Origin of the sequence: Collinsella sp. HCP28S3_B9 (assembly GCF_052066095.1) — a bacterium.
Lineage (GTDB): Bacteria > Actinomycetota > Coriobacteriia > Coriobacteriales > Coriobacteriaceae > Collinsella.
In genome coordinates this window covers 57,672-109,880 of the sequence record NZ_JBQHST010000002.1, presented here as the reverse complement: position 1 = coordinate 109,880, position 52,209 = coordinate 57,672, and the positions used below count along the sequence as shown (strand labels likewise).

At 61.5% G+C, this 52,209-nt stretch carries 35 protein-coding genes, 3 tRNA genes, 1 other RNA gene and 1 pseudogene; 7 read left to right on the top strand and 33 right to left on the bottom strand.

Annotated elements, in window-relative coordinates; translation table 11 throughout:
- Positions 1-167 precede the first annotated feature (167 nt).
- From ACTNBB_RS01375 to ACTNBB_RS01260, 24 genes are all read right to left on the bottom strand, one after another.
- Positions 168-2,999 carry a molybdopterin-dependent oxidoreductase gene (locus tag ACTNBB_RS01375; RefSeq protein ID WP_441056156.1) on the bottom strand — a complete coding sequence of 944 codons (2,832 nt, stop codon included), beginning with the start codon at positions 2,997-2,999 and terminating at the stop codon, positions 168-170.
- Positions 2,999-3,901, bottom strand: a complete 903-nt coding sequence (locus tag ACTNBB_RS01370; protein WP_441056158.1) for an FAD binding domain-containing protein — start codon at positions 3,899-3,901, stop codon at positions 2,999-3,001. Before ACTNBB_RS01370 ends, ACTNBB_RS01375 begins: the two co-directional genes overlap by 1 nt.
- Positions 3,902-4,034: 133 nt before the next feature.
- Positions 4,035-5,390 carry an NADP-specific glutamate dehydrogenase gene (gdhA, locus tag ACTNBB_RS01365; protein WP_154515369.1) on the bottom strand — a complete coding sequence of 452 codons (1,356 nt, stop codon included), beginning with the start codon at positions 5,388-5,390 and terminating at the stop codon, positions 4,035-4,037.
- A gap of 349 nt (positions 5,391-5,739) precedes the next feature.
- Positions 5,740-5,836: transfer RNA gene (locus ACTNBB_RS01360), tRNA-Sec, on the bottom strand.
- A 36-nt stretch (positions 5,837-5,872) separates the two neighbouring features.
- Entirely contained in the window at positions 5,873-7,840 is a 1,968-nt protein-coding gene (gene selB / locus ACTNBB_RS01355) for a selenocysteine-specific translation elongation factor (protein ID WP_441056160.1), read from the bottom strand.
- On the bottom strand, positions 7,837-9,294 hold the full coding sequence (gene selA / locus ACTNBB_RS01350) for an L-seryl-tRNA(Sec) selenium transferase (protein WP_441056162.1): 1,458 nt from the start codon (positions 9,292-9,294) through the stop codon (positions 7,837-7,839). The genes selB and selA overlap by 4 nt, the downstream gene beginning before the upstream one ends.
- A gap of 140 nt (positions 9,295-9,434) precedes the next feature.
- A complete protein-coding gene (locus tag ACTNBB_RS01345) occupies positions 9,435-10,274 on the bottom strand; it encodes a formate/nitrite transporter family protein (RefSeq protein WP_441056164.1) in 840 nt (279 codons plus the stop codon).
- Between the two features lie 39 nt (positions 10,275-10,313).
- Positions 10,314-10,523, bottom strand: a complete 210-nt coding sequence (locus ACTNBB_RS01340; RefSeq protein WP_441056165.1) for a hypothetical protein — start codon at positions 10,521-10,523, stop codon at positions 10,314-10,316.
- An 11-nt stretch (positions 10,524-10,534) separates the two neighbouring features.
- Positions 10,535-10,684 (bottom strand): hypothetical protein, encoded by a 150-nt coding sequence (locus tag ACTNBB_RS01335; protein ID WP_427747744.1) that lies wholly within the window; start codon positions 10,682-10,684, stop codon positions 10,535-10,537.
- Between the two features lie 421 nt (positions 10,685-11,105).
- Positions 11,106-11,179, bottom strand: a tRNA-Gly gene (locus ACTNBB_RS01330).
- 6 nt (positions 11,180-11,185) lie between these two features.
- Positions 11,186-11,262 (bottom strand) — tRNA-Pro (locus tag ACTNBB_RS01325).
- Between the two features lie 91 nt (positions 11,263-11,353).
- A complete protein-coding gene (gene brnQ, locus ACTNBB_RS01320; protein ID WP_427795780.1) occupies positions 11,354-12,712 on the bottom strand; it encodes a branched-chain amino acid transport system II carrier protein in 1,359 nt (452 codons plus the stop codon).
- Positions 12,713-12,829: 117 nt separating this feature from the next.
- Positions 12,830-25,783 carry an InlB B-repeat-containing protein gene (locus ACTNBB_RS01315; protein ID WP_441056166.1) on the bottom strand — a complete coding sequence of 4,318 codons (12,954 nt, stop codon included), beginning with the start codon at positions 25,781-25,783 and terminating at the stop codon, positions 12,830-12,832.
- A gap of 127 nt (positions 25,784-25,910) precedes the next feature.
- The gene (locus tag ACTNBB_RS01310; RefSeq protein WP_441053907.1) at positions 25,911-27,053 is read right to left on the bottom strand and encodes an aminotransferase class V-fold PLP-dependent enzyme; all 1,143 of its coding nucleotides are present in this window, start codon (positions 27,051-27,053) and stop codon (positions 25,911-25,913) included.
- Positions 27,050-27,301, bottom strand: a complete 252-nt coding sequence (locus ACTNBB_RS01305; protein ID WP_427795782.1) for a DUF3343 domain-containing protein — start codon at positions 27,299-27,301, stop codon at positions 27,050-27,052. The genes ACTNBB_RS01310 and ACTNBB_RS01305 overlap by 4 nt, the downstream gene beginning before the upstream one ends.
- An 18-nt stretch (positions 27,302-27,319) precedes the next feature.
- A complete protein-coding gene (gene yedF / locus ACTNBB_RS01300) occupies positions 27,320-27,946 on the bottom strand; it encodes a sulfurtransferase-like selenium metabolism protein YedF (RefSeq protein WP_441053910.1) in 627 nt (208 codons plus the stop codon).
- A 60-nt stretch (positions 27,947-28,006) separates the two neighbouring features.
- On the bottom strand, positions 28,007-29,056 hold the full coding sequence (gene selD / locus ACTNBB_RS01295; RefSeq protein ID WP_441053911.1) for a selenide, water dikinase SelD: 1,050 nt from the start codon (positions 29,054-29,056) through the stop codon (positions 28,007-28,009).
- Between the two features lie 84 nt (positions 29,057-29,140).
- On the bottom strand, positions 29,141-29,581 hold the full coding sequence (locus ACTNBB_RS01290) for a BadF/BadG/BcrA/BcrD ATPase family protein (RefSeq protein WP_441053913.1): 441 nt from the start codon (positions 29,579-29,581) through the stop codon (positions 29,141-29,143).
- Between the two features lie 7 nt (positions 29,582-29,588).
- Entirely contained in the window at positions 29,589-29,939 is a 351-nt protein-coding gene (locus ACTNBB_RS01285) for a 2-hydroxyacyl-CoA dehydratase (RefSeq protein ID WP_441053915.1), read from the bottom strand.
- 117 nt (positions 29,940-30,056) lie between these two features.
- Positions 30,057-31,127: a sulfate/molybdate ABC transporter ATP-binding protein gene (locus tag ACTNBB_RS01280; RefSeq protein WP_441053917.1), complete on the bottom strand. Its 1,071-nt coding sequence runs from the start codon at positions 31,125-31,127 to the stop codon at positions 30,057-30,059.
- 3 nt (positions 31,128-31,130) lie between these two features.
- The gene (gene modB / locus ACTNBB_RS01275) at positions 31,131-32,612 is read right to left on the bottom strand and encodes a molybdate ABC transporter permease subunit (protein ID WP_441053919.1); all 1,482 of its coding nucleotides are present in this window, start codon (positions 32,610-32,612) and stop codon (positions 31,131-31,133) included.
- Between the two features lie 115 nt (positions 32,613-32,727).
- Positions 32,728-33,600: a molybdate ABC transporter substrate-binding protein gene (gene modA, locus ACTNBB_RS01270; protein WP_441053921.1), complete on the bottom strand. Its 873-nt coding sequence runs from the start codon at positions 33,598-33,600 to the stop codon at positions 32,728-32,730.
- Between the two features lie 205 nt (positions 33,601-33,805).
- Entirely contained in the window at positions 33,806-34,285 is a 480-nt protein-coding gene (locus ACTNBB_RS01265; protein WP_427794485.1) for a MogA/MoaB family molybdenum cofactor biosynthesis protein, read from the bottom strand.
- A 10-nt stretch (positions 34,286-34,295) separates the two neighbouring features.
- A complete protein-coding gene (locus ACTNBB_RS01260) occupies positions 34,296-35,558 on the bottom strand; it encodes a molybdopterin molybdotransferase MoeA (protein ID WP_441053925.1) in 1,263 nt (420 codons plus the stop codon).
- A 210-nt stretch (positions 35,559-35,768) separates the two neighbouring features.
- Here ACTNBB_RS01260 and ACTNBB_RS01255 point away from each other — a divergent pair, with 210 nt between their 5' ends.
- Both ACTNBB_RS01255 and ACTNBB_RS01250 read left to right on the top strand, forming a co-directional pair.
- Positions 35,769-37,190, top strand: a complete 1,422-nt coding sequence (locus ACTNBB_RS01255; protein ID WP_441053927.1) for a chloride channel protein — start codon at positions 35,769-35,771, stop codon at positions 37,188-37,190.
- 87 nt (positions 37,191-37,277) lie between these two features.
- Positions 37,278-38,240, top strand: a complete 963-nt coding sequence (locus ACTNBB_RS01250; RefSeq protein WP_441053929.1) for a diacylglycerol/lipid kinase family protein — start codon at positions 37,278-37,280, stop codon at positions 38,238-38,240.
- 87 nt (positions 38,241-38,327) lie between these two features.
- Here the strand turns inward: ACTNBB_RS01250 and ACTNBB_RS01245 are convergent, their stop codons facing one another.
- From ACTNBB_RS01245 to ACTNBB_RS01230, 4 genes are all read right to left on the bottom strand, one after another.
- Positions 38,328-38,708: a peptide chain release factor family protein gene (locus ACTNBB_RS01245; RefSeq protein WP_441053931.1), complete on the bottom strand. Its 381-nt coding sequence runs from the start codon at positions 38,706-38,708 to the stop codon at positions 38,328-38,330.
- An 83-nt stretch (positions 38,709-38,791) separates the two neighbouring features.
- Positions 38,792-39,370, bottom strand: a complete 579-nt coding sequence (locus ACTNBB_RS01240; protein WP_427727567.1) for a xanthine phosphoribosyltransferase — start codon at positions 39,368-39,370, stop codon at positions 38,792-38,794.
- A gap of 58 nt (positions 39,371-39,428) precedes the next feature.
- Positions 39,429-39,716 carry a hypothetical protein gene (locus ACTNBB_RS01235; protein WP_441053933.1) on the bottom strand — a complete coding sequence of 96 codons (288 nt, stop codon included), beginning with the start codon at positions 39,714-39,716 and terminating at the stop codon, positions 39,429-39,431.
- 142 nt (positions 39,717-39,858) lie between these two features.
- Positions 39,859-41,142: an O-acetylhomoserine aminocarboxypropyltransferase/cysteine synthase family protein gene (locus ACTNBB_RS01230; RefSeq protein WP_441053935.1), complete on the bottom strand. Its 1,284-nt coding sequence runs from the start codon at positions 41,140-41,142 to the stop codon at positions 39,859-39,861.
- A gap of 170 nt (positions 41,143-41,312) precedes the next feature.
- Here ACTNBB_RS01230 and ACTNBB_RS01225 point away from each other — a divergent pair, with 170 nt between their 5' ends.
- On the top strand, positions 41,313-41,819 hold the full coding sequence (locus ACTNBB_RS01225; protein ID WP_427727569.1) for a C-GCAxxG-C-C family protein: 507 nt from the start codon (positions 41,313-41,315) through the stop codon (positions 41,817-41,819).
- Between the two features lie 67 nt (positions 41,820-41,886).
- Here ACTNBB_RS01225 and ACTNBB_RS01220 read toward each other — a convergent pair whose 3' ends face one another.
- The 3 genes from ACTNBB_RS01220 to rpsA form a co-directional block, all read right to left on the bottom strand.
- On the bottom strand, positions 41,887-42,525 hold the full coding sequence (locus tag ACTNBB_RS01220; RefSeq protein ID WP_195838524.1) for a YigZ family protein: 639 nt from the start codon (positions 42,523-42,525) through the stop codon (positions 41,887-41,889).
- Between the two features lie 355 nt (positions 42,526-42,880).
- An RNA gene (gene rnpB, locus ACTNBB_RS01215) (RNase P RNA component class A) lies at positions 42,881-43,242 on the bottom strand.
- 341 nt (positions 43,243-43,583) lie between these two features.
- Positions 43,584-44,750 (bottom strand): 30S ribosomal protein S1, encoded by a 1,167-nt coding sequence (gene rpsA / locus ACTNBB_RS01210; protein ID WP_154515317.1) that lies wholly within the window; start codon positions 44,748-44,750, stop codon positions 43,584-43,586.
- Positions 44,751-45,063: 313 nt separating this feature from the next.
- On the opposite strand from rpsA, the gene ACTNBB_RS01205 reads away from it, so the two are divergent.
- Positions 45,064-45,822, top strand: coding sequence for an HAD family hydrolase (locus ACTNBB_RS01205; protein ID WP_441056167.1), 759 nt, complete (start codon positions 45,064-45,066; stop codon positions 45,820-45,822).
- Between the two features lie 87 nt (positions 45,823-45,909).
- On the opposite strand, the gene ACTNBB_RS01200 is transcribed toward ACTNBB_RS01205, so the two are convergent.
- The gene (locus ACTNBB_RS01200) at positions 45,910-46,299 is read right to left on the bottom strand and encodes a hypothetical protein (protein WP_441048626.1); all 390 of its coding nucleotides are present in this window, start codon (positions 46,297-46,299) and stop codon (positions 45,910-45,912) included.
- Positions 46,300-46,597: 298 nt separating this feature from the next.
- Here ACTNBB_RS01200 and trpS point away from each other — a divergent pair.
- The 3 genes and pseudogenes from trpS to ACTNBB_RS01185 all read left to right on the top strand — a co-directional run bounded on the left by trpS (position 46,598) and on the right by ACTNBB_RS01185 (position 49,204).
- Positions 46,598-47,647, top strand: a pseudogene (gene trpS, locus ACTNBB_RS01195) (tryptophan--tRNA ligase).
- Positions 47,648-47,783: 136 nt separating this feature from the next.
- Positions 47,784-48,647: an HAD-IIB family hydrolase gene (locus tag ACTNBB_RS01190; RefSeq protein ID WP_233540280.1), complete on the top strand. Its 864-nt coding sequence runs from the start codon at positions 47,784-47,786 to the stop codon at positions 48,645-48,647.
- Positions 48,648-48,841: 194 nt separating this feature from the next.
- Positions 48,842-49,204, top strand: a complete 363-nt coding sequence (locus ACTNBB_RS01185) for an MGMT family protein (RefSeq protein WP_199407147.1) — start codon at positions 48,842-48,844, stop codon at positions 49,202-49,204.
- A gap of 1,407 nt (positions 49,205-50,611) precedes the next feature.
- On the opposite strand, the gene ACTNBB_RS01180 is transcribed toward ACTNBB_RS01185, so the two are convergent.
- Entirely contained in the window at positions 50,612-51,862 is a 1,251-nt protein-coding gene (locus ACTNBB_RS01180) for an MFS transporter (RefSeq protein WP_117799207.1), read from the bottom strand.
- Positions 51,863-52,209 lie beyond the last annotated feature (347 nt).

The following is a 52,209-nucleotide window of genomic DNA, read 5'->3' as shown; positions in this document are numbered from 1 at the left end:
AATGGTCGCCGGGTTTTTTTGAGCCCCCCCGTTGTGGGGTGTTTAAAAAAACCCCCCGTGCCAAATTAGCTACCCCCATCGGCTATCTCCCGCAGCCCACAATTCGGTTGAAAAGTGGGCTGCAGTTTCCTCGGGCTTGCCAAAGAGCGGCGGCTGCCTCGCCTCGCCTACTCCCCCAGCAGGGCCTTCTCGGGCGTGATCGGCAGCGAGCGAACCTGGTGGCCGGTGGCGTGCGCCACGGCCGAGGCAACGGCGGCGAGCGGTGTGTTGATGACGACCTCGCCGATCGACTTGGCGCCAAACGGGCCCGTCGGCTCGTAGCTCGGCTCAAAGGCCACGCGAATGCTGCCGATATCCAGGCGCGTGGGCAGCTTGTAGCTCATAAAGTTACCGGTGCGCAGGCGGCCGCGGTCGTCGTGCTCGACAATCTCGTAGAGCGCGTGACCGATGCCCTGGGCAATGCCGCCCTCGGCCTGGACGCGCGCGAGTGCCTCGTTGATCACGGTGCCGCAGTCCACAGCCGCCGCATAGTCCACCACAGTCACCTTGCCGGTGGCCTTGTCGACCTCGACCTCGGCAATGCCGGCCATAAACGGCGGAGGCGAAACGGGCAGGCAGGCAGAAGCATGCGAGGTGAGCGCGTCGCCGCCCGCGATGTTCTTGACGCACAGGTTGGCAAAGTCGCGCAGCGTGAGGTAGCGGCCGCACTCGCGGGCGGCGCGCTCGTCAGACAGACGCACGTACTGGCCGTCGAAGACCACGTCGGCGGCGTCCACGTCCCACATCTGGGCGGCCTTGGCGCAGATCTTCTCGCGCAGCTCGGTCGCGGCATTCTTGGCTGCCAGGCCCGTCACGTACGTGCCCGAGCTCGCGTACGAGCCGGCATCGAACGGCGAGACGTCGGTGTCCACGCCGCGCACCACGATAAGCGAGCTCTCCACGCCCAGCTCCTCGGCGGCAATCTGCGCCAGGATCGTGTCGACACCCATGCCGTTATCGGTGGCGCCCGTGCCGATGGTAATGAAGCCGTCCTCCTCCAGGCGCATGTCGATGCCGCCGATATCCACGTTGGAGATGCCCGAGCCCTGCATGGTGAGCGCGCAGCCCAGAGCACGCACGCGGTCGCCCAGGTCCACGGCCAGCGGCTTGTCGCGCCAGCCGATCATGTCCATCGCACGCAGCAGGCAGCGGTCGAGCGCGCAGGCGTTGAGCTTCTCGTTGTAGTACTGCGGCATAATCTCGCCCTCGCGCACGATGTTCTTAAGACGCAGGTCGGCGGGATCCATGTGCAGCATGTCGGCGAGCTCGTTGACGGCGCTCTCCACGGCAAACTGGCCCTGGGTGGCGCCGTAGCCGCGATACGCACCGCCGCGGTTGGTGTTGGTGTAGACGGCGTCCCACCTAAAGCGGCTCGCCTTCACGTGGTTGTAGATGGGCAGGCTCTTGTGGCCCGAGAGGCCGATCGTCGTGGTGGCATGTTCGCCATACGCGCCGGCGTTGGACAACGTGTGCAGGTCGATGGCCGTGATGGTGCCGTCGTTCATGGCGCCCAGCTTGACGGTCATCTGCATCTGGTGACGCGAGTTGCCCGCAGTGATGGTCTCCTCGCGGGTGTAGCAGCAATAGCTCGGACGGCCAGTCTGCTGCGTCACGAACGCCACGAAGATCTCGCAGCAGCCCGTCTGCTTGGAGCCAAAGCCGCCGCCGATGCGCGGCTTAATAACCTGCACCTGCGACTGCGGAATGTCGAGCGACTGCGCGACCATGCGGCGCACATGAAAGGGCACCTGCGTGGAGGTGGTCACCGAGATGCGGCCGAACGCGTCGGTCGTCGCGAAGGCACGGAAGGTCTCCATGGGCGCGGTCTGCGTGGCCTGGCTGGTGTAAGTGCGCTCAAAGACGATGTCGCTCTGGGCGAAGGCCTCGTCCAGGTCGCCAAAATCGCTGGTACCGCTACACACCAGGTTGCGAGCAACGTCGCCGCCCTGCGGGAACATAAAGGTCACGTCGCCCTCGGGGTGGACCACGATGTCGTTATCGAGCGCCTGGGTAAAGTCGAGCAGGGGCTCGAGCACCTCGTAGTCGACCTTGATGAGCTTGAGCGCCTTGTCGGCGGCCTCCTCGGTCTCGGCGGCGACGATCGCCACCTCCTCGTTTTGGTAGCGCACCAGGTTCTCGAGGATCAGGCGGTCGTAGGGGCTCGGCTGCGGATAGCTCTGGCCGGCGATAGTAAAGCGGCGCTTGGGCACGTCCTCGTAGGTGTAGACGCCCACGACGCCGGGCACCTTCAGGGCGCGCGACGTATCGATGGAGCGGATCTTGGCACGGGCATACGGGCTGCGCTTGAGCTTGACGATAAGGGCGCCGGCGGGCACCAGGTCTCCTGTGTAGACGGGACGCCCCTCGAGCAGGGCCTTCGAGTCCTTCTTGGGCTGCTTATGGGTGATCTGCTTGTACGAGACGCCATCGCAGCTGGTGTCGTTGACCGGAAGCTCGGGCATCTCAAAGCCCACCTGCACGCCGGACTCGTTAAGGAAGCGGACGATGGCGCGCAGCTGGCTCTCGTAGCCGCTGCAGCGGCAGAGGTTGCCGGCGAGCTGGCGCGAGAGCTCTTCGCGCGTGGCGACGAGGCTCGGGTCCTCCTTGGCGGCGCGGGCAAGCGCCAGCACGTTCATGATGAGGCCGGGGGCGCAAAAACCGCACTGCTCGGCGCCTTCGGCAGCCATTGCGTGGGCGAGCGCCTCGGACTCGGCCTTGAGGCCCTCGAGCGTGGTGACGGAGCGGCCCTCGACGCGCGCAGCGGGAACCGAGCAGCTCAGCACCGGGTCGCCGTCGAGCCACACCGTGCACAGGCCGCAGTTAGTAGTCTCGCAGGCGCAGCGCACCGACGCGCAGCCCTGCTCGCGCAGCAGCGCAAAGAGCATGGTGTCGGGGGCAATCTGAACCTTGACCTTGCGGCCGTTGAGCGTAAAGGAAAGATCGATGAGTTTGGCAGCCATTAGCGCACCTCGCTAGAATCGACGCCGGGCACGCGGCGGCAGGAATACTCGTCCGTGGCAAACTTAGGCACTTGCACGCCCTCGAGCTCGCGGGCAAGCGAGGCCGAAAGCTCGATGCCGGCGGCGCGGCACACGGCCTGCACGGCAAGCGGCGCCGAGATGCAACGGCGATAGTCGGCCGAGCCCCACAGGTTGGTGCCGTAGCTCAGTGCGCGTACGGACGCGGCCAGGGCGCGCAGCTCGTCCTCGGAAGGCTGCTCGCTCACCAGGCCGCACGCCTCGCCCTGCAGCAGGGTCGCGCGCAGCGGGCGGGCGCCCACGGTGACATGCCAGCTGTTGTCCCACCAGGCGGCGGTGACGTTTAAGGAGGGGAAGTCGGTCGCGGCCTTGCGCACGGCCTCGTAGCTTGCGCGGTAATCGTGCTTAACGACCACCACGTGCTCGATCACGTCGCGCACGTAGCCCATATCCACGAACTCGGCGAGCGGCACGCGGCCGGCACCCGTCAGCTCAACGTACGAATCGAGCGCCAAAAAGGCCGAGAGCACGTCCGAGAAACCAAAGCGACCGTAGATGCTGCCGCCCACCGTGGCGGTGTTGCGCAGCTGCACGCCCACGATATCGTGGACGGCGAACTCAAAGACATGGTTGACAAGCGCGTTGAGCTCGGCATGGCGCTCGAGCTGGCGCAGGGTGCACATGGCACCGATGCGAAACTCGGTCTCGGTCTCCTCGATCTGATCGAGTCCGCAGGCCGAAAGGTCAATCGCCGTCGCCACGCGACGCGAACCCAGGCGCATCCAGATGCCGCCGCCCACAATCTTGTTGTTGCGGTTCTTCTGTAAGAGCTCATAGGCTTCGGCCGCGTTTCCAACGCGAACGTAGGTACCGAACTTGAGCACGTTCTCCCCCATCTCTTCACTTGTCCAGTACCTCTAAGTGTGCCAAACGAGGGCGCACAGCCCTCGCCACCATAGAAAAAGGCTCCCAGCCGGATGGCTGGGAGCCTCATCACATGCTATGTCAAGCGAAGATTTAGCAGACGCCCTGGGCGAGCATGGCGTCGGCGACCTTCAGGAAGCCGGCGATGTTGGCGCCCATGACAAAGTTGCCCTCCTGGCCGTACTCCTTGGCGGTGTCGTCCACGTTGTGGAACATGCCGCGCATGAGCTGCTCGAGCTTGCCGTCGACCTCCTCGAAGGTCCAGGACAGGTGCTCGGCGTTCTGGCTCATCTCCAGGCCGGACACGAGCACGCCGCCGGCGTTGGCAGCCTTACCGGGCATAAAGGCGACGCCGTTCTCCTGGAAGTAAGTCGTGGCCTCGATGGTCGTGGGCATGTTCGCGCCCTCGCCGACCACCTTGCAGCCGTTGGCGACGAGCGCCTGGGCGTCCTCGAGCAGCAGCGTGTTCTCGCGAGCGCAGGGCAGCGCGATGTCGCAGGGCAGCTGCCACACGCCGCGGCCGTCGCCCTCGTGCCACACGGCGTTGGGCTTCTCGTCAACATACATGGCGAGCGTGACGCCCTTGTCGTGGCCGGAGCGCTTCTTGTTGTAGACGTGCTCGAGCACGGTGTAGTCGATGCCGTCGGGATCCTCGACCCAGCCGTGGGTATCGGAACAGGCGAGCACCTTGCCGCCGAGCTGGGCGACCTTCTGGACCGCGTAGATAGCGACGTTACCGGAGCCGTGAACGACAACGTTCTTGCCCTCGAAGGAGTCGCCGCGGCTCTTGAGGTACTCGTCCACAAAGTAGACCAGACCGTAACCAGTGGCCTCGGTACGGGCGAGCGAGCCGCCAAAGGAGAGGCCCTTGCCGGTAAGGACGCCGGTCCACTCGTTGGTCAGGCGCTTGTACTGACCGAACATGTAGGCAACCTCGCGGCCGCCAACGCCCAGGTCGCCGGCGGGAACGTCGGTGTTGGGGCCAATGTGGCGATAGAGCTCGGTCATGAAGGACTGGCAGAAGTGCATGATCTCGTTGTTGGACTTGCCCTTGGGGTCAAAGTCGGAGCCGCCCTTGCCGCCGCCCATGGGAAGGGTGGTCAGGCTGTTCTTGAGGATCTGCTCCAGACCCAGGAACTTGAGCATACCCAGGGTGACCGTCGGGTTAAAGCGCAGGCCGCCCTTGTAGGGTCCAATGGCAGAGTTGAACTCGACGCGGTAACCGCGGTTGACCTGAACCTTGCCCTGATCGTCGACCCAGGGAACACGGAACATGACGATGCGCTCGGGCTCGACGAGGCGCTCCAGCAGGGCGGCCTCCTCGTACTCGGGGTGGGCGTCGAGCGCCGGCTGGATGGTGCCGAGGATCTCGGTCGCGGCCTGGATGAACTCAGGCTGCTCGGGATAGCGGGCCTTGAGCTCTTCGAGAACTTTCTGCGTGTAGCTCATGCTTCCTCCAATGATGGGAAACGAAAATGTCGGTCACGGCACCCTATGCGCCGCGAACTTTATCGTGTATGGATAATATCGCACTGTTGCAGCAAAGTTTCGCATAAGCCGACGAGCAGATGTTTCGTTTTGATTACGATGCAGGTAGAAGCGTTTTTGAGCGCCCGACGTACAAATCGCGTGTTTCGAAGCTGTTTCGTCCACATGTTCCAAACCACCACATTGGGGACACATGATGCGCCCGGGCACACCGGCGGCAAGACAGACGACACGGCGGACCCGCATAAAAACAAAACAGCGCCTTTGCGGCACGCAGCAAGACCGCGAGCACAAAAGCGCTGGTGGCGTGTGGCGGGAACGTATGTGAATCGAACACATCCAAGACGTTTTGCACGCCTCGCAACGGTTTTGAGGACCGCGGAGCCCACCGGAGCCCATCCGTTCCCAAGTGCGGCGGTATTTTACCAAACCGAGCAGCCAGTCTAGCGCAGGGACCTCAGGCCGCCGGCTTCCTTGTCGAGCACCGTAAAGCGCACGGCATCCAGGTGCTCCAAGATGCTGATGGCACGTTTGCGCGACACACCCAGCGCCTCGCGCAGCACGCTCGTGGTGGCAGCGCCGCCGGCTGCCTCAATGACAGCGGCGACAAGCTCGCGCGCATGGGCTTCCGAGATGGCAGACAGTGCAACGTCGCGCTCGACCTTAACGATCGAGCGGTTGAGCGAAAGCTCGCGCAGGGCGCGCGTCATGGTGTCGCGGTCGAGCTGCAGTCGCTCACCCACCTCGGGCAGCGTCGGCGCATCGAGGCCGGCCCCGTCGAGCAGCGCCACAATGCGCTCACACGCCTCGCGCACCACACGCGCCGCGACAGCAGCGGAGTGCGGGTCGAACACCTCGGTGCCCTCGGCGGCGCACACGCCACGCGAGCAGCCCTCGGCAATCAGGGCCGCGGCAACGCCTTCATCGGCGGCAGGCCACGCAGCATGGGCAACGGCGCCGGGCGTAAAACCCGTCTCCTTGGGAGCCGCCGCGTGCATGGCAGACAGGGTCGCCGCCAGCACGTCCATGGCGGCATCGAGCACGGCGCCATTCGCATACAACGTGCCGCCCGAGCCGGCAAGCTCGCAAACAACACCTCGCGCCACCAACTCGCCCAGCGCGGCATCGGCCTCACCGGCAACAAGATCGAGCGCCTCGGCAACATCAGCCGCCGCAACCGGCAGCGCTTGCAGCGCCAGCCACGCGTCTACGCCAGCAACGGCATCGCCGGCTTCAAGCGCCGCAAACAGCGCACGCTCGCCGGCCGAAAGCTCGCGCGAGCGACGGCAGCGCGAAAGCAGCACACGCCCGCCGCCGATGAGCATAACGGGCGAATACGACAGCACCACGGCATGGTCTCCGGCGCGCAGCGGCAATGGCTCCTCCAGGCGCACCTGCACGGTACGGGTCTCGCCCACCGCCATGGGGGCCTCGCCCTCCAAAAGCATGACGCGGCCGATGACCTCGGCCGTGCCGGCCATCACGTGCACGCGCGCGCCCGACTCGAGCACGCGCGGCTTGGCGCCCTCGCGGCCCAGGTAGGTAAACGTCATCATAAAGCGCAACGTCTGACCAAAGCGACCCGCCACGCCCAGCATCTCACCACGGTCAAGCGCCGCGACACCGTCACCGACCAGGTTGAGCGCCACGCGTTGCCCAGGCAGCGCGCGCGGCGTATCGCCATGCACCTGAATCCCGCGCACACGACAGACCGTACGCGACGGCAAAGCCATCAGCTCGTCGCCCACCGCAACCGGCGCATCGTGCAGCGTTCCCGTAACGACGGTGCCGACACCCTTGATCGTAAAGCAGCGGTCAATCGGCAGGCGAGACGAGGCATCGCTCCGATCGGAACGGTCGCGGCAAGCATCCCAGCAGGCACTTACCTGCTCGTCGAGCACCGCAAGCAGCCCGTCGATCCCCTCGCCCGTCTTGGACGACACGGGCACAATCGGCGCGCCCGCAAACACGGTACCCGACAAAAAGTCATCGACATCGAGCTCGGCAAGCTCGGTCATCTCGGCATCGGCCAGGTCGCACATCGTCAGCGCGACCACCATATGCGTGACGCCCAGCAGCTCCAGCACATGCACGTGCTCGCGGGTCTGCGGCATCACGCCCTCGACGGCCGAAACCACCAGCACGGCCACGTCGATACCCGTGGCGCCCTGCACCATGGCGCGCAGGTAGTGGGCATGGCCAGGCACGTCGACCAGGCCGACAATCTTGCCACTCGGCAGCGCCAGCTCGCCAAAGCCAAGCTCAACGGTCATACCTCGACGACGCTCAACCTCCAGACGGTCGGGATTCTTGCCGGTCAGTGCCTCGATCAATGCAGACTTACCGTGGTCGACGTGGCCCGCCGTGCCAACGATAACGGGACACTCCACCAGCGCCTGGACCTCACTCATCGAGCAATCGCCTTCTCAACGCATGCGGCAAGCGTCGACGCCGCCGTCTCGATATCGCGGTCGCCCACGAGCGTACGGACGTCAAACAAAATGCGATCGTGCGAGGTTCGCGTGACGACCGGCGTGTCGAAGTCCTGGACAAGCGAGCGCTTGAGCGCATCGACCGTCAGGCGCGCGTCAACAAGACGCACGGCAACGCACATCGTGGGCAGCTCCATGGTAGGCAGCGAGCCGCCACCGGGGGTCGACGATTCCTCGACGATCTCCACCTGAACGGCGCACGGGCAACCGGCCTTATCGAGCCCGGCGACCATACGATCGCGCAGCTTGCGGGCACGTCGCTCCAAATGGGCCTGCGGCAGCGTAAGCATGTTGAGCACCGGAATATCGCGATGGGCAACATCGGCGCCGTCCATGTAGATACGCAGCGTGGCCTCGAGCGCCGTAAGCGCCAACTTGCCCGGACGAAGAGCGCGCATGAGCGGATGTGCGCCGCAGGCCTGGACCAGATCGCGACGGCCCATGATGATGCCCGCCTGCGCCGCGCCCAGCAGCTTATCGCCCGAGCACGACACGATATCGAGCCCCGCCGCGACCGAAGCCGGCGTGGGTTCCTCGCCACCGCGCACCAGGATGTCATCGGGCAGGAGCGCGCCCGACCCCTGGTCCTCATAGAACAGCAGGCCATGCTTGTGAGCAAGCGCCGCAAGCTCCCGAGAGCTCACCTCCTCGTGAAAGCCCTCGATGCGATAGTTGGAAGGATGGACCTTGAGAATCATGGCCGTATCGGGCGTGATGGCTTGCTCATAATCTTCTAGGTGCGTGCGGTTGGTGGCGCCGACCTCGACGAGCTGGGCGCCCGAAGACGCCATGACATCGGGGATGCGAAAGCTGCCGCCGATCTCGACAAGCTCGCCGCGGCTAACGATGACCTCCTTGCCTGCGGCATGGGTCGCCAGCACCAGCAGCACCGCGGCGGCGTTGTTGTTGACCACAAGCGCGTCCTCGGCACCGGTGAGCGAGCGGATCAGATGCGCGGCGTGTTCCTTGCGCGACCCGCGCGAGCAGGTGTCCACGCTGTACTCGAGCGTACTGTACCCGCGCGCAACCTCGGCCACGGCCTTTGCCGCCGACTCCGCGAGCGGGGCGCGGCCCAAGTTGGTATGGATGACCACGCCCGTGGCGTTGACGGCAGGGCGCAGGCTCGGCAGCGCGGAGCGGTGCGCACGCCACTCGATCGCCGAGGCCAGGTCGCGCTTAGAGCGCGGGACGGCACCGGCGCGAATGGCGGCGCGTTCCTCGTCGAGCTCGGCCGTGACGGCGGCATGCACCACCGCGTCGCAGGTCTCCCCCGCCGCCTTCACTACCGGCCACTCGGCGAGCAGCTCGTTGACGGAGGGAATGGCGCGCAGGCGGGCGCGAACCTCATCGGACATGTTCTGGCTATCGCTCATGTGCGGCCTTTCAAAACCAAAGGTGAATCAATCGTTCGAACGTCAAACTATCGGCCGATTAGATCGGCTGAATCAATCAATCGCTATTATCCTCGCACGACGACGCCCCGCGGGAGGTCCAACGTCAAACAGACGGTACCCTACGCCTCAGACTTCTTGGCGTAGATAAACCAGTAGCCGAGCGCGACCAGAACCGCACCGCCCACGATGTTGCCCAACGTGGCGGCGGACAGGTTAAACGCAATGCACGCGGCGTTGAGCGCATCGGCGCCGGCGACGTCGGCACCATAGCCGCACGCGTGCATCACGGCACCCATGGGCAAAAAGTACATATTGGCAACGCAGTGCTCAAAACCGCAGGCCACAAAGGCGGCGATGGGCAGCAGAATGCCCACGACCTTATCGACCACGGTCTTGCCGGCGGTACCGATCCACACGGCCAGGCACACAAAGATGTTACACAGGATGCCGCGGAAGAAGATCGTCAGCCAGTCGATCGTCACCTTGCCGGCGGCGACACTCACCATGGAATTGGCGACCGCCTCGCCGTTGAGCTTGTAAATGCCGGCCATGTACACCAAAAAGACGATGAACAAGGCACCGGCAAAGTTGCCAAGCCATACAACGACCCAAGCCTTGAGCATCTGGACCAGGGTGATCTTTTTGCTCTTGAGCGCGCAGACCATAAGCGAATTACCGGTGAACAACTCGGCGCCACACACCAGCACCAGCACCAGGCCCAGGCAAAAGCACAGGCCGCCCACGACGCGCTGGGCACCCCAGCCCAGCGTGCTGTCGCTCAAAAACACCGTAAAGAACAGACCGCCGAAGGCGATAAACGCACCGGCGAACATTGCCAACAGAAAGGCCTGAGCGACCGGCAGGTTAGCCTTGGTCACGCCGGCAGCCTCGGTCTTGGCCTCGATCGCGGCGGGCGCCAGGCAATCGGGAGCAGGGTACTCCACCTTGGAATCTGCCATGTCAATCACTTCTTTCCTAATCACCAGGGACAAGCGTTGCTACAGCTCCTGTCCCAAGCGGACAAAATGGGAAAAGTCGTTGGCAACCACGGCGTCGTACACGGCGTCAACGGCGTCAAAGACTTCCGGGGACATGGGGTTGTAGAACTCCGTGTCGCCCGGCTGAATCCCTATGAAGAAGATATCATCGCACGATTGCTCGATTTCTTCGATCAGAATCGACAAAGGGAGCGAATGCGCGGTGAACATCGACTTGCGGGCTACGTCGCGTTTGTCGAGCAGGCGGATGGTGCCACCTGCTGAGCATGCAGGCCAAAGTCGTCGTCGAACACCGAGATGCCGGCCTTGGCCGACCCGCGAAAACCGCGCTCGTCGAGCAGCGCATCGCAGGCCTCGAGTAGCGACGGCACGTGCCAACCATAATCTGCCAGATAATAGCCGGCGTTTCCTGGCCGAGCAATCTCAACCTGAAGCTCAGGTGCAAGTTACGGTGAAATACGGACTACATGGGCCATAAAAGCCGGAAAACAGTCCGTATTTCACCGCAACTTAGGAGGGGATGTGGGGTTCCCAGCATGTATATGGAAATGCTCTGCTTCCAAAAGGAAGCAGAGCCATTCATCAATCTTATGGAGCGGGCGACGGGAAGTCCAAGGGTTTGCTTCGCAAACCCTTGTTTCGCTGCGGGCCATTGGCCCTTGCGTGCTGCGCTAGAAAATGCTCACCCATTTTCTCGGCTTCGCACCCTGCCGGGTTGTTTTCCCGTCGCCCGGCACGCTTATGAAAACGGCTCTGGCACCAAATAGAGCCAAAGCCGTTAAAACTATCCTATGGAGCGGGCGACGGGAATCGAACCCGCGTCATCAGCTTGGAAGGCTGGGGTTCTACCATTGAACTACGCCCGCAAGATATGGTCGGGACGACAGGATTTGAACCTGCGACATCCTGCTCCCAAAGCAGGCGCGCTACCAAACTGCGCCACGTCCCGAAGGTGTTGAGCAGCTAAGGTCTAAACCTTGCGTGTCCCAAAGCGAAGGAAATTATAGGGGAGACTTCCCGCTTGTGCAAGCGACGATACCCTAGCTCCTCGAATGTGTGACAAACTGGCTATGGAGCAGGCCAATCACAAACGCCACAACGGCGGCCGGCGCCCACGCGGCTCCAATATCCGCCAGCGGCAGCGCATCGAACGGCAGCCACGCGCCCGCAAAGAACGCGTCGCGGACCGAAGTGATTACGCTCTGCACCGCGACGACGCCGCCGACCCAGACCCACACCTGCGGATGAGCGTCGCAAAAGCCGTGCACCAGGCCCATAAGCACCAGCACGATGGCAACGGGATACAAGGCGTTGAGCATGGGCACCGAGAACATGAGGATCGCGTCGAGACCCACGTTGGAGAGCACGCAAGAAAACGCCGCGAACACAAAGGCGAGAACCGCAAAGGGACGGCGCATGGCCTCCTCGGAAGCCTCCGCTCCCCCTTCGACCACATACGTCTCGCAGAAGTAGCGCGAGCAGCAGCTGATGAGGCCGATGCACACGTTCATGCAGGCGAGGAAAAAGATCGCAAAGACCACGATCGTGCCGGCAAGACCAAAGTGTATGGAGGCAGAGCGGGCAAGGATGGCGGCGCCGTTGGTAGCGTCGGGTATAACCGTGCCGAGCTGCATGCCGGCAAGCGCCAGGCCGCAGTAGATGATGGCCATGAGCACGCCGGCGATCACACCGGAACGCGAAATCTCGAAGGCCACGCGCTTATCGTCGGTCACGCCCAGCTCGTGGATGGTCTCGGCGATGATAATGCCAAAGGCGAGCGACGCAAGCAGGTCCATGGTTTGATAGCCGGTCAAAAAGCCCTGCACGGCAGCGCCTGCATCGTAGGGAGCCTGCGGCGCGCCAGCGGGACCCAACGGCGAGACCACGGCGGCACCCACGACCAGCACGATGAGCGCAATGAGTGCGGGTCCCGTAATGCGACCGAGCACGCGCGTGATAACGCCCGGACGCAGCGTGAGCGCAAACGCGACGACAAAGAAGCCAACGGCAAAAACCAAACGTGCCGTGCCGAGCGAGACGCCCTCCGGCAGCAGCGGCACCAGCATCTCGAAGGCCGTGGAGCTCGTGCGCGGAATAGCCAGGCACGGGCCGATGGCTAGATACACCGCCGCAACGAAGAATTCGCCAAACTTAGGATGCACACGCCCGGCCAGCTCGCGCGCCGTTCCGGCAAGCGCCACGGCGATAAAGCCCATGACGGGCAGGCCGATGGCGGCAATCAGAAAGCCGAGCATGGCGAGCGGCGTGGCAGAGCCAGCCTGCAGCGCCAACAGCGGCGGAATAATGAGGTTGCCGGCGCCAAAGAGCATCGAGAACAGGGCGATGCCGACGGTAACGACATGGTCGGAGCGCAGGCCGCGCGGGGCGGATGAGGCCATGGGACCACCTTTCGGGTCGAAACAAAACGGGACGGGCAAAAGACCCGTCCCGCAAGTATAAACGTTTGAGCAGGTCAGATGATGCAAAGCATCAATCTGGTTGCCTCTTTAGATCCGCTACGCGTCAGAGCGACGGCGACGCAGCAGCTCGAGCCCCAGTGCGACAAGCGCAACAGCACCCGCGGCCACAGCGACAGCCAACGGCGTGCGATCGCCCGTATCGGCGAGCTGCTGAGCACTCGACTTGGAAGACTCCTTCTTACCGGAGTTTTCCGCGCCCGATGCCTTTGCCTTATCGACTGCGGAGTCATCCGAGCTACCGGGTTTTGTCGGATCCTTTGAATCCGGCTGGTCGGAATCGGGCGTTCCGGGCTTTTCCGGCTCCGGCTTACTCGGGTTGTCAGGCTCGGGCTTGTCCGGCTGGTCCGGGTCGGGCTTGTCCGGCTGATCAGGCTCCGGTTTATCGGGCTCAGGCTTGCCCGGGTCCGGCTGGTCAGGCTGGTCAGGCTCGGGCTTGTCCGGCTGGTCCGGGTCGGGCTTGCCCGGATCGGGAACCACCGGGTCCGGGTCGACAGGCTCCTGCTTCTTCTTCACCGTCAGCGTACCGGGCTCAACCATGACATCGAAGTTCGGGTCGGTGACCGTCGCCTCGATCTGGTACTCGCCCGCCGGGGAACTCTCATCGGCGACGCAGGAGTACTCGACCTTCACGCCCGAGGTATTGGCCGAGCTCTTTAGGCTCGAGGTAAACGCGGGGTTCGTCTCTCCCTCGAAGCGTTCAGCATCGTCGACCTTTACCTTAAGCTTCGCCGGCGCAATCTTGAAGTTGCGCGAGGCGGCGCCGATATACCCGTTGCTTCGCAGCGTGGCAACGGCGCGATACGTGCCCGCATCGGTCGGGGCCTCACTCGACGAATAGTGTGTGCCGCCCGTCCCGTAATACCTGATCCTCAAGTCACCTTCGCAGGCCTTGGGAACCCCCGTGACCTCGGGCGCCTGGGCGTCACCACTATAGACGAAGTCGCCGCCTGCAAATGCGAGCTCGACCCGCTTCGCCTGAACGACCAGAACGAAGTGCGCGGTCGCGGTCTTGCCATGAGCATCCTTGCACGTGACGTCAAAGGTAGACACTCCGGCCTTGAACGAGGTGCCCGAGAGCGTCAGACCGCCCGCCGTGCGGATGAGCTTAAATCCGTCTGGGAGCTTAGCGTCGTCCCACGTGTACTCATACGGAGCTTCGCCACCCGCGGCACCCAAAATCGTCGCGCGATACGTGTTATGCGCACGTGCAACCGGCAGCAGACCGCCGTTGAACACGAGGGCATCCCGGGGCACAACGGAAACGACGGCGCGATCGCTGTCCACCTGTGTCTCGGTACGAAGATATCGCTGAGTGACGCGGCAGGAATACTCGCCGGCGCAATCCTCATCGAGGCCCTCGATGAGAAGCGTCTCCTCCGTCTCGCCCTCAAGCGCCACAGCCTCGCCGCCCACCATGTGGAACCACTGATAGGAAAGCTCAATCTCGGCAGCAGAACCCGTGGACGAGGACGCGTGGTCGAGGACGCCCTTCCCCGCCTCGGCAGCAACCGAGAGCACAACAGCATCGTCCTCGTGGGCACTCGCATCCTGTGGCTGCGCAATCACCTTCGGAGCGTCCGCTTTCGCGAACTCGAACGTAATCTCGTGCGACGCGGTGACGCCACTCAGCGTGACCTCGTACGCTCCGCCCTCATAGTCGGAGATATCAAGATCGATGGCCTTGTCCGAGTCGGCTTCCGTGACCGTCACCCGCTCGAGGTAGTAGCCCTCGTCAGGCGTCGCCGAGAGCGTCACGTCGCCGCCGGCATCAACGGTGACGGAAGCGTTGTTGACCGAACCGTTGACCGCCTTCGCCGTCACCTCAAAGCGCTCGGGCTTGTCCGGGTTATCGGGCTCGGGGTTATCAGGGCCGGGATTATCGGGATCCGGCTTGGGGCCCGGATCAGGCTGATCGGGATCCGGATTATCCGGGTCGGGGTTGGGACCAGGACCAGGCTGATCGGGATCCGGGTTGTCCGGGTCAGGGTTATCTGGATTGTCCGGCTCAGGGTTATCCGGGTCCGGATTGTCCGGGTCCGGAACCACCGGGCCGGGATCGACGGGCTCCTGCTTCTTTTTAACCGTCAGCGTTCCGGGCACGACCTCGACATCGAAGTTCGGGTCGGTGACCGTCGCGCCGATCTGGTACTCGCCAGCAGGAGAGCTCCCATCGGCAACGCAGGAGTACTCGACCTTCACACCCGAAGTGTCAACCGCACTCTCCAGGCTCGAGGAAAACGCTGGGTTCGCCTCTCCCTCGAAGCGCTCGGCGTCGTCAACCCTCACCTTGAGCTTTGCCGGTGCGATCTCGAACTGGCAGGCAGCGGCACCGATGTAGCCGTGGCTGCGCAGCATGGCGACAGCGCGATACGTACCGGCATCGGTCGGGGCCTCACTCGAGGAATATTGCGTACTTCCACATCCGTAGTACCAGACCTTAAGGTCGCCCTTGCAAACCTTAGGAGCACCGAAAACTTCGGGGGTCTGCGGCATGCCGCTATAGGTAAAGTCGCTATCCGCAAACGCGAGCTTTACGCGCTTTGCCTGAACAACGATCGCAAAGTGGGCAGTCACGGCCTCGCCACGTGCATCCGTGCACGTGATGTCGAAGGTGGAAACGCCCGTCTTGGACGGAACGCCAGAGAGCGTCAGGCCGCTCGAAGTACGGGAGAGCTTGAGCCCGTCGGGGAGCTTCGCCTCATCCCATGCGTACTCGTACGGAGCCTTGCCGCCCGCGGCCCCGGCAATCGTTGCGAGGTACGTGCTGTGGGCGCTCGCTGCCGGCAGCAGGTCGCCGTTAAATACAAGGGTGTCCCACGGCACGATGGAGACGGAGGCACAATCACTGTCCGTCTGCTTCTCAGTACCAAGGTAGCGCTGAGTGACGCGGCAGAAATACTCGCCGGCCTGCTCGTCATCGAGGTCCGCGAGTGAGAGCGTCTCCCCCGTCTCGCCCTCGAGCGCCACGGCCTTGCCATTCACCATGCGGAACCACTGGTAGGAAAGCTCGACCTCGGCAGCGCAACCCGTGGACGAGGCAGCGTGGTCAGCGACGTTTTTGCCTGCCTCGGCCGCAACCGAGAGCACAGCCGAATCGCCTTCATGGACGCTCACGTCCTGCGGCTGCGCGACCACACGCGGAGCGTCCGCCTTCGCGAACTCGAACGTGACCTCCTGCGATGCGGTGACATCGCTCAGCGTGACCTCGTACGCCCCGCCCTTGTAATCAGAAATGTCGAGGTCAACGGTCGCATCCGAGCCTGCCTGCGCGACCGTCGCGCACTCGAGGTAGCAGCCCTCGTCGGGCGTTGCCGAGAGGATCGCTTCCCCGCCCTCAACAACCGAAACCGAAGCATTGTCGACCGAACCGTTGACCGCCTTCGCCGTCACCTTGTAGTGCTCGGGCTTCTTCTTGACCGTCAGCGTGCCGGGGTCGACCGCGACATCAAAGTTCGGATCGGCGACCGCCGCGTCGATCTGGTATTCACCCGCCGGCGATTTCTCATTCGCCGAGCAGAAGTACGTAACCTTTACGTCCGACGTGTCGCAACGACTCACCAAGCTGGAGGTAAACTCGGGGTTCTTCTGACCCTCAAAGCGCTCAGCATCGTCGACCTTCACCAGCAGCTGAGCCGGCGCAACAGTAACCGTCAGTTCAACGTCTTCGGCGGCAAGATAGTTACGCGAGGCAGCGGCACGGGCGACAACACGCGCCGTACCGGCGGCCTTCACCGTCGCGCAGCGTCCCTTAATCGAAACCGGGCTCGCATCGTCATCGGAATCAACCAGCTCAAAGCTCACGGGAGTCTGGGCAACGTTGTTAAACACAATGGGGTCTCCACCGTACACACCCGAATAGCTCGTCGTGCCCGTAATGACCTGGCTTGCCTTTGCAATCGAGAACTCGGCGGACTTTTTACCCTGATAGTTGGTGTCAGTCACCTTAACCGTGACGCGGTAGTTGCCACTGTCGCACGGCTCCAGCGCCGTCGGACCATAGGACGTTCCATCTATACCGCGATAGGCAACGGAATAGGCAGACGCATCAAGGCCGGCAACCGCAACCGCCGCACCGTGTCGTGCGCCATCGTATGTCACATCAGACGTCTCGATCGAAATATCGACCGGGGCCTTCTCGATCGTAAAGTCACAGGAGGCATTACCGACATATCCGTTGGCTTCGAGCGTCGCCACCGCACGATACGTGCCGGCATCCACCGGCGCCTGATCCGACGAGTAATGTGTGTCGTCCGTGCCAACATACGTTAGTTCGACATCGTCCTCGCAACCCTCGGGCACGCCCGAAAGCTCCGGGGCCTGCGCCGTCGCATTGTAGGTAAAGGTCTGGCCCTCAAATGCAAGTGGGGCTTTCTTCGCCTTCACGAGCAGCACAAAATGCGCTACGCGCTTATTACCCAGGTCATCGGTACACCTAATCTTGAAGCTATGCACACCCGTAGCCGCAGGCACGCCCGAGAGCACCAAGGCGCCCGATCCGTCATCTGCCAGCGTCAGCTGCATGCCCTCAGGAACCGCAACATCACCCAAGTTATACGCATACGGCGCCTTGCCGCCCGTAGCGCCGGCAATCTGGGCACGGTATTCATCGTGAGCGGTCGCCACCGGCAGCACACGCCCGTTAAACACAAGCGTTTCTCGGGGCACGATGGATACCTTCGCATGTTCGGTATCCGTCTTTGTCACCGTGCCCAGGTAGCTCTGCGTAATGCGGCAGAAGTACTCGCCCTCGCCGTCGCTGTCGAGCTGGGCGATCGAAAGCGTCTCCCCCGTCTGGCCCTTTAGCGGCTCTACCTTGCCACCATCGTCAGACATGCGATACCACTGGTAGCTCAGCTTGACGTCTGCAGCGGATCCAGAAGACACGGCCGCATGGACGCGAACATTGCGCCCCGCCTCGGCGGCGAACGAAAGCTCAACCGGATCGCCCTCGTAAGCACTCGCATCCTGCGGCTGAGCGAGCACCTCCGGAGCCGCAGCCTTCGCGAATTCAAATGTGACCTGCTGCGGAGCACTCACGCCACTCAGTGTGACTTCGTACGCCCCACCCTTATAGTCAGAAATATCAAGGTCATAGGCATTGCCAGCCGAACCGTCATCGCCTGCCTCTTCGGCAACGGTCACGCGCGTCAGGTAGCAGCCCTCATCGGGCGTCGCCGAAAGCGTCACCTTGCCATCCGTAGCGACCAAAGCAGACTCCGGATCAACCGATCCGTTGACCGCTCGGGCCGTCACCTTGTACTTAGGCGCCTCCGCAAAGCGCGCCTCGACGGTCATGTTGTCCTCGGGGACAAACGTCCAGGTAGCATCCGTGCTCAGCGGCTCATCGCCCAACGACCCGTCGTCATTGCGCGTATACCACCCATCAAACACATAGCCCGCATCGGGAACAGCAGTCAGGGTCGTGGACTCACCGTTCTCGACTTCGTTGGTCACGGCATAGCCCAGAGATTCGTCCTCGGAGGAACCCTCGACGTGTCCGCCCTGACGCGAATCCACCGCCGTAACCGTCATCGACGCCCGCTCATAAACGGCCGTAAAAGTACGGTTGCCAAACACTACGCGGTTGATCACCGGCGTAAATCCCACAGGCATGCCGTTCTCGTCGACCCAGTATTTAAACTTCCAACCCTCGTGCGGCACGGTAAACATAATCGCCGCGGAGTGGTAGGAGCCGCCGGTACCAAGCGCAACCATGCTAAAGCCCGCGCCCTTGGGATACGTGGCGACCTGAACATCGCAGCCCGTCTCATAGAACACGGCCGTAAGCTGCCTGTTCTCCTTTGCGGTACCGATATAGAACGCGCTGTAGCTCACCGTGACACCCGCATCATCGACCCAATGTGAGAAGTGGTACTTCTTCCACGGGATCGCGATCGCCATAAACATGTCGCCCCTGTCGTACGACCTGCTGCCGGCAGGAATACCGTCGACCAGAAGGGCCGTACCGCGGAAGATGGACGAGCCGGTGACGGTAATAGTCACCTGTCCATCGGATTCGAACTGCGCGTAGTACGTTATGTCTTGTGTGGCGGTCACATCGAGGGTCGTCGCGGTCTCGACAATCGAGGTACCCGCCTTATCGGTGCTCCAGCCCACAAAGCGATAGCCCATACCGGCAACAGCGGTCAGTTCCACCTGATCGCCCGCGGCAAAGCTACCGCTACCCGTAACACGGCAGCCCCTGTTCGAAGCCTTGTCCTTCACCACGACCTCACCCGTAACGGTCACCTCGTACGGATCGGCAAACACGGCCTGAAGCTCCAACGTATCGTCCTCGAGCCCCTCGACCATATCCTTGTCGAGCTTAACCCAACAATGGGCGTCGCAGCTCAGCAGCGACTTGCTGCCCTCGGCATCCAGGACATACCAGCCGACAAAACGTTTGATTCCCATAGGCGTAGCGTTGAGTTCGACCGTATCACCGAATTGATAGGAGCCCTCGCCGCTCAGGGTACCAACGCTATCGTCACTCGCGCTCAAAACGACCTGATAGGACTTAGGAGCAAAGGTCGCCGTGTAGGCGGCGTCGCCCGTGACCTTAACGGTATAGTCGGCGTTCTCGCTGACCGTCTCGCCCCTGTCGTCCGTCCAACCAGCAAACGAATACCCGGTGTTTGCAGTCGCGCGAAGCGTTGCGCGGTCGCCGGACTCATAGCCACCAAAGCCGCTCACGGCTCCGCCCTCGCCAGGCGAAGCAACGGTATGCACGACATACGAACCCGACGCAAAGAGGGCATAGAGCGACGTATCCTCACGCACGGTAAATCGATAGGTTTTCTTGGAGCTCACGCACGTGCCGTTACGGAGCCAGCCCACAAAAGCCGTATCCTCGGCGGCGACCGCACGCACGGTTGCGACCTGTCCGGCGGCATACGTCCCCGCGCCCTCGACCGTGCCCATACTCTCCTCGCACGAGACGTCCACCGTACATTGCTTTGCCGAGAACACGGCCTGGAGCGTCGTGTCAGACGTCGGCACCACGTGATAGGTTCTGTCACGGCTTACCACGGCTCCCGAGGCATCGGCCCAATACTCAAACGCATAGCCCGAAAGCGCATGCGCGGTCAGCGTGGCGGCATGCCCCGCCTCAACGGTACCTGTGCCCTCGACCCAGCCGGCGACGCTCGATTCGACCAGCGAACCGGTGCCGGAATCGACTACCGCCGTGGCGTCGACTCCATAGCTTTTTGCCATAAAGCGAGCGACGTGCACATGGCTGCGCTCCTGGTGGCAGGTGAACTCCGCATCGGCAGACTCAAACGTGCCGTCGGCCGTATACCAACCAGTAAAGACGTAACCGGGGTTGGGCGTCGCCTTCAGGGCAACCTCAGCGCCGCGGTCGGCAAGGACGCGGCTCGCCTTGACGGTGCCACCTTCCGCAGGATCGGCGAGGGGTACGCAAACGGTATCGATAGGCACAAAGGCCGCGGTAATAACGCAGTGCCCGGTTTTACCGCGAGCCTTCGCAACCAACGAGGTCTCATGCTTAAGGCTCTTCAGGCGGCCATTGACGTACCAACCCCAGAACAAAAAGCCAGGATGGGCCTTGGCCGTCAGATGAAGGGTCTCACCTAATTTGAACTTATCAGTCGTGGGCTTCACCACAGTCCCGTTGCACGTCACGGTACCGCCGAGCCACGAATCAGCCGTGACCATGACCTCGGGTTTTGAGTCGGTAAAGATCGCGGTATAGGTGTCGCTCTTGGTAACCTTAACGACCAGCTCGGCGGTGTCGTACTCCTTACCGGAGTCATCCTTCCAATGGTCAAAGCGGTAGCCGTCATTGGCCTTTGCCTTGAGCATCACCGTGTCGCCATATCCGCAGGTAACCGAAGATGCCCCCGGGTGCCCCTCAATCTCAACCGCACCGCGCTCCATAAAGGTCTTCTTGGCCTTCGCCGTCACGGTATAGGTATTTTCCTCAAACACCGCGCGCACGGTGCATTCCACGTCCTCGGGATAGAACTCGAGGTAGCTGGGGTCGGTGCCCAAAAGCAGGTCCGTCTTGGCGTCGTACCAGCCCTTAAAGGTAAATTGTTTGCTCGCCTCGGCCGTGAGCTCTATGCTCAGCATGGCAGGCTCGCCCTTCATGCAGTAGCCCTCGCCGTGCACTAAATATTTGCCCGCCATGGCCGCGGCCGGCTCAACGACCACGTCTACCTTGCAGGCACGCGTAAACTTCGCCTGGACCACGCAGTCGGTAATGGGCTCAAAGGTATAGGAACGCTCGCTCGACACCAGCGTCGACGTAGTATCCGAGCCACCATTGCTCAGATACCAACCGTCAAAGATATAACCCTCGGATGGGGTGGCCTCCGCGGTCACGCGCTGCCCTTCGGGAACCTCGAGCACCATGCCGGCAGTCTCGCCGCGCTTCAGTGTAACGGTGCCGCCCTCGAGCGGGTCGGCCTCGGCACGCACGATATGCGCATCCCTGCCGTCCATTACAGCCTCGATCCGGGCATTCCCGTTAACGCGGTATTCGCAAACTTCCTGCTTGTTGGCAATCGTGATGCCCTGCGCATCGGTTTCGCGCCACTCCACAAACCGATACGTTTTTTCCGGATTGTCGGGGCGCACCTTGGGCCGCATCGTAAACGTGAGAATGTCCCCATCCTTCGCGCGAACCTTGCCATCCACGACCGGCACGCCATCGCACAGCACCTCGGCGCTATCGAAGGGGTCGGTATTCACCAGGATTGTCTTATCCGCCTTGCGGAAGCGTGCAACCAGATGGCGGTCGACCTCGGCCTTGAAGATATACGTACGCTCGGGCGAGACCTCGATGCCGTCCTCAAACCATCCCACAAAGGCATAGTCGGGACCCTCGCTCGCGGTGACCATAGCCTGATCGCCACGCGTAATGCTCTGCTTTACGGGGCTTGCGGTGCAGCCTGTCGAAAAATCGGCCTGAATGCCATCGGCTTCGGCAACCGCCGTAATCTCAACTTTTTTCTCGAAAACGGCCGTCATTTTTACGACCTCGGGCGTCAGGTCCGTGATCGTCATCGTCTTGAGAGGTGATGTCGAGACCTCGACACCGTTCTCTTTCCAACACACGAAGCGATAGCCGGGATTGGCGACAGCCTCCAGCGTGGCGACCGTCCCCTCATAGTGGATACCGCCTCCGGTAACGACGCCGCCCACCTCGGGCTGCGCGGTGGCAATTATTTCGATCTTATGGTCGCCATGAGGCTTGGGCTTCTTGTGGTCGTCGATGATGTCCTTAATCTCCTTGAGCACCTTCGTGCCGACGGCGGCAACATCCTCAATGTTGTCGGCCATACCGATCTCGATCACCGCATCGGCCGCGATGGGGTCGACGATCTCGCCCAGCCCATACATGGTAGCGAGGACGGCCGCAGCCGTAATCGCGGCGATGAGTGCAGCCTTAAGCGCTGCGAGTGACTCGTCGGGGTCAGTCGCAGCGCGGAAATGCGCGGTGTACTGCACATCTCCCTCGAGCACAAACGTGTAGGACGGACCATCGTCGCCGGTAAAGACAACGTTGCCGAGGGCATCGGTCGCGTAGTCAAACACATAGCCAGGCATTGGCACCGCCACGACCGTTACGCGCGACCCGATACCGTACAGACCGGTAGAGAGGAACTGTCCGAGCGGCTGCCCGTTCTCATCGACCCCGTCCACACCCAGCACAACGCTCGCCTGCGGAGCGCAGTAGCGCGGAGTGATCTCGATCCTAGCGTCAGTCTTGTCCTCGGACACAATCGCGTCCGCCTTGTCCACCGTATAGGTAAAGTCAAGCTGATCGCTCACGGCGTACGCATCATCGCCCTCGCCCAGATACCAGCCCAGGAACAGCGCGTTATCCGTGACAGCGGAAACCTCAACCGTCTCGCCGGCATTGCGATAGCAGTTTTGAGCGGTAACACTCAGGTGCGCAAAGTCCTGCGACGAGTCGGTCGCCTGCGCATCGTTGACGTACACCGCATAGTCCTTGAGCTTAAAGCGAGCCTCCAAGGACAGGTCCTTATCTGGCGTAAACGTGTAGACCGGCTCCTTGGAGATGTACTTGCCGGACTCGGTGTCATACCAGCCCTTAAACGTGATGTTGTCGTTGAGCATCCCCAAAGTACCGGCATCGAGCGCGACTTCGGCACCTGCGTCGATCGTCATCGTGCCGGAAACATCGGGAAGCTCAACGCCATCCATCAGCTTGTGTTCGCCCTTATCAATCGTTTGGGCATAGGAAATCTGGAACGATGTCGGCGTGGGTTTCTTAAGCTGTAGCGTGCCCTTGGTTTGGGTTTCGAAATGCGAATAGCCGTCGTCATACACGAGCTTTACGGGCTGTCCGTCCATCGACTCATCGAAGACATCACCATCGCAGGGGGTGGCCGTAAGGTACTCGCCGAGCTCTTCCTGTATGAGGGCCTCGTAGTCCCAAATCGATACCGAATGCGGGTAATCGAGCTCGACGTTCATGCCCTCGAGCGAAATGGTCTCCCCCGTCTCATAGGTCATGTTGTTGGGGTCGCATGAAATCTCAACGTTCTCGAGCACCTTGCCCACCGGGACGGGCAGGCAGCCGTTGCACCTCTCCCAAACAGCTTTGGGATGCCCGTTAGCATACTTCGGAATCATCTTGGCGGGGACCATGACGGTCATGTTGTATTTGGGGAACGTGTCGGTGTTAATGAGCACCGCATTGTTGCACCCAAAGAACACGGTCTCGAGATTGGTACTGCCAAACGCCTTTTTCGGCAACTCCTCGATCTTGGAGTTATATGGCAGTGTCAGCCCGCCGCTCAAGTCGGTGCCGTAGAAGCAGGTGTGACCAAGCGTTTCGACCGTTGTGTTGCTCTCGAGCCCCGTGGTAGCAAGGTTCGAGCAGAACCTAAACGCGCAAACGCCAATCGATGTAATGGAGGTATTCTTGTCCAGGCCGGTATCGGTCAGAGCTCTGCAGCCTTCGTAGGCTCTGTCGGGAATCGATGTGAGGCCGACAACCTTGTCGAGCCCCGTGGACACCAGCCCACTCTCGGCAAACGCGGCGTCGCCCATAGAGCCAATGGCGGCAACCTCGTTGATGTTCAAACTCGTAAGCGACTTGCAGCCATAGAATGCCTCTTTCCCGATGGTACCGATGGTCATGCCGGAAAGGCTGATATCGGTGAGATTCGGGCAGTTATAGAAGGCGTGTAGTCCGATTTTGGAAATGGAACTGTTCTCAAAGCGCACTGAGCGCAGATTGGTAGAGTCGGCGCAGAGCTGTGCGTCGACTTCATCAACCCCGTAATCGACAATCAGATTCGTTACCATTCGACCGTCGACGGAGTTCTCGCGCGGGTTGTTTTCATCGATTTCTACCGTAAGATTTCCGTTTGCGTCGCACGGATACAGGTAGTAGTTCGGCATGAACTTGGCATACTCGTAGGCCGCCTGCTGCAGGTTGCCCTTGCTGTACGCGACAAGGCGCGTGTAGCCATCGTCGTACACGAGCTGTATAGGTTCTCCGTCCATCGACTCGTCGAAGACATCACCATCACAGGGGGTCGCCGTAAGGTATTCGCCGAGTTCGTCCTTTATGAGCGCTTCGTAGTCGCTATCCATCGTCGAATGAGGGTATTGAAACGTGACGCTCATGCCCTCGAGCGAAATGGTGTCACCCTGCTGATAGGCCATCTTGTCGGGATCACGCGAGACCTTAATCTTTTGAAGCATCTTGCCCACGGGGACGGGCAGGCTGCCATTGCAACTCTCCCAAACCTCGTTGGGGCGACCGCTTGCGTATTGCGAAACCATCTTGGCAGGGACCATGACGGTCATGTTTTGCTTGGGGAACGTGGTGGAATTAATGAGCACCACATGGTCGCATCCAAAGTACACAGTTTCAAGCTTAGAGCCATAGAACGCACGGCTCGGCAGTTCCTCGATCTTGGAATAAAGGGGCAGCGTCAGCCCGCCGCTCATATTGGTCCCGGAGAAACAGCCTTCGCGAAGCGTCTTGATCGTCGTATTGTTCTCGAGCCCCGTCGTCGCAAGGCGAGAGCAGTTTTTGAACGCATTAACGCCGATTGATGTGATAGATGTGTTCCCTCCCAGACCGGTATCGGTCAGAGCGCTGCAGCCATTATAAGCGTTCTCAGGAATCGAACTGAGACCAACGACCTTGTCGAGCCCCGTAGACCGCAGCCCGCTCCAGGCAAACGCGGCATCGTCCATAGAGCCGATGGTAGCAACGTCATTAATGTTCAGACTCGTAAGCGATCCGCACCCAGAAAACGCTTCTGTTCCGATGCCCCCAATGGTCATACCGGAAAAGCTGATATTGGCGAGATTCGAGCAGCCAGAAAAGGCGTGTAATCCAATTGAAGAAATAGAGCTGTTCTCAAAACGTACCGAGCGCAGATTGGAGGAGTACTCACAAATATATCCGGGGACCCCATCCACTCCGTAATCAACGATCAGGTTGGTCACCAATTGACCATCGACAGAGTTCTCATTCGGGTCGTTTTCATCAATCTCTACCGTAACGCTTCCGCCAGCATCACACGGATACACATAGCCGTTCGGCATAAGCTTGGCATACTCATAGACCGTTGGGTCCTCATACACGAGGGGATCGACTTCGCTGTCATCGGACGAGGGTTCCGCCGTTGCAGGCGAGGTCTTTGCTGCATCGGAGTTGGTCGCGGAGCTCGAAAGATCTTGGGCCAGGCTCGACGTGGAAGTGCTGGTATCCGAGCTGGACGATTCGTCCAGAGCGTTATTCGTTTGGTCGGAAGTTGTGGATGAGCCGCCCTCGCCCAAAGACGACGCGTTATCGACCGCATCGGCATCAGCGTCAGAGCCCGAGTCGGTCTCTTGGGCCTCGTTTTCGACGGCGACCGCCCCAGCATCATCGGCATAGGCTGTGCTGGGCGCAAGGGGTATCGAGGTCACGACCATCGCGACCGAAAGATAGACGACCAAAAACCTATAGAGGGCAGCAGTGATCCTGTTCATAGGAACCTTCCCGCAATTCGCAAAGATACCGAGGACCCAGTGCGGGCCATCATCTCACAATACCCTGTATAAGCGACAATGCGGGAAGGTTGCGCAAACGGTTTATCTAAGGGCACAGAAGGTTGGTCTAATCGCAGCTCAAATCGCGGAGCGCGTCAATCGCGGTGTCGACTTCCCTGTCCGTGTTGAAATACCCAAACGAGAAACGAACGACACCCTGACGCTCAGTCCCGAGCGCGCGGTGCATGAGCGGGGCACAATGGGCGCCGGGGCGCGTCGCAATCCCCCAGCCTTGCATGAGCGCGTCCGAGATCTGGGCAGAGTCGATATCGCCCACGTTAAGCGAAACGATCGCCGAGCGCATCGGCTGGTCAAAGGCGCCGTAGAGCGCAATGCCGGGGATTTCGCGCACGCCGGCAAGGAAGCGCTCTGCAAGCGAGCGCTCATGCGCCGCAATCGCCTCGACCCCACCCTGGGCCTCGATAAAGTCGAGGCCGGCAGAAAGGCCCGCGATACCGTGACCGTTGAGCGTGCCCGCCTCAAGGCGCGTGGGCCACTCAAGCGGCTGCAGCGCATCGAAGCTGTGAACGCCCGTGCCGCCCATGGCCCACGGTGCCACGTCAATGCCTTCCGCCACGGCTAGGCCGCCGGTCCCCTGCGGACCCATAAGCCCCTTGTGACCGGTAAAACACACAACGTCGAGCCCCATGGCGTGCATATCGATATGCGCCGTGCCGGCAGACTGCGAGGCATCGACGATCACCAACGCACCTGCCGCATGGGCCATGGCCGCTACGCGCGCAATGTCGACCGCGTTGCCGGTCACATTGGAGGTGTGCGTCACCACCACAGCACGCGTGTCCGGCGTCACCAACCGCTCGAGCTCGTCGTAGTCGAGCACGCCGTTCGCGTCGCAGCCCGCATGCTCAACCGCCACACCCTGTACCGCCGACAGGCGATTGAGCGGGCGTAACACCGAGTTGTGCTCGAGCACCGTCGTGACCACACGGTCGCCGGGGCGCACCACGCCACAGATGGCGGTGTTGAGCGCAGCCGTGGAGTTGGGCGTAAAGCACACATGGTCCGCTCTCGGGCAACCCAAAAGGCGCGCGAGCTTGGCACGGCAACCGTGAATCGTACGAGCCGCATCGAGAGCACCCGACGTGGCGCCGCGCCCGGCATTGCCGAGCGAGCACATCGCCTGCGTCACGGCATCGATGACCGCCTGCGGCTTATGCATGGTCGTCGCCGCGTTATCCAGATAGATCATCGCACGACCTCCCACATGTCAATCACCGTAAAGCCCTCGGTGGGAACACCGGCTGCGGCAAGCTCGGCGCGCAGCAGCTCCTCATCGGCAGGCAACGCCTTCCACGCCAAGCCGCAGCCGGCAGCGACCTCCCCGGGCACGGGAATCGTGCGCCCGGGAAGGCCGCGCTCGATGCATAGGGTCTCGCACCCCATGGCGGCCGCCGTGGTGGGAAACGTGATGACAAGCGCCGGGCGCTTTTCTCTCATGGCAATCCCGCCCAAACGCTACGGGCGCACGACGCGCACGGCCTGCTCCATCTTCTCCACGATCACGTACATGTTGGTGACCTCGCCCACCGCAAGCTGGTCTTTAATGCCAAAGTGGTCCAGGCAGGTACCGCAAGTGAGAATCTCGACGCCCTGCTCGGCCAGGCCCTTCAGGTCATCGAGCACCGGCGAGCCCTCGACGGTGAGCTTGGCGCCGCCGTTGTAGAACAGCATGGTCGCGGGCAGCTCCTCCTGCTGCGTCACGGCAAAGATAAACGCCTTCATGAGCTTGTGGCCCAGCTCGTCGTCGCCACTGCCCATGCAGTCGGTGTAGACGGAAATGACGAGTTTGCCCTTGCCGGCGCTGGCATCACAGAAGGCAGCGCCATCCTGCTCGGGGTCCGCAACGGCCACGGCACCGGCGGTCGCCACGGTCACGTGCCACTCGGCGTCAGAAACCTTCTCGACCGAGGCCGTGCAGCCCTTCTCCTGCGCCATCTTGGAGATGTTCTTGACGGCGGTCTCGTTATCGACCGAGGTCACGACAACGCCCTCGCCATCGAGTTGCTTGAGCGCCTTAAGCGTCTTGACGACGGGCAGCGGGCAGGCATCGCCCATGGCGTTGACTTCAATCTTGGTAGACATAGCCTTTCCTTTCGAAAGAACCGTTCTAGAGAACGGTAAACAGTTACATAAACGTGCGGGCTAGCGGACAACGAGGACGGCAGAACCACCTGGCACCGGCTCGCACACGCGGCCGACGACGGAGGCAACGCGCCCCTCGGCATGCAGACGGCGCGCAAGCTCATCCACATCGGCAGCAGGTGCCGCGATAAGCAGGCCGCCCGAGGTCTGCGGATCGTACAGCGCGTCGAGCATCCCCGGCTCCAGACCATCGTCGACTGCCACGCGCGGGCCAAAGAAGTCCTGGTTGCGGTAGGCGCCGGCAGGGATAATGCCAAGGCGTGCCATGTCGAGCACCTGGTCAAAGAGCGGCACCGCCCCCGACACAAGCTCAATCTGCACGCCCGAGCCCTCGGCCATCTCGCACGCATGTCCGATCAGGCCAAAGCCCGTGATGTCGGTGCAGCCATGAAGCTCGAGGTCCTCGGCCAGACGAATCGGAGCCTCGTTGAGGGTCCGCATCGAGTCAAACATGGCTGCGGCCTCGTCCTGTTCGATGAGCTCGCCCTTAATGGCCGTAGTGATGATGCCCGAGCCGATCGCCTTGGTCAGCAGCAGAACATCGCCCACGCGTGCGCCGCTGTTGGCGAGCATACGGTCAAGCGCGACAAAGCCACTCACGGACAGGCCGTACTTGGGCTCGTCGTCGTTGATGGTGTGGCCGCCCGCGATGGCACAGCAGGCCTCGACGCACTTGTCGGCGCCACCCGCCAGAATCTGGCCGGCAACCTCAACGCCCAGGCAACTGGGTATGCAAAGCAGGTTCATGGCATGGCTCGGCCGTCCACCCATGGCGTATATGTCCGACAGCGAGTTTGCCGCGGCGATCTGGCCAAACAGGAACGGGTCGTCGACCATCGGTGGGAAGAAGTCGATGGACTGCACGAGGCCCAAGTTATCGCCAACGCGGAAGACGCTCGCATCGTCGGAGGTATCGAACCCCACGAGCAGGTTGTCGTTATGCACATTGGGTAAGTCGCCCAGGACCTGGGCGAGGGCTCCAGGAGCCAACTTAGCGGCTCAACCGCTCGCGGCAGTCATCTGCGTGAGCTTCATGAGATCGTCAGCCATCGATACCTCCTCTCATCGGTCAATCAGTTCCTCCCAGTATACGCATGACGGCGCCGAGAGCGGGCAATTTATCGCACCGGCCCCCTACGCGAGCGCCTGGGCTCGAATGGCCGCGCCGATGGCACCGGCAAAGCGGGCCTGGGGCGAGGTAGTGACCGGCGAGCCCACCAATGCGCCAAGACGCTCGATGACATAGGCGTTTTCGCACAGACCACCGGTCAGATAGTACGGGGCGCCCGCGGCTTGCGAGGCCATGGTCGCCACACGCGACACGACGCTCTCGATCACACCGCGGGCAATGTTCTCGCGCGGCTCGCCGCGGCCGATCAGGCTAATGACCTCGCTCTCGGCAAACACCGTGCACATGCTGCTGATCTTGGTGGGCTCGCCGGAACGCGCCAGGTCGGCAGCCACGTCATAGCCAGCCGCTGCCAGTGCCTCGCGCAGCCGCTCGGAAGCATCGACCGAGGAGAACCCGGTTGGCTGCACGCAGGTCCACGTCACCGAATCCACCCCATCGACCACAGCGGCCTTAGCCGCCGTAGAAGCCCTCGAGCTCCTCCTTGAGCAGGCGGCACTCCTCGTACCAGCCTTCACGCTCGTAGGCGCGGTCGCGACCCTGAGGAAGATGCAGAATGTGCGTGCGCTTAAGCTCCCCCAGCAGCTCGTACATCTTCTTCTTGCCGTCGCAGGCGGTCTCGCCGATGATCATGTCGCTAAAGTACGTAAACGGGCACTTTTGCGAGTAGGCAAAGCCGTACGTCGACTTGATGAGCGGGCAGAGGTTTGACGGCAGCACCTTCTCGGCCTCGGGAATCACCTCGTCGGACGTACCGCACAGAGCCACGCTTGCAGCCCCCGCGGCATCGTCGTACGACAGCATCGTGTGCCGTCGTTTAATAAATTGATTGCTTGATTGATAAGAGTTTGTCATCCCTCATTCGGCGAACGGCAAAAACAAAGCCGCCGAGGCTTATATCCCCGACGGCATTACCCGGCGCTATCGACAAACCAAATGGATCCTACTGGCATCAAAATGCATGCGCAGCGTCTCGCCTGCTTGTGGCAGCTCGTCGACAGGCATGCCCACCTTGTTGACCTTCCACTGCAGACGCGTTGGCGCATCGACGCGCGGTACGTCCAGCAGCACCAGCCGCTCAAAGCGCGAATCGCTCACACGGGCCACGTGCAAATCATAGCTATTGCGGCCCCGCTCGGCACGGTTGTCAACATGGAAGTAACTTGCGCGAATGCCCAGGTACACCACATTATCGGGAACCTCGCGACCCACGTTAAAGGTCATGCCCCAGTCGAGCGCCTCAACTTCCTCGGGCCCGATCTTTCGTGCGCGGCTTGTGTTCTTACACCCCGTCAGACGCAGTGCCGCCAGCGTCTGCGGACGGCGGACCACGTCCTCGACGGAGCCGATCTCCTCCACATGCCCGTTATGCATCACGCAGATGCGCTGGCAGAGGCGGCACGCTTCGTCGATGTCGTGGCTCACGTAGAGCACGGTGCGGTTACAGACGTCAAACAGGTCGAGCATGTTCTGCTCGAGGGCGCTCTTAAGATAAGAATCGAGCGCGCTCATGGGCTCGTCGAACATAAAAACGCCCGGATGCGCCGCCACCATGCGGGCGAGCGCCACGCGTTGCTGCTGACCGCCCGAGAGGCGTGCGGGATAGCGGTCGGCAAAATCGGCCAGACCGAAAATGCCCAGATAGCGCTCGGCAAGTTGCTTGCGCGCCACGGCGTCGCCTGCGTCCTTTACGCCGGCACATACGTTATCGGCCACCGTCATGTTGGGAAACAGCTGATAGTTTTGGAACAGCAGGGCACATTTTCGCTCCTGAGGCGACAGGTTGATGCCCGCCGCCGAGTCAAAAAAGGTCACACCGTTGACGACGATCTTGCCCTCGTCGGGCGTCTCCACGCCGGCAATGCAGCGCAACGTACAGCTCTTGCCGCAGCCCGAGGCGCCCAGCAGCGCCACACGCTCCTCGCCGGCCTCAAGCTGCATGTCGAGTGTAAACCCGGGATAGTGCTTTTTGATGTCCAGAACGAGCGACATGGCCTATCGACCTCCCTGCAAAGCGGCGTCATCGCGCATGAGCTCGACCAGCGCCTCGCGATCGATACGCAAGGCATCGCCGCCCGCCGGGTCGAGTGAATCGCCCCGTCCGGCGAGATCTTTGGCCTGCTTGCGCTCCGCACGGGAAAGGCCCCGCTCGCGATACTTTTGCGAATGAGCGGTGTACATATTGATGAACAGGATGACTAGGAAACAAAACACGATTACGACGATGACCCAAAAGAGCGCCACCGACGTGTTGCCGCCCATCCATTCAAAGTAAATGGCGATGGGAATGGTCTGCGTAATACCGGCGTAGTTGCCCGCAAAGAACAGGGTGCAGCCAAACTCACCCATTGCGCGGGCAAAGGCGAGCACCGTGCCGGCGGCGATGGAGGGCCAGCCGAGCGGCATCATGAGCTTGGTAAAGATGCGACGCTCGGACCATCCCAGCGTGCGCGCCGCATCGAGCATCTGCGTGTCGAGGCTCTCGAAGGCACCGAGTGCCGTACGATAGACGAGCGGGAACGACACCACCACGGCAGATATCACCGCCGCCGGCCACGTAAAGACGATCGAGATGCCGTGCGCGATAAGCCACTGGCCCACCCCGGTCGAGCGGCCAAACAGCATGAGGAGCAGAAAGCCGCAGACCGTGGGCGGCAGCACCATAGGAATCGTAAAAACCGAATCGAGCAGGCCCTTGATGCGACTCGAGGTACCCATAGTCTTCCACGCGGCGAACAGCCCCAGCGCAAAGGAGATCAGCAGGGCAAGGCCGCTCGTTTTTATGGACACCCAAAACGGGCGATAGTCGATGTCGCCCAAGAAGGCTGCGGCGCGCTCCGCCAGCGACGGCGGCACCGTCGTCGACACGTCCGCATACCGCACGAGGGCGGCGTTATCGCTCCACAGGACGCCGTCACCCAAATCTAGCTCGGCATTCGCGGCGTCGGCGGCATTCACTACCGTGTAGTAATCGCCGTTGCCGCCCTTCACCTTAAACTGATAGCGGTAATCGCTCTGCACCAGCGCGTTATCCGAGGTAAAGACCCATTCGAGATTAGAGTCCTCCAGCAACGCACCACCCATGGAGTGCGACTTGTCGAGCCCCACGAGCATCTTCTTGAGCGCCTTTTGGTCATCTGCCTTTGAGATATCGAGCCCCGCGTCTTTGGCGGCATGGGCGTCGAGCCAGACCACGATGCTCTCAGGCGTCGTCACCGTCACGAGGGTCGTCTTCTTGTAGATAGGAAAACGGTAGCCCTCGGGCTGACCCGCAAACGAACGGGCCGTGCCCTTGGCATTGCGCTCAAACGCGTTGAGGCCAAACCCGACGCCATCGATAAGCGCGGAATCTTCGGTCGCCTGGCAGCCATCGGCGGTGGTGAAGAGTGCCTCGGCCCGAGCAACCCCGGGCGGTGCGGTCAGCACGCACAGAACCGCAGCCAGCACGGCGAGCAGGCGAATCGTTTTCCTTGGCACGGGCGACTCCTCAAACACAGGGCAACGGCGCGCGGACACGCCGGTTCAATCAAAAGGGCGGGCGATCGCGAGAACGCCCGCCCTCAAGCATATCGTTATGCAGCGATGTTGCGAACTACGCGGAAAGCTCAAAGCCGTACTTAGCCCAAATCTTCTGGGCTTTCTTGTTGGTCAGGCAGAAGTCGATGAACGCCTTGGCCTCGTCGGCGTGCTCGGAGCTATCGGCGACAGCGCCAGGATACACGATGGTCTTGTGCGAGTCCTCGGGGCACACGAAGGCCTCCTCGATGCCGTCGTAGCGGAAGATATCGGAGCTGTAGACAAAACCGGCCACGCAGTCGCCCGTAGAGACGTAAGACGCAGCGGTGCCGACCTTGTCGGCCAGAGCCACCTTGTCGGCGAGATCGGGTGTATACTCGCCGTCGTCGCCCTCGGTGCCGGTGTAGAGGCCCACGGAGGCCAGGGCCTGGTTGGCGTACTTGCCGGCGGGAACGGTCTTGGCGTCGCCGATGGCGATCTTGCCGTCCAGGTTCGCGACGTCGGCGATGGCCTCGACCCTGGTGTCGGAGCCCTCGGCGCGAATGATCACGAGGTCGTTGACGAACATGTCCTCACGCGTGTCGGCGTCGACGAGCTCGGCGGTCTCAGCGTCATCCATGGTGCCCTTGGAAGCGGTGATGAGTACGTCGACGGCGGCACCGGCGCGCATATGCTCGACAAGGTCGCCAGACGCCTTAAACTGCGTGTCGGCAAACGTGGTGCCGGTCTGGTCGGTATAGAGCTTCTGAACCTCGGGCAGGGCCTTCTCGAGCGAGTTGGCAGCAAAGACTTGCAGCTCAACAGCCTTCTTGGAAGATGCCTTAGCAGAACCGGCATCGGAGCCAGTCGGCCCAGACGTCTTGCTGCCGGAACAGCCGGCAAGCCCAAGGCCGGCAGCGGCGACAGCGGAAAGTGAAACGAACCCTCGGCGAGAAACCGTATCGAACATGTTCAACCCTTTCGAACGCTACGCCCGGGCACCCCGCCGCAAGCTTTATTCTGTTACTAGATTATACTTTTGCGCGAATAGTGTTTGTGATAAATATTTCTCGTCTAATAATTTTCCTTTACCGATAACCACGAGACGGCCCGCACTGTCGCTGCATAAAAAAGGCGGAGCAGCCCGTAAGGTCACTCCGCCGCAGGTAATGCGCTTATTTGGCGTGCCCGCCCCCCGCCGTCATTTGAGCTGCGTGCTCCAGCTGGTCGCTCACAGCCTCCCAGCTTTCGCGGGCCGCTTTCGTTGATCCCGGAAAGTTGATGACAAGCGTATGCCCACGCTGCATGCACACGGCGCGCGAAAGCATAGCGCGGCGCGTCTTGGTCATGGAGTACGCACGGATTGCCTCTGCAATACCCGGTACATCGCGGTCGCAGACGGCACGCGTCGCCTCGGGCGTCACGTCACGCATCGAAAGGCCCGTGCCGCCGCAGGTGAGCACGACATTGGCGTGGCACTCATCGGCCGCTTCCACAATGGCATCACCGATCTCGCTGACGTCGTCGCGCACGACCACATGCGAGGCGACCGTCCAGCCCTGTGCCGCGATGAGTTCCTCGAGCGCAGCACCCGCCTCGTCCTGGGCAAGATCGCGCGTATCCGAGCACGTCACAATCGAAATCTTCAACTCCATAGCGTTCCTCCTATAGCACCGCGCCCTCAGGCAAGTCGACACGCACGACATCCACGACGTCGCCCGCCTTGAGGTCACACGGGCCTTCGTCAATACGCAGCAGGCAGTTGGCCCGCTGCATCGTGCCGAGCAGCGCCGAATTCTGCGTCTTGGCCTCGGTCACCAACAGCTCACCGGTCTCGGGGTCGCGCAAAACCGTGGCACGATCGAAGAAGCGGCGATGCTGTCGCTTCTTCACGCCGTGTGTGAGCTTCGCCTGCTGCACGGGACGCACGCCCTCGGCAAAGCCGCGCATCTTGCGGATCGCCGGGCGGGCGAGCATCTCAAAGCCCACATACGCCGCCGCGGGATTGCCCGAAAGTCCCAAATATGGCTTGCCCCCCAGCAGACCAAACGTGATGGCCTTGCCGGGACGCATCGAGATGCGGTCGAACAGCACCTCGCCCTCGCGCCGAACGAGCGCCGTCACATAGTCGTAATCACCCGCAGAGGCGCCACCACTCGTAATGACAAAATCGCACTCCTGCGCAGCGTGATGCACCAGCTCGGCAATCGCCTGCTCATCATCGGGCGCAATGCCGTAGAACACGGGCTCGGCTCCTGCATCGAGCGCCTCGGCCATCAACGCCGACGAGTTGGAGTCGCGAATCTGCCCGCGCGCCGGCACGTTACTCGGTGCGACCAGTTCCGTCCCCAGCGAGATAATGCCCACGCGCGGCGCGGCATGCACCTTCACGCTCGCATACCCGGCGCTCGCCAGCAAGCCGGCGCCCGCCGAAGCCACAACCTCTCCAGCGTACATCACGACGTCGCCAGTATGCGCTTCCTCAGCAGCCGATCGAACGTTCTCCCCCACCTTGGCCGGCGCCGAGAATCTCACACGCGAACCCTCGTTGCCGTCACCGTCGAGCACATCGACGATCTCGTACTTCACCACGGCATCGGCACCTTCGGGTACCGGCGCGCCCGTCATGATACGAACCGTGTCGCCCGCGCCGATTGCGCCCTCAAAGACATGGCCCGCCGCCTCGTGCCCCACGACAGAAAGCGTCACGGGCGCATCGGTGGACGCTTTGGCGAGGTCGACGGCGCGCACGGCATATCCGTCCATAGCGCTGTTGGCAAACGGCGAAATGTCGATATCGGCCACCGCGTCCTCGGCCAAGGGGAGACCGGCGGCTTGCCACACGGGAATCTCGACGAGATCGGTCGGAGCAACGTGCGACAGAACAATCGACTGCGCGTCCTCCAGCGGAATGAGTTTCTCTGCCATATGCACCTCTTAATGCCACAGCGCACAACGGGGGCGCCAATTCTTTATGCTTGTCTCAGTATAATCCCCTGCCGCACGGCGGCGAAACGACCCACGTTCTCGAATACATCTGTCGGCCGCAAGCCGCGAAACAGAACCGAAACCAACCTGCCGGTTTGTCACGTTTGGCACGTTCTATAATGCTCGTGTTGCAACCTAAAAGAGGAACGTATGGCTTTTACCGACAAACCCGAAAGCGCAAACGAGGCGCAGGATCATTCCCAGCCGCTCGACGACGGCGGCTTTTTCTCCCTGAACGACGTCATCATGGCAGGCAGGCAACAGCTCACCCGCTCCGAGCATCTCTTGGCTGCCGACACGCGCCGCAATGCCCACAACCTACTCGCGAGCGCTAAGTTGCTCGTGCTCGTCGTCATCGTCTCGCTCGCCATGGGCGTTGCCGCTTGGGCGTTTTTGGCCTCGTTGAATATCGCGACCGACTATCGCGAGCACCATACGTGGATTTACGCGCTGCTTCCCGTTGTGGGCGTTGCCACCGCATGGGCGTACAAAAACCACGGTCTTGCCGCCAAACGCGGTAACAACCTGGTCATCGACTCCGCTCTGGGCACACGCCTCATCCATAAGCGCATGGCCGTCCTCACCTTCGTCTGCTCCACGCTCACGCACCTAACGGGCGGATCGGCCGGTCGCGAGGGAGCCGCGGTGCAGATTGGCGGCACCATCGCCAGCAACATCTCAAGCCTCGCCCACCTCAAAAAGCATGACCACCACGACCTCATGCTCGCCGGCATCTCGTCGGCCTTTGGCGCCGTATTCGGTTCGCCCCTTGCCGGAGCTTTCTTTGGCATGGAGATGTGCTTTATCGGCAAGATCGACTACACCGCAGGGATCTACTGCCTGGTCGCCTCGTTTACCGGCTACTTTACATCACTCGCCCTGGGTACCGAGTACGAAGCGAATGCCATCGCCAGCGTTCCCGCCATGACGCCCAAAACGGTCGTTATCGTTGTTATCAGCGCCATTATCTTCGGTCTGACGGCACGCCTCTTTGCCTGGTCGGTTCGAACCGTCAAGAGCCTGTACGGTCGCTTTATCACCAATTACCTCGTTCGCGCACTTATAGGCGCACTCGTGGTTTTGGCTGTCTATGCCCTCCTCGACGCCTGGGACTACGCCGGCCTTTCCACGTGGCTTTCGGGCGCCGGGTTTGCCGGCAACACCACCCTCGCCGACGCCGTCATCAAGCTCATCGTAACGGCACTCACCCTGGGTGCCGGTTTCCAAGGCGGCGAGGTCACGCCCCTGTTTGGCATCGGTGCGGCACTCGGTGGCTGGATCGGTTGCCTTACCGGGCTCGACCCCAGTTTTCTGGCGGCTCTCGGCATGCTCGGCGTGTTCTGTGCCGGCCTTAACGTGCCCATCACCACCTGCATGATGGCCATCGACCTGTTCCACGGCACGGCCGCCGGGTTCTTTGTCATCGTGGCCTTTATCAGCTATCTCGCCGGCGGACACCGCGGCGTGTACCCTGCCCAGCGCATCATCTCACCCAAGCGCCGTTCGCTTATAGTGGATGAGGGCGGTACGGTAGCGGATGCTATCGAGCGCCACAACGACCTGATAGAGTAGACGTAAGTATTCGCCGTGCAGCCACAATCGGGGGGCAATTCGACCCGAGCGCGACCGCACCGTCACGCCATACGCCGGGAGTCGCCCATGCACGCAACTGATTTTGGTCGCACGCTCATCATCGCCAACCCAGCCGCCCAATCGGGTGCGGCGCGCGAAGTTGCCGAGCGCCTGCAACGCTTTTTGGACATGGCTGCACGCGCATCCCAGTTTGACCTGGTATTGACCGAGCGTATGGGGCACGCCAAGGAGCTGGCCGCACAGGCTCAGGGCTATCGCACCGTTATCGCCCTTGGCGGCGACGGCGTGATCCACGAGGTCGTCAACGGGCTTATGGCACAAAAGGAGGACCCCCGCCCCGCTCTTGCCATCCTACCCGTGGGTTCCGGCAACGATTTTGCCCAAACGCTCGGTATAGAAGATTTCTCCGGCAAGGATTTTGGCGCGCTGCTCACCTGCGAGCTGCAGCGTCAGGACATCGGTCGCATTCGCTCATGGAACCCCGCAAGCGGTAGCGGCGAGGCTTGCGTTGAGTACTACGACCAGACGCTCTCCGTCGGTATTGACGCCGCCATCGGCCTGGGCACCACCGAGCTGCGCAAAAAGACGGGCCTCACCGGCGCTCCGCTCTACACCCTCTCGGGACTTGAACAGTTTGGCCTGCGCTATCGCAACTACCCCATGACAGTCAGCTTTGACGGCGCGCCCGCCGAGCGCGTGAGGGCGATCATCATGGCGATTCAGCTGGGCCCCACGTATGGCTCGGGCTATCGCATCTGTCCCGACGCCGACCCGTGCGACGGCATGCTCGACGTTTGCTACGCCTGCGGCCCCGTTCCGCGCGCGGTCGCGCTTCCCATGTTCCTTTCGGCCAAGGACGGCCACCATACCAAGTTGCCGCCGGTTTGCATGCGTCGCTGCCGCCATGCCGAGCTCACCTTTGAGGAGCCCGACTACCCCATCCAGGCCGACGGCGAACCTGTTATCGCCTCGCGCATCGAAGTCGACATCCTACCCGGCGCCCTCCAAGTCTGGCGTCCAACCCGCTAACCACCCCTAAGTTGCGGTGAAATAGGGACTGTTTATGCAGGTAAAGCCGCAAAACAGCCCCTATTTCACCGCAACTTATCGAGAAGATCACTCCTCCCCGCCCGGCTTGCGGCGGTTGGCCTTTTTAATGGCGTTGAAGTGCTTGTCATTAAGTCTGCGCTGGCGAGAGCGCTGAGGCACCTTGGTCTTTACGCGTCGACGCGGTGAACGCCCGCGACGCTCAAGCTCAGCGTGTAGCTTACGCAAACAGCAGCTACGATTTTGGAACTGACTGCGACTCTCGCGCGCCGTCACGGTAATCCCCGTAGGGATATGTTTCATGCGCACCGCCGAGTCCGTCGTGTTCACGCCTTGCCCGCCCGGACCCGTCGCGCGAAACACCTGCACCTCGCAATCGCGCGCCAGCTCCTCGACCGACATCTCGGCATAGCGCGCATACTCACGCCATCCCATCTTGTTCTCATCCATATCAACACCTCCCCTCATACAAAAAATGTGACAAAGGGACACCCCCTTTGTCACATCGCATACCAATCGCTTGTGTTGCGCGCTTAGGCGAAGGTGATCTCGCCGTTCTCACAGTCCATATCGGCGATACGGGCCAGGCTCTCAACACGGAAGCCGCGCTCGCGGAGCTTATCGCCACCGCCTTGGAAGCCCTTCTCCACCGCAATGCCAATGCCGGACACCTCGGCACCCGCAGCCTCGCAGATCTTGATAAGACCCTCGAGCGCGCATCCGTTGGCCAGGAAGTCGTCGATAATCAGGACCTTGTCGCCCTCGGACAGGAAGCGCTTGCCAACGATGACCGGGTACTCCTTCTGCTTGGTAAAGGAGTAGATGGTCGTGGCATACTGCTCGCCGTCGAGGTTGATGGACTGCGCCTTCTTGGCAAAGACCACCGGCACGCCGCCAAAATGCTGGGCTGCGATGCAGGCCATGCCAATGCCCGAAGCCTCGATCGTAAGGATCTTGTTAATCTCGACATCCTCGAACAGACGGGCCCACTCGGCGCCCATGTGGTCAAACAGCTCAACGTCGCACTGGTGGTTGAGGAAAGCATCAACCTTAAGGACATTACCGGCCTTTACGATGCCGTCATGGCGAATACGGTCCTCAAGCTCCTGCATGGCGCAACCCCTTCTCGCGGCAACGATACCGCGCGATTAATAAACATTGCTCGATAGTCTACCACGGACCGACCCCCGCCCGCCCCACAAGCCGCATCGCACCACAAAGCCGCATCGCCGCACAAGCCGCAAGCAGATACACCGAGCTTACCAGCTGAATGCGATCGAGGCCCACGCCCAGCTCCTTTTGCATCACGGGCAGCGCCACGGTCACGACGGTCGAATCCAGACACACCATAAACGTCATGATGAGCACCGTAAACAGAATCGCCCATTTGTTCTTGCCATGGGTGTCCCCCTCAAGAGCGATGTGTTCGCGGCGCAGCTGCTCTGCGGTTTTCTCCATATCCATCCTTTCGAGTGGCGCAACACAAAAAACGGGGCCCCAATCGCCTGCAAACAGTCGCGATTGGGGCCCCGCCTACGGTATCGGAGCTAAAGGTCGCCGAAGCTTTCTGCCGGCATCGGCGCCTTGCACGAACGCTAGCCTAGCACTGCTCGAGCGCCTGCTCAAGGTCGGCAATCATATCGGCCGTATCCTCGAGACCGCACGACAGGCGCACCATGTCGGCGGAGATACCACAGGCGATAAGCTCCTCATCGTTCATCTGGCGGTGCGTGGCGTTAGCGGGATGCAGGCAGCAAGTGCGGGCGTCGGCCACATGCGTGGCGATCTGAGCGAGCTTGAGGCTCTTCATAAAGGTCTCGGCCGCCGCGCGACCACCGTTAAAGCCAAAGCTCACAACGCCGCAGGTGCCGTTGGGCATGTACTTCTGAGCCAGGTCATAGTACTTGTCGCCCTCCAGACCCGGATAGCTCACGAAGCGCACCTTGGGATGGCTCTGCAGGAACTTGGCAACAGCCAGGCCGTTCTCGCAATGACGCGGCATGCGCACATGCAGGCTCTCGAGCGAGCTGTTCAGGAAAAACGCCGCCTGCGGGTTCTGCATGGGGCCGAGGTCGCGCATGAGCTGAGCGGTTGCCTTGGTAATGAAGGCGCCCTCGCGACCGAACTTCTCGGCATAGGTCACGCCGTGGTAGCTCTCATCGGGCGTGGTGAGACCCGGGAACTTGTCCGCATGGGCCATCCAGTCAAACTGGCCGTGGTCGACGATCACGCCGCCCAGGTAGGCCGCATGGCCATCCATGTACTTGGTGGTGGAGTGCGTAACGATATCGGCTCCCCACTCAAAGGGACGGCACATCACGGGCGTCGGGAAGGTGTTGTCGACCATCAGCGGCACGCCGTGGTCATGCGCGGCCTTGGCAAAGCGCTCAATATCGAGCACGGCAAGGGCGGGGTTGGCGATCGTCTCGCCAAAGACGAGCTTGGTATTGGGCTTAAAGGCTGCCTCGAGCTCCTCATCGGTGCAATCGGGGGCAACGAACGTGCAGGTAACGCCCATACGACCCATGGTATGGGCAAGCAGGTTGTAGGTACCGCCGTAGATGGCCGAGCTTGCGACCACATGATCGCCGGCGCCGGCCACGTTAAAGATCGCGAGGAAGTTCGCAGCCATGCCCGAGCTCGTGAGCATCGCAGCGGTGCCGCCCTCCATCTCGCAGATCTTGGCGGCAACCAGATCGCACGTAGGGTTCTGCAGACGGCTGTAGAAATAGCCAGACTCCTCCAGGTCAAACAGCTTGCCCATGTGCTCGGACGTGTCGTACTTCCACGTGGTGGACTGGTAGATGGGCACCTGGCGCGGCTCCGCATCTCCCGGGTGATAGCCGCCCTGAACACATGTAGTACCGATGGTCTGCTCGCTCATATCTAGCTCCCTTGCCTGGGTTACATTTTTATCCGGTTCACGATACCGCTACCCCGCACCCCTCTCAACCCATCCCCAAGGTAGGTTATGAGACAAATCAACCGGGGGCATTTATCGCAGATCTTGGCATTTATTCGATAGATAAAAATGAGGCATACATGAGGCTTTCGATGAACAAATGCATCGGCAAGGGTACCATAGGCGAGTACACCGTTACCGAGGAGACAACGATGAAGCAAATCGATACTGCCCAGCTCGACATCACCGCCTGTCAGGCTCAGGCTGCCGAATACCACGCCCGTGGCTTTAACTGCGCACAGGCCGTCGCCTGCACGCTCGCACCCGCCGTCGGGCTCGACCCCCAGACCGCCTTTATCCTCACCGAGGGCTTTGGCGCCGGCATGGGCGGCATGACCGAGACCTGCGGCGCTATCTCGGGCGCCGTGGCCATCATGGGCTTTGTAATGAGCGACGGCATGGATAACCCCAAGACCAAGGGCCAGACTTACAAGCTGTCGCGCGAAATCGCCAAGCGTTTTAAAACGAAAAACACGACGACCGTCTGCGGCACGCTCAAGGGCATCGGATCGGACAATGGTCCGCTCCGCAGCTGCCCCGGCTGCATCGACGACGCCATCGAGATCGCCTGCGATGTGCTAAAGCAGCTCGCCGAGTAAACGGCGGCAACAGAAAACGACGGCCGGCGTGCTTGGGATTCATCCAAAAGCACGCCGGCCGTCGCCGTTAGAACTCGGCAAATTTGGGAGCGCCGACCTCAATCTCCTCGCGCCCCGCCATAAGCTCGCGCATCTTAGCGCAAAACGGCTCCTGCTCCCCCGCCTTAAACACCAAATGGATCGTCACGGCATCCGCGTAATCGGTATCCGAAACCTTGGCACCCGAATCCTGCGCCAAACGAAGCACCTGCTCATACTGCGGATAGGCCACGTGCACGTCAACAGGCACGACGCTCGTCATCTCAACGACCTGCCCTGCCTCCTGAGCAGCTGCCACCGCCGCCTGCGTCGCCGCGGTATAGGCGCGCACCAAGCCACCGGGCCCCAACAGCGTGCCGCCAAAATAGCGCGTCACCACGCAGCAAACATTTTTGAGCCCAGCGCCGCGCAACACCTCGAGCGTCGGCATGCCGCTCGTGCGGCTCGGCTCACCGTCATCACTCTGACGCTCGCGTCCATCGACCAAAATCCACGCGGGAACATTGTGTCGAGCGTCGTAATGACGCTTGCGAACCATCTCGATGAAGGCATTCGCCTCATCCTCGGATTCAATATGGACCAGCTGGGCAATAAACCGGCTCTTGCGATCCACAAACTCGCCAGAAGCCTCAATATTCGATCGCAGAGTAAAGTAGCTGTCCAACAAAGCCCCTCAACAAAACTAAGCGCGGCAACAAACAGCCTCAATAATACGGCAAAGACAGCACCGTTGTCCTCGCCAACAAGAGCGAAAACGCCAATGATGTCGTCACCAACAGCGAGAACCCGTCAGCGCGAGCAAGGTGCCTTGAAAGACGAGATTGCAACAGAAATGAGGCTGCCGATGACCAGGCAAAAACAGCGAGATGCCAAGAACGGAACCGCCGATGATTCCGTCAACGAAAGCGAGAACCCGTCAGCGCGAGCAAGGTGCCTTGAAAGACGAGGGCATTGACCTTATGGTCATGCCCGAAGGCTTGAAAGGCAGATTGTCGCGCTGACGGGTTCGCAGCGTCAACAAAGTGCCGAGTGGGCCTATAAGCCGGGTTCTGTCGTGAACGGTCATTTATCTTGTCTGCACGTTACCGTGCAGCTCCACGCACGCTACCCGAACGCGGACCGGGCCGGCCCATAGCGTTCCTATTCGCGCTTGCTCCGGATGGGGCTTGCCAAGCCGCCGTGTTGCCACGACGCTGGTGGTCTCTTACACCACCGTTTCAGCTTTTCCCTTTACGCCTTGCGGCGCAGGTGGGAGTCTTCTTTTCTGCGGCGCTTTCCGTCGGATCACTCCGCCCGGCCGTTAGCCGGCATCCCGCCCTCTGGAGCCCGGACTTTCCTCACGCGTGCCGCAAGCAGCACATCGCGCGACCGTCTGGCCCACTCAGCAGTGCAAGAGTGTAACACACCGTTGCCGCAGGCAAAGGCACAACACAAGCGTTCGACACGATATACCAAGAACCATGCCATGCAGTACAATAGGGTTGTCGATGGGCAACGTCGCCAGTCGAGACGCGACCGCGCTCCGCACCCCTCCGTCTACTCGGTGCGTTCCCGCCTCCTCCCCGAGGCGGGATGTCGGCATTTTCATGCACCGACAACCCAATAGCCTGTGAACAGCCCGGACAGCATTGCGCACGAGTAGCATTGCGCACCTCACCGGCAAACGCAAAAAGGGACCCGTCCATTGCGGACGGATCCCTTAAAGCAAGTGATCGTCAAACCGATTTACTCGGCGTCGGTCTCCTCGTCCTTCTTCTCGGAAGGCAGCGGGGTAACCTCGATCTCGACGCCCAGAGTCTCAGCAGCGGACTTCATCGACAGGGAGATACGACGACGGTCGAGGTCGATCTCCATGACCTTGACCTGAACCTTGTCGCCCACGTGGGTGACCTGAGAAGGCTGGTCGACGTGCTTGTTGGCCATCTCGGAGATGTGCACCAGGCCCTCGATGCCCTCGCCCAGATCGACGAAAGCGCCAAACGGGACAAGCTTGGTCACCGTGCCCTCGACGATAGCGCCGACGGGGTACTTCTTGACCAGTGCGCGCCACGGATCCTCGGTGGTCTGCTTGAGACCCAGGGAGATGCGCTCGCGGTTGAGATCGACGTCGAGAACCTCGACCTCGACCTCCTGGCCGACCTTGACAACCTCGGAAGGATGGTTGACGTGGTTCCAGGAGAGCTCGGAGATGTGGATGAGACCGTCGATACCGCCGAGGTCGACGAAGGCGCCGAAGTCGACGATGGAGGAAACGGTGCCCTGGAGACGCATGCCAGACTTGAGCTTGGACAGGATCTCGGAACGCTCGGCCTTACGGGACTCCTCAAGCACGACGCGACGGGAGAGAACGACGTTGTTGCGGTTGCGGTCCATCTCGATGACGCGGGCCTCGATGCGGGTGCCCATGTAGGAGGTGAGGTCCTTGACGCGACGGAGGTCGACGAGGGAAGCGGGCAGGAAGCCACGCAGGCCGATGTCGAGGATCAGGCCGCCCTTGACAACCTCGATAACCTCGCCCTCGACGTTCTCGCCGGAGTTGAACTTCTCCTCGATGCGGTTCCAAGCACGCTCGTACTCGGCACGCTTCTTGGAAAGGACCAGACGACCGTCCTTGTCCTCCTTCTGGAGAACCAGGGCCTCGATGGAATCACCGAGTGCAACGATGTCTGCAGGGTTAGCGTCCTTGCGGATGGACAGCTCGCGGACCGGGATAACGCCCTCGGACTTGAATCCGATGTCAACGAGCACCTCGTCATGCTCGATCTTAACGACAGTACCGTTAACGAGATCGCCCTCATCAAAGTCGGTAATCGTACCGTCGATGAGGTTGTTCATCTCCTCCTCGTTGACATCGTCAAGAGAGAAAATGGACGAGTTCTGAATCTCACTCAAAGGTGGACCCCTTTCGAACTACGGGGCCCCGATTGCTAGGACCTACAGAAGGGTGCGACAAGCACACAACGTTTAGGAACACTCGGGAGCCGACAGATACTAATGTGACGCTTATGCAATCACGTTCGTATAGGTTACGTGGAAATCACTTCGATTTCAAGCGTGAACTGCGATTTTTTACTCGTATGGAGACTTTTTCGCAATCTTGTGAACGACCGTCTCCATAAGTTGACGATAAGCAGTTGAGTATACGGCTTTGGGGTAAAGTATCCGGAGCCCACGTTCTAAACGATTTTTCGAGAAAGGTGCCCGCGTGCTCAAAGCAGTCGTTTTCGATATGGACGAGACGCTTCTCAGCATCAATCTCAACGCGTTTATCCTTCGCTATTTTAAGGATGTCTCGTCAATGCTCGCGGATATCGGACGATGCAGCCGCGGTGGTACGATGGCACGCCTCGGCACCATCCTGGTCGACCTCAACGCCAATCGCCGAAGCGGCACGGACAATCGCACCAATCTTGAGTTTTACCGCACCGAGGTCGAGCGCAGGTGCGGCATCTGCCTCTCGGACCCACTCATCTATGAGGCTTTTACCTACTATGAACGCGAAGTTCTCCCGTACAAGAATGACGATGCCATCAATGCCCACGCCATGCCGGGTGCGCACGCCGCGCTTCAAGCCGTACAGGACGCGGGGCTGCGCTGTGCGCTCTTCACCAACCCCAGCTTTCCCCAAGGGGCCATCGAGTGCCGCATGGGCTGGGGCGAGCTGACAGACGCGCCCTTCGAGCTCGTAACGCACATGGGCAACGCCACGCGCTGCAAGCCCGATGCCACATATTATCTAGGGCAGCTGCAGGTCATGGGGCTCGAGCCACATGAGGTTCTCATGGTGGGCAACGACCCCAAGCGCGATTTCCCCAGCCCCGCCTGCGGCATTCAAACCGCCTATGTGGGCCAAGGAAAGCCCGGCCGAGCCACCTGGCGTGGAACCATGGAAGACTTCGCCCGCGACTTTAACGCCGTAGTAGAAGCCTTCTACGAGCACCAAATAGCCGACGAACTAAGCTAGTCCCCAAATCAGGAATGGGGCGCACGTTTGCCCCACGCTTCGTTACGTGGGCAACGGCTTGAGGGCAAGATGCGATGCCCCAGTGTCCTAGGCCGTGATCATTTTGACGCGTTCGCCGATTTTGGAGTCGCGCCTGTCGGAAATAACAGTAAAGCCCTCCAGGTCGCACACCTTTACATTTGAAAACACGTGGAACTTGGAGCTATCGGCGAGTACGCAACTCGCTTGGGAATTCTGCATCACGATACGTTTTTTGATAGCCTCGGGATAACCTGGCGTCATGATGCCGCGGTCCTCGTCCACCGCATTGACACCTATAAACGCCCGGTCAAAGTACAGCTCGCGCAGCGCGCTCTCAACCATAGGACCGGTGAGCGAGCAGGTAACGGGGTTGAAGTCGCCGCCAATTACCACCACCTTAGCAGCAAGCTCGCCCGTAAACCGACATGCATAGCCGTTGGTGGTGTAGATAGTCACCGGCTTGTCGACGAGCAGGCTCAGGAGCGCCGTCGCGGTGGTACCGGAGTCGACAGCGAGATGAGACCGTCACGCCCGAAGACCCCGCTTTCGCCGCCGAGGAGCGCGCGGCGCACGCGGCCCATGAGGAGCGGCTCGAGCATATCGAGGGGCTCCTTCCCAAGAAGGGAAACGACCCTGCGGGACGACACGGCGAAAACCATCGTTGATTCCGGCAAGAGACGCCGTTTCTCTGGTAGCTTCATCTTCAACCAAGACCGACAATGCCGGCCAGGCACTCAACCCAAAAGGAGACAGCATGCCCAACGAGCTCAGCTATGAGGTCAGCCTCGAGCGCAGCAACCAGATCCGCGCCGACCTGCCGCAGCACCCCGAGAAGTACACCATGCTCACCGGCGACCGCCCCACCGGCCGCCTGCACCTCGGCCACTACTTCGGCACGCTCAAGAGCCGTGTCGAGCTGCAGGACATGGGCGTCCACACCAACGTGCTCATCGCCGACTACCAGGTCATCACCGACCGCGACAGCACCGACAACATCTAGGACAACGTCTACAACATGGTCATCGACTACCTGGCCTGCGGCCTGGACCCCGACAAGACGATGATCTACACGCACTCCGCCGTGCCCGCGGCAAACCAGCTCATGCTGCCGTTCTTGTCGCTCGTCTCCGAGGCCCTGCTGCAGCGCAACCCCATCGTCAAGGCCGAGATGGAGGCCAGCGGCCATGAGCTCACCGGCCTTTTGCTCACCTACCCCGTGCACCAGGCGTGCGACATCTTGTTCTGCAAGGGCAACGTCGTGCCGGTCGGGCGCGACCAGCTGCTGCACATCGAGCTCACCCGCACCATCGCACGCAAGTTCAACAACCGCTACGGCAAGGTGTTCCCCGAGGTCGACGCGCTGCTGTCCGATACGCCGCTGCTGCCCGGCCTTGACGGGCGCAAGATGAGCAAGTCCTACGGCAACGCCATCAACATCTCCATGACCGCCGAGGAGACGGCCAAGCGCATCAAGAAGAGCCAGACCGACGGCGAGCGCATGATCACGTTCGACCCCGAAGCCCGTCACGGTGTGTCCGGCCTGCTCTCCACCGCCGCCATCTGCACCGGCCGCTCCGAGGTCGAGATCGCCGAGGAGATCGGCATGGGCGGCGCAGGCGCGCTCAAGAAGTACGTCACCGAGAGCGTGAACGAGCACTTTGCCCCCATCCGCGCCCGCCGCGAGGAACTGGTCCAGGATATGGACTACGTCAAGGACGTCCTACGCGAGGGCAATCGCCGTGCCAACGAGGTCGCCGAGGCGACGCTCGCCGAGGTACGCGAAGCCATGGGAATGGTGTACTAAGCCATCCGGCTCGCGGAAACGCGCCGCGACACGCGAATGGGCCATCTTCACGTGTCCACGCCTTCGACATAGCCAAGGTCTTACGAGGTGGGCGATAATAAGCCCGCCTCGTTTTTTACGTTGTATGGGGGATTGCATGTACCGACTTGTTGCCAGCGATATGGATGAGACGTTTCTCGACGCCGACCACGCCATCCCGGCGTCCAATCTCCGAGCACTCAAACGCATGAGGGAGCTCGGTGTGCTGTTCGTCCCTTCGAGCGGGCGATGGTATTCCTCTATCATGGACAACTTCTCGGGGGAGGCCCGCGAGCTGATCGAAGACGGCTATGTGCTCTCCTATAACGGCGGCTTCATCAACCGCGTGGGAGACCCCACCCCGCTCACCACCTGCGGCCTTTCCAACGAATGCGCGAACGCGATCTATGCAAAGGGGCTCGAACTCGGACTCTGCATGCACGTCAACGTCGCCGACGGCCACGTGTTCGTGAATGACGCACCCACACGGGAGCGCGACTATCTGGAATCGATCACCGGGGTCACTCATTTTCGCGGATCTGACCATCCCGACCTCTCATTCCTTGAAGGCCGTGGCATCGTGAAGATCCTGTACGTCGACTGGGACTTCGATGAGCTGCAGGAATTGGGCCGCAAGCTCGCGCCGATGGCCGAGCGACTCGGCGTTGACATCACCTTCTCCTCCAAGCGCTACCTCGAACTCATGCCCGCAGGCGTTGACAAAGGGACGGGGCTCACGCGCCTTGCCGATATGCTGGGAATTCCGATGTCCGAGGTCATCGCCGTTGGTGATTCCGCAAACGACCTCTCCATGATCAAGGCGGCGGGACTGGGCGTCGGCGTGGCGAATGTCACCGACGACGTGCGGCCGTATTGCGATGTCGTCCTTGAAACGGCTGGGACTGAGGGTGCGTTCTCCGAACTCATCGAGCGATTCCTTGAACCCCAACGACCACATGTCACTGTGTCTTTCTATTTGTAACCCTTGATTAACTTATGGAGAGGCTGTGTGCTCGTCGGTCTACGACTTGGGTCTCAGAGAATTAGCTATAGGTAACTTAATGAAGGCACAGGCGAATTAAAGACCTTCGACACGAACGTTGCGCCTTCCCTCCCCTCGCGCAACACCTCTTTGGAAAGGCGCCCCGCGCATGTGGGGCGCCTTTCTTGACTACAATGGCGATATCGATTGAAAGTGAGGGCGGCATGGCAGACCGGGACACCGACGGATTCTTCAACCGCGTATACGACATGGTACGCCAGGTGCCCTGCGGCATGGTTGCCACATATGGTCAGATCGCCAAGCTCGTTGGTGAGCCCCGTCGAGCCCGATACGTGGGATACGCCCTGCACGTCAATCCGGAACCCGGCACCATCCCCTGTCATCGCATCGTATTCGCCGACGGACGCCTCGCGGAGGGGTTCGCCTTCGGTGGGCCCGAGGCGCAGCGCACACTGCTCGAGGACGAAGGCGTTGCCTTCCTCGCCAACGGACATGTCGACCTGCAGGCCTCTCGCTGGCCAGCGGGCCTGGTATGACAAGGGGCGCCGACAGCGCCCCTTCCCGTTTTGGATCCTTGGCAGGCAACCCAATCAAACGGTCGCCTCGAGTGCGTCCCCCGCGCGGTCGAGTGTGCTTCTGACCTTGGCACCCTGTTTGAACCACGTGCGCAGGTCCTCGAGCGTGCTGCCCGCTTGCATACACCTTGATTTTGCGACCACCCCTCGTGGTCACCGTGCAGCGGTCGCCGCTCTCGCTGTTCTCGTGCGCCGTGATCTTCTTGAGGTAATCGCGGCGAAACGCCACGACGCGGGCGTTGCTGATCTCGATGAACCAATCGTCATCGACAAGCGAAGTACCCGTGGCACCTCGGCTTGCCATCTCCTCGGAGAAGGAGAAACCGAGCGCGCGCTCCTGCCTGCCGATCTCGAGGATGCCGCGGGCCGGCATGCCGAGCATGAGCAGGGGCAGGAACCCCCCTATGAACAGGAACAGGAACGGGATGAGCACGAGCAGGCGCGCACCCTCGTCGGTGAAGACCGCCATGAAGGCGAGGACGAGCGAGAAGACGAGGGCCATGCCGTTGAAAACAATCGTCAACGGCTTGATGGCAGACCAACACAGGCCCGCCTTGGTCATGGGACCGTCGACGGCGTCCGAGACTTCGATGCCCTCTTCCTCCAGACGGGCGAGGAGGTTGAGCGAGCACACCCCCTCGAGGCTTATCGAGCAGAACTTCCGGTCGCCCTCGAACAGGTCGATCCTCATCATCTGCGCGTGAAGCGTTGCACGGGTGATGTTGCCAAACGTCGTCTCCTTGCGGATGCCGAAGGCGTTACGCGAGAGAATGCGCCCACCGTCCACGTCGATACGCGGGATGCTCAGCAAGGCCCAGATAGCCATACCCGCGAGCGCCATGGCATGACCGAACCACACAAGTTCGTGGTCCCACTCGCCCAGCGAGACGCCCTGCCAGACGTAGACACCCAGCATGAGCAGTTCGAACGCGACGGCGCAGCAGGCGATGATCGTGCGGATGGCTGCGGGCATGCGCACCGTGAAGCAATCGAGGCTGTCCGTTGCCTCGCTGCGCTCGCGCGCGCCGCGGCGGGCGACCCATGCAGTGAGCGGGCCGACGATGAACACGGTCATACCGACGCGCAGAATGGATTCGAGCAGATTACTCATAGGGGCCACCGCCTCGAGCTCTGGAGATTAACTGCAGGAAACGCTGCCAGAACGATGGGATGCGCACAACGTAAGGAGCCGCGTATCGGCAAGCGGCGGCATCGCAATCGCCCGACGAACAGATGATGATCGGCGCCGGGCCAGACGAATTAAACAAAAGGGTGGTCGACGGCGCCCTCGCAGGCGCACCGTCGACCACCCTTCACGTCGCAGCGACCCTACGAGCCGTCCGAAACGAAACGCACTCCGCCAGAGCGCTACCCAATCTTGCGGATGCTCGGGATCGCCCAGGTGATGCCTGCTAGGATCACCATTGCAGCACCGATGAGCACGAAGCACGCGCTTACGCCGATGGCGTCCGCGAACAAGGTCGATGCGACGAGCCCCACGGGCATAGCCCAGCTGCAGACCGCTCCGTACAGACCGAAGACGCGGCCCATGCACTCGGGATCGACGCGCTCCTGCATGAGCGCCATCTGCGGCGCGCTGTACAGCGGACTCGAGACCCCCATCGCGAACGTAAGCCCCAGAAACACAACGAGCGCGGAAGGGGGCACGAGGCCGCCCGCGAGCGTGCCCGCTCCGAAGAGGCCGATGGCCAGCGTGCACGAAAGAGCGCGGTTCTTAAGGCCACCCGTCGCCCCGATCCAGCCGCTCGCCGCGATCATGCCGACCGAGAACGCGATCTCCGCGATAGCCGACTGCGTAGTGGTGCCCCCAAAATGGTCGAACACCATGAGCGGGAACAGCGCGGATATGGGCGAGAACAGGACCGAGAAGGCGAAGCCGATCCAGAGCATGGCGAACAGACCGTGATGGCGTTTGAGCTCGCGGTACCCGTTGGCCGTCTCCAATAGGAAGGCCCGCACCGCGCGGTGCGACGCCTCGGCGTTCTCCTCGGGCGTATGGCGCTCGGGCGCCGGCGTCTTGATGCCGGAGGTCGCCACCGCGATGCTCGCGAGCACCGCCCCGGCGACATCGAGCGCGATCATGAAAGTCAGACCAAACGCCGGGTAGACCGCAGCGGCGATGGCGTTGCCGATGATATAGCTACCCGACTGCATGAACTGCAGCATGCCCGCCAGCTTGCCGAGCACCTCGGGCGGGGCGATGAGCGGTGTGAGCGCGTTGAAGGCGGGCGTATGGAGCGTGCTGCCCAGCGCACGGACGAACAGCACCGCCGCCACAACGGCGACAGAAAGGTCGCCCCGAAGCGAGCCGAAGACAAGCGTGAGGCTCACGGCCGCGATGAAGAGATCGGCGCCGATCATGAGACGCTTGATGGACGTGCGGTCCACGATGGTGCCCGCGAAGGCGCCGAGGAGCGCCATGGGCAAGAAGGCCGCCAGGCTCACGAACGACAGGGCGCTCGCGGAGCCGGTGGTGAGGGTGACGTGCCAGATGAGACCCATCTGCAGAATGGAGCTCGTGAGCACGGAGAAGAACTCGCCGATCCAGACGATGGCGAGCGAGCGCTTCCAAGAAGCGCAGGGATTCGGTTGTGTCATGGAATAATCCTTTGATGCGATCGGTGGTATGCAGCGAAGTACCGGTCGCTCACGCGACCGTGGCTAGAGCCAAATCCTCATGGAAGCAAGCATGGTGCAGCTCCCCTTTCCAAATCTAGAGGTAAACCTTCAGCCGTGAGTGAATCTATTATAGGGACTTGCGAGCCAAGATGCAACAGGAAGACCTCTACGGAGCGTAGATGCCGGGCGCCCCGAACCACTTATGCCATGAGAGACGGCATCCGATTCTCCTTGACTTGGTCTCAATGTGATATCACAATGCAATCAGCAGTCGCACGGACTGCTCGGGGACTCGCCTCCTCCCCATCGCAATCTGGAGCGCGGCG

What these genes read in the sequence shown, in the direction of transcription:
- ACTNBB_RS01190 (WP_233540280.1), top strand. Translation starts at nt 47,784, where the DNA reads ATGTACCGACTTGTTGCCAGCGATATGGATGAGACGTTTCTCGACGCC.
- ACTNBB_RS01240 (WP_427727567.1), bottom strand. Translation starts at nt 39,370, where the DNA reads ATGCAGGAGCTTGAGGACCGTATTCGCCATGACGGCATCGTAAAGGCC.
- ACTNBB_RS01375 (WP_441056156.1), bottom strand. Translation starts at nt 2,999, where the DNA reads ATGGCTGCCAAACTCATCGATCTTTCCTTTACGCTCAACGGCCGCAAG.
- ACTNBB_RS01245 (WP_441053931.1), bottom strand. Translation starts at nt 38,708, where the DNA reads ATGGATGAGAACAAGATGGGATGGCGTGAGTATGCGCGCTATGCCGAG.
- ACTNBB_RS01180 (WP_117799207.1), bottom strand. Translation starts at nt 51,862, where the DNA reads ATGACACAACCGAATCCCTGCGCTTCTTGGAAGCGCTCGCTCGCCATC.
- ACTNBB_RS01345 (WP_441056164.1), bottom strand. Translation starts at nt 10,274, where the DNA reads ATGGCAGATTCCAAGGTGGAGTACCCTGCTCCCGATTGCCTGGCGCCC.
- ACTNBB_RS01315 (WP_441056166.1), bottom strand. Translation starts at nt 25,783, where the DNA reads ATGAACAGGATCACTGCTGCCCTCTATAGGTTTTTGGTCGTCTATCTT.
- ACTNBB_RS01265 (WP_427794485.1), bottom strand. Translation starts at nt 34,285, where the DNA reads ATGGAGTTGAAGATTTCGATTGTGACGTGCTCGGATACGCGCGATCTT.
- ACTNBB_RS01305 (WP_427795782.1), bottom strand. Translation starts at nt 27,301, where the DNA reads ATGAGAGAAAAGCGCCCGGCGCTTGTCATCACGTTTCCCACCACGGCG.
- modA (WP_441053921.1), bottom strand. Translation starts at nt 33,600, where the DNA reads ATGTTCGATACGGTTTCTCGCCGAGGGTTCGTTTCACTTTCCGCTGTC.
- ACTNBB_RS01260 (WP_441053925.1), bottom strand. Translation starts at nt 35,558, where the DNA reads ATGGCAGAGAAACTCATTCCGCTGGAGGACGCGCAGTCGATTGTTCTG.
- ACTNBB_RS01255 (WP_441053927.1), top strand. Translation starts at nt 35,769, where the DNA reads ATGGCTTTTACCGACAAACCCGAAAGCGCAAACGAGGCGCAGGATCAT.
- ACTNBB_RS01285 (WP_441053915.1), bottom strand. Translation starts at nt 29,939, where the DNA reads ATGCTGTCGTACGACGATGCCGCGGGGGCTGCAAGCGTGGCTCTGTGC.
- selA (WP_441056162.1), bottom strand. Translation starts at nt 9,294, where the DNA reads ATGAGCGATAGCCAGAACATGTCCGATGAGGTTCGCGCCCGCCTGCGC.
- ACTNBB_RS01185 (WP_199407147.1), top strand. Translation starts at nt 48,842, where the DNA reads ATGGCGATATCGATTGAAAGTGAGGGCGGCATGGCAGACCGGGACACC.
- ACTNBB_RS01310 (WP_441053907.1), bottom strand. Translation starts at nt 27,053, where the DNA reads ATGATCTATCTGGATAACGCGGCGACGACCATGCATAAGCCGCAGGCG.
- ACTNBB_RS01225 (WP_427727569.1), top strand. Translation starts at nt 41,313, where the DNA reads ATGAACAAATGCATCGGCAAGGGTACCATAGGCGAGTACACCGTTACC.
- yedF (WP_441053910.1), bottom strand. Translation starts at nt 27,946, where the DNA reads ATGTCTACCAAGATTGAAGTCAACGCCATGGGCGATGCCTGCCCGCTG.
- ACTNBB_RS01230 (WP_441053935.1), bottom strand. Translation starts at nt 41,142, where the DNA reads ATGAGCGAGCAGACCATCGGTACTACATGTGTTCAGGGCGGCTATCAC.
- brnQ (WP_427795780.1), bottom strand. Translation starts at nt 12,712, where the DNA reads ATGGCCTCATCCGCCCCGCGCGGCCTGCGCTCCGACCATGTCGTTACC.
- gdhA (WP_154515369.1), bottom strand. Translation starts at nt 5,390, where the DNA reads ATGAGCTACACGCAGAAAGTTCTCGAAGAGCTCAAGGCCCGCTATCCC.
- ACTNBB_RS01250 (WP_441053929.1), top strand. Translation starts at nt 37,278, where the DNA reads ATGCACGCAACTGATTTTGGTCGCACGCTCATCATCGCCAACCCAGCC.
- ACTNBB_RS01235 (WP_441053933.1), bottom strand. Translation starts at nt 39,716, where the DNA reads ATGGAGAAAACCGCAGAGCAGCTGCGCCGCGAACACATCGCTCTTGAG.
- ACTNBB_RS01280 (WP_441053917.1), bottom strand. Translation starts at nt 31,127, where the DNA reads ATGTCGCTCGTTCTGGACATCAAAAAGCACTATCCCGGGTTTACACTC.
- selB (WP_441056160.1), bottom strand. Translation starts at nt 7,840, where the DNA reads ATGAGTGAGGTCCAGGCGCTGGTGGAGTGTCCCGTTATCGTTGGCACG.
- ACTNBB_RS01340 (WP_441056165.1), bottom strand. Translation starts at nt 10,523, where the DNA reads ATGTTCACCGCGCATTCGCTCCCTTTGTCGATTCTGATCGAAGAAATC.